The 57671-nt window shown below is 33.0% G+C and carries 62 protein-coding genes (2 of these 62 cut by a window edge); 15 read left to right on the top strand and 47 right to left on the bottom strand.

Annotation, left to right across the window (positions count from 1 at the left end):
* The 3 genes in view from bshC to ACFVR2_RS10530 are tightly spaced (at most 26 nt apart) and all read right to left on the bottom strand, a layout consistent with a single transcriptional unit that may run on beyond the window.
* A protein-coding gene (gene bshC / locus ACFVR2_RS10540) for a bacillithiol biosynthesis cysteine-adding enzyme BshC (RefSeq protein WP_387361427.1) crosses the window boundary here: on the bottom strand, positions 1-1034 show its 5' portion. The gene continues 595 nt to the left of window position 1, outside the view; the window shows 1034 of its 1629 coding nt (coding positions 1-1034); it begins with the start codon at positions 1032-1034; its stop codon lies beyond the left edge, outside the window.
* Positions 1035-1060: 26 nt separating this feature from the next.
* Positions 1061-1453: a DUF3397 family protein gene (locus ACFVR2_RS10535; protein WP_056471117.1), complete on the bottom strand. Its 393-nt coding sequence runs from the start codon at positions 1451-1453 to the stop codon at positions 1061-1063.
* Between the two features lie 6 nt (positions 1454-1459).
* Positions 1460-2347, bottom strand: coding sequence for a 2-dehydropantoate 2-reductase (locus ACFVR2_RS10530; protein ID WP_387361425.1), 888 nt, complete (start codon positions 2345-2347; stop codon positions 1460-1462).
* Positions 2348-2494: 147 nt separating this feature from the next.
* Between ACFVR2_RS10530 and ACFVR2_RS10525 the strand changes: the two genes are divergently transcribed.
* Positions 2495-2908 carry a GNAT family N-acetyltransferase gene (locus ACFVR2_RS10525; protein WP_387361423.1) on the top strand — a complete coding sequence of 138 codons (414 nt, stop codon included), beginning with the start codon at positions 2495-2497 and terminating at the stop codon, positions 2906-2908.
* A gap of 47 nt (positions 2909-2955) precedes the next feature.
* Here the strand turns inward: ACFVR2_RS10525 and ACFVR2_RS10520 are convergent, their stop codons facing one another.
* The 4 genes from ACFVR2_RS10520 to ACFVR2_RS10505 form a co-directional block, all read right to left on the bottom strand.
* Positions 2956-3537 carry an RsfA family transcriptional regulator gene (locus ACFVR2_RS10520; RefSeq protein ID WP_387361421.1) on the bottom strand — a complete coding sequence of 194 codons (582 nt, stop codon included), beginning with the start codon at positions 3535-3537 and terminating at the stop codon, positions 2956-2958.
* A gap of 76 nt (positions 3538-3613) precedes the next feature.
* On the bottom strand, positions 3614-4381 hold the full coding sequence (locus ACFVR2_RS10515; RefSeq protein ID WP_387361419.1) for an enoyl-CoA hydratase/isomerase family protein: 768 nt from the start codon (positions 4379-4381) through the stop codon (positions 3614-3616).
* A gap of 185 nt (positions 4382-4566) precedes the next feature.
* The gene (rpmF, locus tag ACFVR2_RS10510) at positions 4567-4740 is read right to left on the bottom strand and encodes a 50S ribosomal protein L32 (RefSeq protein WP_025672195.1); all 174 of its coding nucleotides are present in this window, start codon (positions 4738-4740) and stop codon (positions 4567-4569) included.
* A 55-nt stretch (positions 4741-4795) separates the two neighbouring features.
* On the bottom strand, positions 4796-5311 hold the full coding sequence (locus tag ACFVR2_RS10505) for a YceD family protein (RefSeq protein ID WP_335409367.1): 516 nt from the start codon (positions 5309-5311) through the stop codon (positions 4796-4798).
* Positions 5312-5893: 582 nt separating this feature from the next.
* On the opposite strand from ACFVR2_RS10505, the gene ACFVR2_RS10500 reads away from it, so the two are divergent.
* Positions 5894-7114, top strand: a complete 1221-nt coding sequence (locus tag ACFVR2_RS10500; RefSeq protein ID WP_387361416.1) for a nucleotidyltransferase — start codon at positions 5894-5896, stop codon at positions 7112-7114.
* A gap of 95 nt (positions 7115-7209) precedes the next feature.
* Here the strand turns inward: ACFVR2_RS10500 and ACFVR2_RS10495 are convergent, their stop codons facing one another.
* On the bottom strand, positions 7210-8235 hold the full coding sequence (locus ACFVR2_RS10495; RefSeq protein WP_387361414.1) for a SepM family pheromone-processing serine protease: 1026 nt from the start codon (positions 8233-8235) through the stop codon (positions 7210-7212).
* The gene (locus tag ACFVR2_RS10490) at positions 8210-9016 is read right to left on the bottom strand and encodes a patatin-like phospholipase family protein (protein WP_387361412.1); all 807 of its coding nucleotides are present in this window, start codon (positions 9014-9016) and stop codon (positions 8210-8212) included. Before ACFVR2_RS10490 ends, ACFVR2_RS10495 begins: the two co-directional genes overlap by 26 nt.
* Positions 9017-9156: 140 nt before the next feature.
* Here ACFVR2_RS10490 and ylbJ point away from each other — a divergent pair, with 140 nt between their 5' ends.
* Positions 9157-10413 carry a sporulation integral membrane protein YlbJ gene (ylbJ, locus tag ACFVR2_RS10485; RefSeq protein ID WP_387361410.1) on the top strand — a complete coding sequence of 419 codons (1257 nt, stop codon included), beginning with the start codon at positions 9157-9159 and terminating at the stop codon, positions 10411-10413.
* A gap of 35 nt (positions 10414-10448) precedes the next feature.
* Here ylbJ and coaD read toward each other — a convergent pair whose 3' ends face one another.
* Together coaD and rsmD are read right to left on the bottom strand one after the other, a co-directional pair.
* On the bottom strand, positions 10449-10940 hold the full coding sequence (gene coaD, locus ACFVR2_RS10480) for a pantetheine-phosphate adenylyltransferase (RefSeq protein WP_387361408.1): 492 nt from the start codon (positions 10938-10940) through the stop codon (positions 10449-10451).
* 17 nt (positions 10941-10957) lie between these two features.
* Entirely contained in the window at positions 10958-11515 is a 558-nt protein-coding gene (rsmD, locus tag ACFVR2_RS10475; protein WP_387361406.1) for a 16S rRNA (guanine(966)-N(2))-methyltransferase RsmD, read from the bottom strand.
* A 369-nt stretch (positions 11516-11884) separates the two neighbouring features.
* Between rsmD and ACFVR2_RS10470 the strand changes: the two genes are divergently transcribed.
* Positions 11885-12274, top strand: coding sequence for a DUF7147 family protein (locus ACFVR2_RS10470; protein ID WP_387361404.1), 390 nt, complete (start codon positions 11885-11887; stop codon positions 12272-12274).
* Between the two features lie 156 nt (positions 12275-12430).
* On the opposite strand, the gene ACFVR2_RS10465 is transcribed toward ACFVR2_RS10470, so the two are convergent.
* The 6 genes from ACFVR2_RS10465 to ACFVR2_RS10440 all read right to left on the bottom strand — a co-directional run bounded on the left by ACFVR2_RS10465 (position 12431) and on the right by ACFVR2_RS10440 (position 16205).
* Positions 12431-12703 (bottom strand): YlbG family protein, encoded by a 273-nt coding sequence (locus tag ACFVR2_RS10465; protein WP_056468449.1) that lies wholly within the window; start codon positions 12701-12703, stop codon positions 12431-12433.
* 471 nt (positions 12704-13174) lie between these two features.
* Positions 13175-13630: a YlbF/YmcA family competence regulator gene (locus tag ACFVR2_RS10460; protein ID WP_387361402.1), complete on the bottom strand. Its 456-nt coding sequence runs from the start codon at positions 13628-13630 to the stop codon at positions 13175-13177.
* A 61-nt stretch (positions 13631-13691) separates the two neighbouring features.
* The gene (locus ACFVR2_RS10455) at positions 13692-14264 is read right to left on the bottom strand and encodes a histidine phosphatase family protein (protein WP_387361400.1); all 573 of its coding nucleotides are present in this window, start codon (positions 14262-14264) and stop codon (positions 13692-13694) included.
* A gap of 75 nt (positions 14265-14339) precedes the next feature.
* The gene (locus ACFVR2_RS10450; protein WP_097975645.1) at positions 14340-14621 is read right to left on the bottom strand and encodes a YlbE-like family protein; all 282 of its coding nucleotides are present in this window, start codon (positions 14619-14621) and stop codon (positions 14340-14342) included.
* Positions 14622-14632: 11 nt separating this feature from the next.
* Positions 14633-15046 (bottom strand): spore coat protein YlbD, encoded by a 414-nt coding sequence (ylbD, locus tag ACFVR2_RS10445; protein ID WP_387361397.1) that lies wholly within the window; start codon positions 15044-15046, stop codon positions 14633-14635.
* A 115-nt stretch (positions 15047-15161) separates the two neighbouring features.
* Complete coding sequence (locus tag ACFVR2_RS10440) at positions 15162-16205, bottom strand: CAP domain-containing protein (RefSeq protein ID WP_387361395.1); 1044 nt, start codon at positions 16203-16205, stop codon at positions 15162-15164.
* 176 nt (positions 16206-16381) lie between these two features.
* Here ACFVR2_RS10440 and ACFVR2_RS10435 point away from each other — a divergent pair, with 176 nt between their 5' ends.
* On the top strand, positions 16382-16753 hold the full coding sequence (locus ACFVR2_RS10435; protein WP_335409346.1) for a YugN family protein: 372 nt from the start codon (positions 16382-16384) through the stop codon (positions 16751-16753).
* 61 nt (positions 16754-16814) lie between these two features.
* Here the strand turns inward: ACFVR2_RS10435 and ACFVR2_RS10430 are convergent, their stop codons facing one another.
* The 7 genes from ACFVR2_RS10430 to ACFVR2_RS10400 all read right to left on the bottom strand — a co-directional run bounded on the left by ACFVR2_RS10430 (position 16815) and on the right by ACFVR2_RS10400 (position 24863).
* Positions 16815-17279 (bottom strand): DUF420 domain-containing protein, encoded by a 465-nt coding sequence (locus ACFVR2_RS10430; RefSeq protein ID WP_387361393.1) that lies wholly within the window; start codon positions 17277-17279, stop codon positions 16815-16817.
* Positions 17280-17290: 11 nt separating this feature from the next.
* A complete protein-coding gene (gene ctaG, locus ACFVR2_RS10425; RefSeq protein WP_387361391.1) occupies positions 17291-18190 on the bottom strand; it encodes a cytochrome c oxidase assembly factor CtaG in 900 nt (299 codons plus the stop codon).
* A gap of 380 nt (positions 18191-18570) precedes the next feature.
* Complete coding sequence (eutH, locus tag ACFVR2_RS10420; protein WP_387361389.1) at positions 18571-19644, bottom strand: ethanolamine utilization protein EutH; 1074 nt, start codon at positions 19642-19644, stop codon at positions 18571-18573.
* Positions 19645-19715: 71 nt separating this feature from the next.
* Positions 19716-20777 carry a M24 family metallopeptidase gene (locus ACFVR2_RS10415; protein WP_387361387.1) on the bottom strand — a complete coding sequence of 354 codons (1062 nt, stop codon included), beginning with the start codon at positions 20775-20777 and terminating at the stop codon, positions 19716-19718.
* Positions 20774-21880 carry a M24 family metallopeptidase gene (locus ACFVR2_RS10410; RefSeq protein WP_387361385.1) on the bottom strand — a complete coding sequence of 369 codons (1107 nt, stop codon included), beginning with the start codon at positions 21878-21880 and terminating at the stop codon, positions 20774-20776. The genes ACFVR2_RS10415 and ACFVR2_RS10410 overlap by 4 nt, the downstream gene beginning before the upstream one ends.
* Before the next feature lie 345 nt (positions 21881-22225).
* Complete coding sequence (locus tag ACFVR2_RS10405) at positions 22226-23914, bottom strand: sigma-54 interaction domain-containing protein (protein ID WP_387361383.1); 1689 nt, start codon at positions 23912-23914, stop codon at positions 22226-22228.
* 67 nt (positions 23915-23981) lie between these two features.
* Positions 23982-24863 carry an AraC family transcriptional regulator gene (locus tag ACFVR2_RS10400; RefSeq protein ID WP_387361381.1) on the bottom strand — a complete coding sequence of 294 codons (882 nt, stop codon included), beginning with the start codon at positions 24861-24863 and terminating at the stop codon, positions 23982-23984.
* 126 nt (positions 24864-24989) lie between these two features.
* Between ACFVR2_RS10400 and ACFVR2_RS10395 the strand changes: the two genes are divergently transcribed.
* A complete protein-coding gene (locus ACFVR2_RS10395) occupies positions 24990-25934 on the top strand; it encodes an EamA family transporter (protein ID WP_387361379.1) in 945 nt (314 codons plus the stop codon).
* 264 nt (positions 25935-26198) lie between these two features.
* Here ACFVR2_RS10395 and ACFVR2_RS10390 read toward each other — a convergent pair whose 3' ends face one another.
* The 6 genes from ACFVR2_RS10390 to cyoE all read right to left on the bottom strand — a co-directional run bounded on the left by ACFVR2_RS10390 (position 26199) and on the right by cyoE (position 31651).
* On the bottom strand, positions 26199-26372 hold the full coding sequence (locus ACFVR2_RS10390; RefSeq protein ID WP_387361377.1) for a hypothetical protein: 174 nt from the start codon (positions 26370-26372) through the stop codon (positions 26199-26201).
* Between the two features lie 367 nt (positions 26373-26739).
* Positions 26740-27078 (bottom strand): cytochrome c oxidase subunit IVB, encoded by a 339-nt coding sequence (gene ctaF, locus ACFVR2_RS10385; protein WP_387361375.1) that lies wholly within the window; start codon positions 27076-27078, stop codon positions 26740-26742.
* A gap of 4 nt (positions 27079-27082) precedes the next feature.
* Complete coding sequence (locus tag ACFVR2_RS10380; protein WP_088013072.1) at positions 27083-27706, bottom strand: cytochrome (ubi)quinol oxidase subunit III; 624 nt, start codon at positions 27704-27706, stop codon at positions 27083-27085.
* Positions 27706-29562 carry a cytochrome c oxidase subunit I gene (ctaD, locus tag ACFVR2_RS10375; protein WP_387361372.1) on the bottom strand — a complete coding sequence of 619 codons (1857 nt, stop codon included), beginning with the start codon at positions 29560-29562 and terminating at the stop codon, positions 27706-27708. Before ctaD ends, ACFVR2_RS10380 begins: the two co-directional genes overlap by 1 nt.
* 32 nt (positions 29563-29594) lie before the next feature.
* Positions 29595-30635, bottom strand: coding sequence for a cytochrome c oxidase subunit II (gene coxB / locus ACFVR2_RS10370; protein ID WP_387361370.1), 1041 nt, complete (start codon positions 30633-30635; stop codon positions 29595-29597).
* Positions 30636-30730: 95 nt separating this feature from the next.
* A complete protein-coding gene (cyoE, locus tag ACFVR2_RS10365) occupies positions 30731-31651 on the bottom strand; it encodes a heme o synthase (protein ID WP_387361368.1) in 921 nt (306 codons plus the stop codon).
* A 398-nt stretch (positions 31652-32049) separates the two neighbouring features.
* Here cyoE and ACFVR2_RS10360 point away from each other — a divergent pair, with 398 nt between their 5' ends.
* The gene (locus ACFVR2_RS10360) at positions 32050-32985 is read left to right on the top strand and encodes a COX15/CtaA family protein (RefSeq protein WP_387361366.1); all 936 of its coding nucleotides are present in this window, start codon (positions 32050-32052) and stop codon (positions 32983-32985) included.
* A gap of 119 nt (positions 32986-33104) precedes the next feature.
* Here ACFVR2_RS10360 and pyc read toward each other — a convergent pair whose 3' ends face one another.
* The 3 genes from pyc to ACFVR2_RS10345 all read right to left on the bottom strand — a co-directional run bounded on the left by pyc (position 33105) and on the right by ACFVR2_RS10345 (position 38243).
* Positions 33105-36554, bottom strand: a complete 3450-nt coding sequence (gene pyc / locus ACFVR2_RS10355) for a pyruvate carboxylase (protein WP_387361364.1) — start codon at positions 36552-36554, stop codon at positions 33105-33107.
* Positions 36555-36633: 79 nt separating this feature from the next.
* Positions 36634-37776 (bottom strand): FtsW/RodA/SpoVE family cell cycle protein, encoded by a 1143-nt coding sequence (locus tag ACFVR2_RS10350; protein WP_387361362.1) that lies wholly within the window; start codon positions 37774-37776, stop codon positions 36634-36636.
* A 176-nt stretch (positions 37777-37952) separates the two neighbouring features.
* On the bottom strand, positions 37953-38243 hold the full coding sequence (locus tag ACFVR2_RS10345; RefSeq protein WP_387361360.1) for an Fpa/YlaN family protein: 291 nt from the start codon (positions 38241-38243) through the stop codon (positions 37953-37955).
* A gap of 617 nt (positions 38244-38860) precedes the next feature.
* Here ACFVR2_RS10345 and ACFVR2_RS10340 point away from each other — a divergent pair.
* Complete coding sequence (locus ACFVR2_RS10340; RefSeq protein WP_387361358.1) at positions 38861-39349, top strand: peptidyl-prolyl cis-trans isomerase; 489 nt, start codon at positions 38861-38863, stop codon at positions 39347-39349.
* Between the two features lie 67 nt (positions 39350-39416).
* Here ACFVR2_RS10340 and ACFVR2_RS10335 read toward each other — a convergent pair whose 3' ends face one another.
* Together ACFVR2_RS10335 and ACFVR2_RS10330 are read right to left on the bottom strand one after the other, a co-directional pair.
* Positions 39417-40745, bottom strand: a complete 1329-nt coding sequence (locus tag ACFVR2_RS10335; RefSeq protein ID WP_056468520.1) for a PhoH family protein — start codon at positions 40743-40745, stop codon at positions 39417-39419.
* A 158-nt stretch (positions 40746-40903) separates the two neighbouring features.
* Positions 40904-41359, bottom strand: coding sequence for a pyridoxamine 5'-phosphate oxidase family protein (locus ACFVR2_RS10330; protein WP_387361356.1), 456 nt, complete (start codon positions 41357-41359; stop codon positions 40904-40906).
* A gap of 153 nt (positions 41360-41512) precedes the next feature.
* Here ACFVR2_RS10330 and ACFVR2_RS10325 point away from each other — a divergent pair, with 153 nt between their 5' ends.
* On the top strand, positions 41513-41713 hold the full coding sequence (locus ACFVR2_RS10325; RefSeq protein ID WP_056468526.1) for a YlaI family protein: 201 nt from the start codon (positions 41513-41515) through the stop codon (positions 41711-41713).
* Positions 41714-42140: 427 nt separating this feature from the next.
* Here the strand turns inward: ACFVR2_RS10325 and ACFVR2_RS10320 are convergent, their stop codons facing one another.
* The 3 genes from ACFVR2_RS10320 to typA all read right to left on the bottom strand — a co-directional run bounded on the left by ACFVR2_RS10320 (position 42141) and on the right by typA (position 44758).
* Positions 42141-42413, bottom strand: coding sequence for a hypothetical protein (locus tag ACFVR2_RS10320; protein WP_387361354.1), 273 nt, complete (start codon positions 42411-42413; stop codon positions 42141-42143).
* 30 nt (positions 42414-42443) lie between these two features.
* On the bottom strand, positions 42444-42761 hold the full coding sequence (locus tag ACFVR2_RS10315; RefSeq protein WP_235821791.1) for a YlaH-like family protein: 318 nt from the start codon (positions 42759-42761) through the stop codon (positions 42444-42446).
* Positions 42762-42910: 149 nt separating this feature from the next.
* Positions 42911-44758: a translational GTPase TypA gene (gene typA, locus ACFVR2_RS10310; protein ID WP_387361760.1), complete on the bottom strand. Its 1848-nt coding sequence runs from the start codon at positions 44756-44758 to the stop codon at positions 42911-42913.
* 197 nt (positions 44759-44955) lie between these two features.
* Here typA and ACFVR2_RS10305 point away from each other — a divergent pair, with 197 nt between their 5' ends.
* Positions 44956-45141, top strand: coding sequence for a DUF5325 family protein (locus tag ACFVR2_RS10305; RefSeq protein ID WP_387361352.1), 186 nt, complete (start codon positions 44956-44958; stop codon positions 45139-45141).
* A gap of 19 nt (positions 45142-45160) precedes the next feature.
* Here ACFVR2_RS10305 and ACFVR2_RS10300 read toward each other — a convergent pair whose 3' ends face one another.
* Together ACFVR2_RS10300 and ACFVR2_RS10295 are read right to left on the bottom strand one after the other, a co-directional pair.
* Positions 45161-45961 (bottom strand): inositol monophosphatase family protein, encoded by an 801-nt coding sequence (locus ACFVR2_RS10300; RefSeq protein ID WP_387361350.1) that lies wholly within the window; start codon positions 45959-45961, stop codon positions 45161-45163.
* A gap of 216 nt (positions 45962-46177) precedes the next feature.
* Positions 46178-46366 carry a hypothetical protein gene (locus ACFVR2_RS10295; protein ID WP_056468536.1) on the bottom strand — a complete coding sequence of 63 codons (189 nt, stop codon included), beginning with the start codon at positions 46364-46366 and terminating at the stop codon, positions 46178-46180.
* A gap of 195 nt (positions 46367-46561) precedes the next feature.
* On the opposite strand from ACFVR2_RS10295, the gene ACFVR2_RS10290 reads away from it, so the two are divergent.
* Positions 46562-47191 carry a YktB family protein gene (locus ACFVR2_RS10290; protein WP_387361348.1) on the top strand — a complete coding sequence of 210 codons (630 nt, stop codon included), beginning with the start codon at positions 46562-46564 and terminating at the stop codon, positions 47189-47191.
* Positions 47192-47406: 215 nt separating this feature from the next.
* On the opposite strand, the gene ACFVR2_RS10285 is transcribed toward ACFVR2_RS10290, so the two are convergent.
* The gene (locus tag ACFVR2_RS10285; RefSeq protein WP_069035550.1) at positions 47407-47676 is read right to left on the bottom strand and encodes a UPF0223 family protein; all 270 of its coding nucleotides are present in this window, start codon (positions 47674-47676) and stop codon (positions 47407-47409) included.
* A 276-nt stretch (positions 47677-47952) separates the two neighbouring features.
* Between ACFVR2_RS10285 and ACFVR2_RS10280 the strand changes: the two genes are divergently transcribed.
* Both ACFVR2_RS10280 and ACFVR2_RS10275 read left to right on the top strand, forming a co-directional pair.
* Positions 47953-49404: an aminotransferase class I/II-fold pyridoxal phosphate-dependent enzyme gene (locus tag ACFVR2_RS10280; RefSeq protein WP_387361346.1), complete on the top strand. Its 1452-nt coding sequence runs from the start codon at positions 47953-47955 to the stop codon at positions 49402-49404.
* Between the two features lie 154 nt (positions 49405-49558).
* Complete coding sequence (locus ACFVR2_RS10275; protein WP_387361758.1) at positions 49559-50383, top strand: protein-glutamine gamma-glutamyltransferase; 825 nt, start codon at positions 49559-49561, stop codon at positions 50381-50383.
* A gap of 159 nt (positions 50384-50542) precedes the next feature.
* On the opposite strand, the gene ACFVR2_RS10270 is transcribed toward ACFVR2_RS10275, so the two are convergent.
* Together ACFVR2_RS10270 and ACFVR2_RS10265 are read right to left on the bottom strand one after the other, a co-directional pair.
* Positions 50543-50665: a GapA-binding peptide SR1P gene (locus tag ACFVR2_RS10270; RefSeq protein ID WP_098234026.1), complete on the bottom strand. Its 123-nt coding sequence runs from the start codon at positions 50663-50665 to the stop codon at positions 50543-50545.
* 167 nt (positions 50666-50832) lie between these two features.
* Positions 50833-51126, bottom strand: coding sequence for a DUF3055 domain-containing protein (locus ACFVR2_RS10265; RefSeq protein WP_056468552.1), 294 nt, complete (start codon positions 51124-51126; stop codon positions 50833-50835).
* 160 nt (positions 51127-51286) lie between these two features.
* On the opposite strand from ACFVR2_RS10265, the gene ACFVR2_RS10260 reads away from it, so the two are divergent.
* Together ACFVR2_RS10260 and ACFVR2_RS10255 are read left to right on the top strand one after the other, a co-directional pair.
* Positions 51287-51682 (top strand): DUF1885 family protein, encoded by a 396-nt coding sequence (locus ACFVR2_RS10260; RefSeq protein ID WP_387361343.1) that lies wholly within the window; start codon positions 51287-51289, stop codon positions 51680-51682.
* A 585-nt stretch (positions 51683-52267) separates the two neighbouring features.
* The gene (locus ACFVR2_RS10255; RefSeq protein WP_387361341.1) at positions 52268-52624 is read left to right on the top strand and encodes a hypothetical protein; all 357 of its coding nucleotides are present in this window, start codon (positions 52268-52270) and stop codon (positions 52622-52624) included.
* Between the two features lie 203 nt (positions 52625-52827).
* On the opposite strand, the gene lpdA is transcribed toward ACFVR2_RS10255, so the two are convergent.
* The 4 genes from lpdA to pdhA all read right to left on the bottom strand — a co-directional run.
* A complete protein-coding gene (gene lpdA / locus ACFVR2_RS10250; protein WP_387361340.1) occupies positions 52828-54240 on the bottom strand; it encodes a dihydrolipoyl dehydrogenase in 1413 nt (470 codons plus the stop codon).
* A gap of 5 nt (positions 54241-54245) precedes the next feature.
* Complete coding sequence (locus ACFVR2_RS10245; RefSeq protein ID WP_387361756.1) at positions 54246-55601, bottom strand: dihydrolipoamide acetyltransferase family protein; 1356 nt, start codon at positions 55599-55601, stop codon at positions 54246-54248.
* A 129-nt stretch (positions 55602-55730) separates the two neighbouring features.
* Positions 55731-56708, bottom strand: a complete 978-nt coding sequence (locus ACFVR2_RS10240) for an alpha-ketoacid dehydrogenase subunit beta (protein ID WP_387361339.1) — start codon at positions 56706-56708, stop codon at positions 55731-55733.
* Between the two features lie 3 nt (positions 56709-56711).
* Positions 56712-57671, bottom strand: partial view of a pyruvate dehydrogenase (acetyl-transferring) E1 component subunit alpha gene (pdhA, locus tag ACFVR2_RS10235; protein WP_387361754.1) — the 3' portion only. Its footprint extends 120 nt past the window's final position; only the last 960 of its 1080 coding nucleotides appear in the window; its start codon lies off the right edge, out of view — the gene reads right to left on this strand; it ends in the stop codon at positions 56712-56714.

Raw genomic sequence — 57671 nt, 5'->3', positions numbered from 1 at the left:
AATAAATACTCCTGCATGACTGGTCTAGTAACAACATTATTACTTAATAACGCTGGCTGTTCATTAGCTATTTTGATCAACTCAAGTTTTGAAAATTGATAATTCTTATTTTTCGTTTGAAAAACCTCTTCATTTTCAGACACTTCAAGTAATTGTCTACCTTCATTACTATGGTAAAAAAGATGAATGCTCTGTTCAGAAATTTGAAGTGTTTCATGGTACCCAGATTTTATTAATCTGCTTTTCGTATCCTTTAGAACCCCTCTTACGATATCTTGCTTTTGAATCATGTCATTAAATAAAGATGATTCCAACTCTCGGACATTCGGATCGTCGGCATCAATTAAGACAAGTCCCTCTTTTTTGAACAATTTAAAAATAATTTTCGCAAAAAAATCTACATAAGTAGTAGATTGCTCAATCATCGAATATAGTTCTTCAAGTAATTCATTCGAATAATTCGTTTCATCAAACGTTTTAACAATTTTATCAATCCACTTTTTCATTTCCTGTTGATCTAATTCAGTTCGAGAAGCAGCCTGAGAATAAGTCGTTTTTTGATAAAAGGTTTGTTTTTTCACTGTATTGTTCTCAATTGTGTGAATATGGTTTATTTCATCTATATCGTGGTCTTCACCAGCAATCCAAAATACTGGGACAACTGTTAGACCATGATCTTTTTCATATTTCTTAGCCAATTGAATAATTGAAATAATTTTATGTATAGAATACAATGGGCCGGTTAATAAGCCAGCTTGTTGTCCACCAATTACAACAAATGAATCGTTATTAAGTAATTTTTTCACATTTTCTAATGATTCATTACTTGCATAATGCTTATGATGAAACTTCTCAAGTGCATTAACTAATCCTGTGCGATTATAAGAACGCTCCATTACATTTTTTATTCTATATTCCATTTCTTCCTTTACTAATGGATTTTCACCAAAGAAAGAAGAAATTACTTCATTTCCATTTACAAAATCATTAAGCAATTTATTTTGCCCGTCTAAATGGACTTTACTAATTTGCATTACGAACTTCCTCTCTCGCTCTTCAATTAAGCATTATACTCGGTTATTTTTAAAACTAAACCAGCCAACACAGTAATGCAGTGAAGAATAATAAACAGAATACATGACATTCTCCAAAAACCTTTTAGTAGCTTAGTAAACCGAATATCTCTTTTTGCTTTCCATTGAAGAATAATACTAATAAATAAGATAACCAATAATAAATTAATTAATATCCAACCTGTTGCAGTTGGAAAGATCATATTTAAAACAAAATAAAATGAACTAATATATAGAATTGTAGATAAATCTAACGTAAAAAGCAAAAGTTTACGCTTGTTATTTTTAAAAAATAATTTTAAAAACATATAGATAAATATTGTAGAAAAAATCGGAAATTCAATTAATAGCGAAATAAAGAAAATGAAAAATTTTTCCAAAAAGAATTACCCCTTTTTCTTCTCAAGTCCTTTTATACTATTGTACACAAGTTCAATTGTCGGTACATTTAATTTTTTATTAATTGCCAATTTTTTAACAAATCCTAGCATACTTTCAATTTCTGTTTGTCTACCGTGAAATAAATCTCGATTCATTGATGAGTAGTTCTCTTTAGTTTTCTCACATATTTCTACTAATTTATCCCACTCATTTTGGTTATTTAAATCTAGGACAGTTGAAACCTCATTAAATAATAATTTACAAATTGGATTAAAATACTCATTAGTGATTAATTCACCATTTCGAACGTTCAATATAGACGTTAAAGGGTTAATAACACAATTTATTAAGCACTTTTGTTTAAGTATATACTCCCAATCATCTTGGCTTTTAATTGGAAACTCAACAGTATGCAAACTCGATAAACGATTTAAAGCATCTATTTTCCCTTTTATTTGTCCAATTCGAATAATACCTTTACCGGTATGTGTGATTCCATTCGGAGAAGTTTTTAATGCACCATGTTCAACTATACCTATAAAGCAATTTGGAATGGGTAAATTTTTAACGATTTCAATATGTGACATTCCATTCTGGAGAAATAATATATTCTCCCCCTCATATTGTTTTAAAGTGTTTACGATTTGATTTAAATGATATTGCTTAACACATACAATCAATAGATCGAACGTGTTTATTTTAGATAATAATTTATTTGCTGTTATACACATTTGTTTCGTTTTTTCATCTACTGAAAGTATAACACCTAAGTTATTTATAAGATTTGCCTGTTCTTCTGTTCTCGTAAACAATGTAACATTATGTTTATTTTGATACAAATACGATGCTGTAAGAAGACCGACGGCACCACCACCAATTATTCCAATTTCCATTGATTTCTCCAATCGAAAAATTATTTTTCCATTATTATCTTTTTGATAATAAATTTACACCTAATCTATCTTTTTTTAAATTTAATTGTACGATATAATTATATTTAAAATATTAAAAATTTACATTCTTTTTAAGGGGGAGCTTTTTTGAACATCAAGATAGAACGTTTACAAATAAATTTTAAAACACTTGAACAATTTCAGCAATTTTCCGGTTACGGTTTACAAGAGCTATCAATGCTTGAAGATCTTGAATCAAATTTAATTGATAACGAGTTTCAATCTCCTTTCTATGGTATCTACTTAGGCAAGGCACTTATTGCCCGAATGAGTTTATATACACATAGCGAAAATAACGAAGAGATAATTGAAATAAATAAGATGGAAGTTCTACCTTATTATCAAAAGAATGGGTACGGAAAAGAATTAGTAAATTTCGCTAAATCCTTTAAGAAAACGATTAAAACTATACCAAGAGCAAATTCAAATGAATTTTGGAAAAAGCAAAGTTTCATTGAGGCAGATTCTGAATTTGTCATTTGGAAACCTGAAAATAAATAAAGACAAAAAACTCAACACCCCTTTTGGAGATGTTGAGTTTTTTCATTTTATTTTACCTTCGTGTCATTTTTAGAACTAACATTTACTATTTTTCGTTTTTGATCTAGAAAATCAAATAAATGTTCATATTCATTTTGCAGCTCATTTAGTTTTTCAACTAATTGTTGCTTTTCAATTTTCAATTGTTCGTTTTCTTGCTTATATTTCAGTAGCTTTTTTTCTAGAGATTGTATATCTTTAATTCGTCCACTCGCATCAACTTTTAATCTCAAATATTCAAGGAATTTATATACGGACTCAAAAGTTATTTCGGAATGACCTTTTTCTGTTGTAGCCTCTTCATGAGTCTGATTCGTAATTGTTTCCAAATCATGCGTTGGTTCTACTTCATTAGAAGGAACAGCTTGTTTTTTACTACTATTTTTCGCTTTTTCAATCTCTTCTTTATAGAATTTTCTAACAAAAGAATTCCATCTGTAACCACAAGCAGCAGCTGTCCTTGATAAGTTCTTTGCTACAACTTTAAATGCCATTAATTGAGTTGACCCTTCATTTATGGTTTTTAAAACTACTTCAGCTAAGTAGTTATCTTCATCTTTTGTCCATGCATCCTGGCGATTTGCAACCATTTGCAATCCCCTCCAATTTCTTATGCAATAAGCAGATTTTACTAATTCATATGCACAAAAAAATGAAGGTAGAAGATTACTTTTCCAATTTTTTTGTAAATTGTTCGATATTTTTTATGTGTTCATCTGAAAACCAAAGTGGCATAGCTGAAATAACTTCTTCTTCCATTCTTCTCTTAAGATTTTGCTCGGTCCATTTACGAATAAGTATTTTTTTATTTTGATGATGGATTTGTGCTGGAATACTTCTAGCTAAACTTATAAAGCTTTCATTATGTAAACTTGTTAAATCTTTTGATAGTTCATGAATAAAGCCGATCTTCTTAGCTTGAAATGCGGTATAAATATTTGAGGATGATAGTAAAGTAATCCAATCTTGATGGCTCATTTTTTCTTGAAGTATGGTACCTCCACCCCATGAGGTTGGAATTCCCATTCTACCTTGAATAAATCCTATTTTTGCATTGTGACTCGCGTATCTAAAATCGAATGCACTTGCCAGTTCGCAGCCGCCACCTAAAGCATAACCATTAATAAAACAGATTGTGATTTGAGGTAACATAGCTATTTGATAAATCACTTCACACATTTTTAGATTAAAAGATTCCAATCCACTTAAATTATTTTTAAACTTTAAGATTGTGTTTAAATCCCCACCGGTACAAAAATATTTCATACCCTCCCCTGTTAGTACAACTAGTTTACTTTGGGATTTCATTCGGATTTCTCGGATAATTTCAGAAAGTTTTTCTACAGTATTTTCATCAATGCAATTCCCGTAATTAGGCCTATTTAAAAATATATAATCTATTTCATCTCTTTGATAAGTAATTACTTCAGACATTGGAATCCCTCTCTCTTCACCTAGTTTCCTATTAGTTTTTATTATACTATACAGGAATTGAAATGGGCAGAGGTAAGAGGAAGCACGACTTTAGAGGATTTGATCGTATTTTAAAGACAGAAAAACGAGGTTTAAAGGCAAAAGGAAAAGCACATAGTTTCCTATGTGCTCATTCAAAGACTAGCTTATTTGCTAAGTACTTGTTTTCCTTTGTAGTGTCCGCATGATTTACATACGCGGTGTGCTAATGTTAATTCGCTACAGTTTGGGCATTCAACCATTCCAGGTACCGCTAATTTAAAATGCGTACGACGCTTTCTTTTTACAGTTTTGGACGTTCTTCTTGCAGGTACTGCCATTGATCCCACCTCCTTAAAGTGAGTGTTTGTTATGAAGCCGGTTATCCGGTACTTCTCAATTATCTTGTTTGTCAAAAAATTTTGCTAATCCAGCAAGTCGAGGGTCAATTTTTTGCTCTACTTCGACATGTTCCCTAACTTCCCAATCTGTTCCTGACGTTGGAGCTGTTTCTTTCCCCTCAATATCCTCTGCATAAACCTGCATTGGAATCTCGGCTAAAATACATTCCTCAATCACTGGGGTTAAGTCTAACACGTCACCCTCTAGGATGTGAAAATTCTCATCTTCACTTTTCCATTCTGTTGTTGTAAAAAATGTTTCTGTTGTGGTAATCGACAAAGGATATTTTACATCAACTAATGTTCTTACACAAGGTAAAATTAAATATCCAGTTATTGTTAAATGAAACGTATATCGGTTCGTTCCAAAATCAACTCGTCCAGTAACTCGAAGTGGAGAAACCTCTCGAATATCAGTATTACGTTCCTTTATTTGACTTACATCAATTGTCTCATCTAAATTTAAACCTTTATGTCTTAATTTCTGCAACTGGTGCACTGACCATTTCATAAATAAACCACCTCAAGGCAACAATGAAAATTATATATTCTTTATAATCACTTGTCAATATTTTTTCTTTACACTATTGAAATGTGGAACAAGCTTGCCCAGCTCTGAAGGGAATATCTCCATTCAGCTGAAGAAGTGGCGCTCTTTCCACTTCGAAGATTAATGGAATATTACCGAAGAGCTAGCTTGTGGAACTAGACATCATACATACTTCTTTGACTGAATTTCCGACAAGTATAAGACGGTTTTCAGCTAAGATTTGCTCTTTAATCTTAGAAGAAAATTGGCTTATGACTCGAAGAGCTAGGAGCCGGAGCTAGACATCAAACAAACTGCTTTGATGTAATTTCCAACAAGCATAAGTCGAAAATTCACTAAAAGTTTTAGACTTGGTTACTAGCTTTCCCTTAAATACCTTGACCTTGCTTCTTATATGTAACCTATCTAATATATTATTTTCCACAATAAAATTCAATACAATTCACACTAGGTTGCGAATTATTTCTCAAAACTGGTATTCTAAGTGTATAAATTCTTGAAATTAGTAAATATTGGAGGTGCATTTCCCTGCGTTCGGTTGGTGTGGTAGTAGAGTATAACCCATTACATAATGGACATGTTTTTCACTTAACTAGTTCTAAAAAAAGTACAAATGCTGATGTTGTTATTGCAGTAATGAGTGGTCAATTTTTACAAAGAGGCGAGCCAGCAGTCGTTCCAAAGCACGTACGTACAAAGTTGGCTTTACAAGCAGGAGCAGATCTTGTTATTGAATTACCTTATAGCTATTCGACTCAACACGCTAGCATCTTTGCCAAAGGAGCTATTTCAATTCTGGATTCTTTAAAATGTGATTATGTTTGTTTTGGAAGTGAAGAGGGTAAAATCGAGACATTTTACGAGTTAATCAAACAAAAGAAGCAGCTTACTTCTTCAATCAATTCAAGTATACGTACCTTTCTTGATGAAGGGCTAAGTTATCCTGCTGCTTATAGCACTGCTTTACAAAAAAATCTTGAAACATCAAAGCTAGATGTTTCACTTCCAAATAATATTTTAGGAATACATTATTTAGAAGCTATCTTCCATTTTGATAGTAAAATGGAAGGTAGAACGATTCAGCGAATAGCTGCAAATTATCATGACGAAGAAACCAATCATCATAGTATCGCTAGCGCTACAGCAATTAGAAAAATTCTAAAAGGTGAAAATCAATCGATTTCTGACTTTGTTCCAAGTTTTACGAAAGATTCAATTGAGGAATACATGAACGAGTATGGTGCTCTTCATTCATGGAATGAATATTTACCATTTTTGAAATATAAATTAATGACTTCAACTAAAGAAGAACTTGAAGAAATTTACGAAGCTGTCGAAGGTTTAGAAAGAAGAGTCTTACATTCTGTATTAAACTGTCTTAATTTTGAAGAGCTAATGACAACAATAAAAACAAAGAGATATACTTGGACTCGAATTCAAAGATTGTTAACACATATCTTAACAAATACATCAAAAAAGGAAATGTCAGCTATATTAGAGAAAGATCGCGTTCCATATATTCGTTTACTTGGTATGAGTTCAATGGGAAAAACTTATTTAAATAGCAAAAAAAAATTAATTGAATTACCAATTTACACAACTATTAATCAGCAAAACCAAAAAGAACTAAGTACTGATTTGAAAGCAACCCATACTTATGCTTCGATACTTTCATTACACAATCAACAAAGATTAATAAAAACCGAATATTCACTTTATCCAATTATTTATGATGAAAAGAGTAAGCAATTTAGTAGATCTTAAGTATTTTCAAGAAACATTAGAAACTCAAAAATGGCAGGATATCGGTATTCTCCCCCCTATATCCTGCCATTTTTATCATGTGCCCATTTTAATCATTATTTTTTTGTCTTTAACTTTTCAAGATAATTGATTGCTTGGTCATATGTATCAATTGGTATTATTTTCATTTTCAAGTCATGTTTTTTCGCACTTTTTACAGCCTCATTATAATTTGAATTCTTTTTACCGTTCTCATTTGGTGCAAAGAAAATCTCTGCCCCCGAATCAGATGCTGCAATTATTTTTTGAGATATTCCTCCAATCGGACCAACAACTCCATTTAGATCAATTGTTCCAGTACCAGCTATTTCATGACCTTTTGCTAAATTTTCCTCTTTTAATTGATCATAAATTTCTAGTGCAAACATAAGCCCCGCTGAAGGTCCACCTATCTCTTCTGAATTTATTTTAACTTTTGGATTTGTAGTTAGATTTAAATTTTCTGCAATAGAAACACCAATTCCAGCACGATTAGGTTCATCTTTAAAAGCTTCTGTTTTAATATTAAAGTTTTTAATTTTTCCTTTTCTACTTACTTCTAAGTTAAAATTTGTACCAGGTTTTCTATTTTTTATTGTATTGGTAAAATCATTTAATGTACGAATTTCTTTCCCATCGATTTTAGTAATGACGTCACCTAGCATTAATACGTTATGGGCTGGCATATCCTTTAAAACAGATACGACTACTATTCCATTTTCCGTTACTTTATAAGATTTTTCAGCTTGCTTATATGCGTTTAAAATCGCAGCTTGCTTTGACTCTTCCATGTATCTTAATTGGCGGAATTGATAATCCACATCACTTTCACCTTTTACTTTTATTTCATCTATTTTGTATAGATGGTAATTGTCATTAATTTTCGTAGCAATATATGAGTAGATATTTGCCTTTCCCATCGCTACGGTCGTCAGCATAAATTCGCCTTTATCTTTTTTTGCTCCTTCAACTTTTACATATGGCCTTAATGGTTCGGCTAAGCCTGGTTTTGTAACATAGTATGGTAATGGAATGAAATATAAAAGAATTAGCGTAATACCAAGTACTAATAGTACATTAAGAATTCTGATCCTTTTTATCACTATTTTTCTCCTTCCATTGCTCAATCTTTTCAAGAATCTCTGGTATTAATTTTTCTGTAGCTTCTTCACCTATTTTGATAACATTTTCAAGGTTAGTAAAGTTTCTAGAATTAACATGGTCTAATTTAGGTCTTATCATAACATTAGATGCAATTTCTCTATTTCTAACGAGCTCGTGCTGCATTATTTCAATACTTTGCATAATCACGTCATAGATCGTCGAAACTTCACCACTAACTTGAATCGGAGAGGCATCTACTCCAATTATAAAATCCGCCCCCATCTCTTTTACAACTGATACAGGGATACGATCGATGACTCCACCATCAACTAAAAGTCTTCCATTCCATGTTTCTGGTACAAAAATTCCCGGTATTGAAATACTCCCTCGGACTGCAGTAGCAATATCTCCCTTTTGAAATACAATTTTTTCTCCTGTTAATAAATCAGTAGCAATTACCGACACTGGCAAATCTAATTCTTCAAGCTTTCTACCAAATGATAGTACTTTAATTAATTCTTTAACTCTGTTCCCAGAAATTAAACCCATTTTTGGAACAACATAGTCAATATAGTATTTAGATTGAAATACTTTTGCAATTTTATATAGACGATCCACATCCGCTCCAGCACCGTATAAAACAGCAACTAAAGCACCTATACTACTTCCTGCAATCAGATCTATAGAAATATTATGCTTTTTTAAAACAGAAATTACACCAACATGAGCAAATCCTCTTGCACCACCTGAACCTAATGCTAAACCAATTTTCGGTTCCAAGTTGTTTCCCCTCCAATTAAACTCTTTGGTCTAAAATTGAATTCCAACAACGTATATTTAATTGTACAAGTTTTTTTTATACATATATTACTATCTTATTTCTTACTCAATGGTCTTACTACAATTAGACAAAAATCTATATGTTTTTTAAGTTTATCTTTGGAGGTTTATATGTGAGAAAAAATTATTTCATTACCTTACTAATTTTTTTAATACTCATATTTCTGACATCAACAATTATTTTGCATCCAGAGGTAGCATTTAAAGGTTCAATTAGAGGATTAAATATGTGGTGGGGAATCGTATTTCCTTCGCTCCTTCCTTTTTTCATTTTAAGCGAACTTCTAATTTGCTTTGGAATCGTTCAATTTATTGGTGTATTTTTAGAGCCAGTTATGAGACCTTTATTTAGAGTACCGGGTGTTGGGGCATTCGTTTGGGCTATGGGGATGGCATCAGGATTTCCATCAGGTGCAAAATTTTCTGCTAAACTTTATAAAGATGGGGAATTAACAAAATTAGAAGCCGAACGACTTAATTCATTTACAAATTCGTCTAATCCATTGTTTATTTTTGTTGCAATATCTGTTGGTTTTTTTCATAACGCAAAAGTCGGGATCGTACTTGCACTCAGTCATTATTTATCTAACGCTATTGTAGGCCTCATTATGAGGTTTTATGGAAGAAACCAACCTAACTACTCTCGTAGAGAAAGAATCCATTCAAACCGCTTTAAATACGCATTTAAAGTTATGCATGAAAAACGATTAAGCGAAAGAAGACCGATTGGTAAAATATTAGGGGACGCAATAGCTTCTTCCGTACAGACATTATTAATGATTGGTGGATTTATTATCGTTTTTTCTGTACTTAATATGCTTTTAATTGAAATTGGATTTATATCTAATGTTGGAAAAATAATTGCATATTGCTTTTCAAATTTAAATGTTAATCACAATTTATCTACACCTTTTTTATCTGGATTATTTGAAATTACTTTAGGATCTAAATTAGTTAGTGAACTAGGCAATAGTACATTATTGCAGCAAGTGGCTTTAACTAGCTTTATTTTAGGGTTTGGTGGTTTTTCAATACAAGCTCAAGTAGCAAGTATTATTTCTGAAGTGAAATTAAGTATTAAACCTTATTTAATCGGTCGTTTATTGCAATCTGGAATCGCGCCTATTTTAGCAATTATCTTTTGGAAGCCACTATATCTTAACCAGTTAACTTCTAATGTTACTAATAATACTTTACCTGTTATAAAGATTTTTACAGAGAAACAGTTAAACCTCGAATCATTGGTTTCAACAGGTTCATTCATAACATTAATTTCTCTTTACATTTATGTAATCATCTTGATTTATAAACTGTATACAAAAAAGTTATCTTCTTAAACCTTCCGTATATAAAAAAGAAACCTCAGTTTAAATTAAACTTGAGGTTTCAAAAATTTTTCCGTTAATGCGTTATTTACACAATCTGGTACTAAATCTTTTACATTTCCACCATATTTCGCGACTTCTTTTACAATTGAAGAACTTAAGAATGAATATTGATTATTTGTCATAACAAAAAACGTGTCAATTTCATCTACTAATTTTTTGTTCATTGCTGTAATTTGCATTTCATATTCAAAGTCTGATACTGCTCTTAGGCCTCTTAATATTGCAGAAGCGTTAATTTTTTTCGCATAATCCATTAATAGACCACTAAATGAATCAACGCGTACATTTGGAATTGCACTAATAGTTTCCGTAATTAATTCTTTTCTTTCCTCTAAAGTAAATAAAGAATTTTTGGCCGAGTTATTTAATACGACAACAATTACTTCATCAAACACTCTTGCTCCACGTTTAATAATATCTAAATGCCCTAAAGTAATTGGATCAAAACTTCCAGGACAAACAGCAATACGTTTCATTTTGTACCCCCTAAAAATTACTCCATACCAATATGATACACAGATACGCCACAAATTCCATATTTTTCTGCTTTTGTTCGTACAAATTCCCCTATTTTTTCAGGTAATTCGACATCAGTAGCATGTTCTACTAAAATTGTTCCATCTGATGCAAGTAGATTTTTTTCATCAAAAGTTTCAATTAAGGATACGATTTGTTGCTTTTTATAAGGAGGATCTAAAATAATTAAATCAAATTGGATCTCTCTTTTAATAATCGCTTTAACAGCTCTCTCAGCGTCATTTCGATATACTTCAGCATAATCAGTTAGATTACATGTTGCTAAGTTTTCTTTAATCGTCTTAATCGCCTTCATTTCACGATCTACTATAATCGCTTTTTCAATCCCTCTACTTAAAGCCTCAATTGATAGCCCACCACTACCACCGAATAAATCTAATACAATACCACCTTCAAAGTATGGTCCAATTATATTAAACATTGCTTCTTTTACTTTATCAGTTGTCGGTCTAGTACTCATTCCAGGTACTGCCTTTAAACTTAATCCTTTATTTTTTCCTGACACTACTCTCATTTAATTCACACCTACTATATATTTCAATTTACGAAAATATCCTATCATAATTTCACTAAAACAAAAACATTTCTTTCCATATTCTGCTACTAATGTATAAAATCATCCACTTTGGAAATAATTAATTTTAACAACATCTCAGTTGATGTTGTTGCCAACCGCGGAGAAGACTTACGTTTCCCCATAAGTTCTTCCTCCGGTTTCTCCTCTCCCTTTGCCTTCTTTTAAGTGATTACACTTTAATAAGAGGGGCCCTGCAAATGCGGGGTTTTTTTTTATGCTTTTATCCTGTAGAATAAATGTTGCATTTATTACCATACTTTTTTTTGAAATACTCGTAAAGTATTTACGTTTTAAGGGGGAACACTCATGATCCAACGCATGATTGAAATTGGAGAAGGATACTCAGATTTATATGAACTATTTGAAATTGCTAAATCGCAAAAAGATAGAGTTAAATTTTTACTTAAATTAACATCTGAAAATAAAGGCTCAAACTGCTGTTCTTTTGCTATTATATTAAGCCCTACTTCTATTGGCGAATTCCAGCCAATATATTATTGTAGAGAAGGAATTACATTAAAAAAAGATTCAGTTACAAAACGTGAAGTATTATTTGAAGAATTAGCTACAACTTTAAACAAAGAAATCATCACATTACAAATAAGACATTCAAGCTCATTTTATGAAAACGATTTATTTCACCAATATATTATCGGAATTTTACGCTTAAATCATTTAATTCCACCAATGAAATAACTATATTTCCTAATCTTACTCATAAAGTAAAAAGAAAACAAAGGGATAGTTTTTCCCTATCCCCTTCCCTCTCAACCATACCACAAGAAAAACGATTGAACGGTTTTTAATTCAGATAGGTTACCCCTTCTAAATTAATTAGCCATTCAATCGTTTTTAATCTACTTGATAATCATATTCCTTTGCTTCGTCTGGTTTTGCATTTTCGTATTCAGTCTTAATAAAAGGTTTATATGACAATTCGATTCGTTTTACAAAATGAAATTTTTTCAATCTCTCTATTGTTCGATCTATATCATCCATATTGCAGTATAGGACTACGTATTTCAAACGTTTAGAGACAAAGTGAATATTTCCAAATTTACGTAACATTTTTGCTTGTTTTAATGATTGTAAATAAATAATAATACCTTGTCTTTGCACGAACATAGCTTTCTCCTTTAAAAATCCGTTAGAAATAGAATATCATATCCCAAATTTCTTTTGCAATGAAACTTTCATAAATAGTTTTTAGAAAGGATTGAAAATTATGTTAGATGATGTTTGGGAACAATTTTTTAACTGTATTTCAAATTATAAACAAATTAATCATTTTTCAAACAAACAAATTTGCGGTGCCAATTTCCTATATATCCAGACAGATCGTCAACAGAACGAAGAGGCGATCAAAAAACTCCTGATTGAATGCTCTAAAACCATTACTGAACAGTTTAAACTAATTTACCGAGTTGAATTTATTCGTAATGAAAAAAGTAATTTCGTATTTAAACATCGATTTTACGTTCCGAATAAAAAAATGTTTTGTTGTGGAAATAATTGCGCTAACTGTACTAGGTTCAGAAAATGAATTTTATTAAAAAAAGACTCATTATTAAATAATGAGCCTTTAAATATGATCTATTACCTCGTTTTACATCCACACTTACCACCTGTGCCACATCCACCAGTACTACATCCTCCACCTGTATTTACGAAGAATGGATTACCCGCTGGAACTTTCACTGAAGGCGAAACAGCTTGAGCCATTAAATAGCTAGTCTCATCTAAAAGTAATTGGACCTGATCTTCCGCTTGCTTAAAAGCAGCGATTGTATCGTTTAATTGAAGTTCTCTTTTAACTTCACTCATTTTTTTTCGAATTTCTTTATAATCTGGATGATATTTTCCAAATCGCTGAACATCCTCATATAAATCCTTCGTCTTCGTAAAACGGCTAATAATTTCTTGAGCAGTTTTATCATTAATTAATGCAATATATGAAGTTCGATACTGATCTGCAACATCCGATTGCACGATCATTGAAGCAAGTTCTTCTGAGACTGTTATAAGTTGCAAGGTTTCCATTGTTGCATACATTTCCTTACACCTCCAAGAATAAACTATACCACATTTAATTCGGTAAATAAAAGAACTTGTCCTAAGCTTTTATATGATCAGAAATATTAAATTCATTTATCTTCCATTTACCATCTTTAAATTCAATAAAGTTTGCACAAGCATTTTTTAATTTTGTCCTAAAATTAACTTTCTCAGGATCAATCGCATGTAGAATTGCCTTAATCGTATGAGAATGTGCAACAATTACAATTCGTTTACCTTCATAATTTTGAGCAATGTCTTTTAATGCACTAAAAGCTCGATCAATTAATTCTTCATTTGTTTCCATTCCTTCTACATTATTATTATAAATGTTTTCATGAACATCAGAAATAGGTTTTCCACTAGCCGCACCAAATTCTCTTTCTAGAAATCGTTCATCCTCTATAATTTCATCAATTTTAGAAAAATCTGCAATTGCCTGCGCAGTTTGTCTCGCCCTAACTAATGGACTTGTAATAACCCGATCCCACTTTTGATCACTTAAAAACAATGCACTATCATTCGCCTGTTGTTTACCTATCGTATTTAAAGGAATATCTTCTCTACCTTGAATTATATTGTTAAAATTCCAATCAGTTTGTCCATGTCTTACTAAACAAATTTCTGTCATAACTACTACTCCTTTTTAAAAATTACTTTCTTCATTGTAGCAAAAAGTTATGACAGATTAAATTATTATCCTTTTTTAATCTTCCTTTGATTCAGTATCAGAGGATTCACTACTAGTGCTTTGTTGATCCTTTAATACATGGAACATGTCAATCATAAACGATGCCATTTGAACTTGATTTGACAATTTATCAACTCGTTGTGGAATAGTTTTACCAAAAAACTCAAGGGAAGCCAGTCTAAACTCATCAGTAAGCTCAGGATTTCTAGAAAGTTTACGATACCATTTTGGTTGTTGTCTTAAAAATTTTAAATAATCTTCTTCACTCTGTAGAAATTCCAAAACATCTTTTCTCAATTTAGATCTCCTCAATCCTGTCTAAAATTAAATTGTTGTGACACCGGCTTTTCTTCTCTTTGATTCGTTGAAGTAGCTGGAGATTTAAATTGTGATATAAGCTGTTGAATATTGGTTAAAGTAGAGTTTACATTTGTTAAATGCCCTTGAATTTGATCTGGATCTAAATTTTTTACAAAAGAAATTACTTTTCCAACATATCCTTCTTCTGATTGTTCCGTTTTGGCAGTTTTCTTTTGAGACTTTGTATTAGTGTCATTTCTGTATTCATCCCACATTTCGTGGTCTTGACCTTTGTAATACCAATCTTCAAAATATTGTTGCCATGTTTTTTTACCCGTTTTTACTTCCTCACGAAGTTTTGGGTGTTCCATAACGAATTGCCTAAATTGTTCGATAGATGGACGACTATTTTCATTTCCCATTCATATCACTCCAATTAAAAGCATTTACTACAAAATTATGTCTTTCGAATAATTTTGTGCTTGTATGGAAATAAAAAAATCAAGCACAAACTTTCGCTTTTGCTTGATTTCGCCATTATTTTATAAAATTTTGGGTGTAATATTTATTAAAGGCTCCAACTCCAAGTGTGGTATATTCTTTTTTATACATATTTACTCGGTGACCTTTACTATTAATCCATCCGTATACAGATGCTATACCATCTACATAATTAGCCGAAATATTTTCGCCAGCGATTCTGTATGGAACATTTGCATCATTTAAACGATCAGCTAGACTACCATATAAATTAGAATAGTGATCAAAATATTTATTTTGAACCATATCTTTACTATGTCCTAAAGCTACTTTAGCAGCATCAGCATTCCAATTTAAAGTACTTAAATTCATTCTTTTACGGTAAACATTCGTTAAATTAAATATCTGTCTTTCTTCTTCACGGTCTACAATTGCTTCTTGTAATGTATTTAATTTTTTTGCATTTATTAAATTCCCACTATAAATTAGCTCGTACGGTTTTTGCTTAACTAAAGTTTCTGGTGATAAATATCGAACACCTAATAAACTTCCGGTAAAACGGTCAAAATAAAGTTGAGCAAAACAATTATTTAATGAAACAAGTGGACGTTCGTGTAAATCAGTTGTCGATAATTTAAATGTGTATTGATTACTTAATATCGAAAATGATACTTTATCATGTAGAGTTACATTATCCATTGTTTCTTCATAGTGGCTCCCCATCACAAATGGAGCTATATCAACTTTATTTCCAGCAACAAAAATTGTTACAACTTTGCCATTTAGTACACCAAATTGAGTATACTTTGTAGCATCCTTATCATAAACAAGCCAATCGTAGTCATATTGAGAAGGAACTTTTCTTGACGGTTTACCAAAGGTTTTTAAAATTTCCTGTTCACTTTTACCAATATACTGAGAAACGGAGTATGTAACCTTTTCAGTACTTGCATTTTCGATCATTGGCCTATTCACTTCTTCTACTTTTTGATATTGTTTAAACGATGAAATATTGGTGATCCAATCTTTAATTAGTGGACTGAACATAAAAACTGTTATAAAACTTATTGTAAAAAAGAAAAGTTTTATAAGCTTTTCCATTTAAATCTTCCCTTCCCAATTGTTAACTCTATGTTTATATATCCATTGTAGCCAAATTATTCAAAAAAATATATAAATTAGTTAAAATACATTTATCAGCTTTTCATTGCTAAATATTGTCATAGATAATATTATATTAATAGGGATTTTTTCTAAGTAATTTAGGGGGTAATAACATGAAATTTGAGAATACAAATTTAGAAAATCATGTATTAAATGTAAATTTATTAACTGAAATCATGGAAGAATTAGGCTTTGTCCTTGCTGGTCAATGGGATTACGAAAGAGTAACTTACGATTATAAATTTGAACAACGTAATGAAATCTACTACTTACGTGTTCAAGGTTTCGCAGTAGAAGGACATGTAGAGTCAAGTAAAGGTAAAATCCAATTACTTACTCCACTTTTAGGTAAATACTATTATCCTCACGGTGTAGAGTACGGTGAAGGCGAAAACTTCCCAGAAAGTATCGTTGATAAAAGTAAAGACTTACTTAAAAAAGCTGAAGAGCAAATTTCTCTAGTAAGCAAGTTCATTATTCTATAATTATTAAAAAGAGTGAGTAAAAAGAAGTACAACTTCTTTTACTCACTCTTTTATTTTTTACTTAAAATCCTAAAACAGCTTTAATAACTGAAGTAGTGTCTCCACCTTTGTAGAAAACGTATAATAAACAATAAACGAATACACCTGTAATTGCAGTAAAAAACCAAATAATACTAGTAATCGGTCCAATTTTTTTGTGTAGTTTTAATTTGTTTTTAAATCCTGAAATTATTGATACTAGACCAAATACTCCGCCAGTTGTAGCTAAGAATATATGGAAAAACAAAAATATATGATAATACAACTTTAAACTTTTTGGTCCTCCAAAAGAAGTATTTCCTATAAAGATTGTTCTAGTTGCGTATACAATGAAAAACGAGAGCGCAAAGACTCCTGCAAAGAACATAACTTTCTTATGTCCCTCTATATTTCTTTTTGCAATAAGATACCAGCCGATTGCAACTAATATGGCACTAATGACAATAAAGCTTGTACTTATTGTTGGTAAAATTGGTAACGAATTCAAAATTTCCACCCCTACGTTTTTTTAAGCAATAACGGATTACTACTGATTGGATCAATTTTATTTCCATTTTGTTCTCTTTTAGCCCATTTGAAAAAATTATAACCAATAACAGATCCATAAACTATTTCCTGGATAATTTTCATGATAACTCCGCCAACCTGCTGATCTTCCCTTGCTGACATAAAGTTAAATACTTCTGGACCTGAAATATTTAGTGATTTTAATAAATCTGGTGATACGCACAGTTCCATTGCTTTACTCCATAACACTGGATCATTATAAGTCGCGTAAAATGGATGTCCTGCAAAAATAATAAGTGCACATGCTGGTGTTAATAAAATACCATTTCCAAACATATAACCAATCTTTTGAATATCAGAAAGAGTTTGTCTCTCAGGTAAGTTATTAATAACTGGAAACCACATAAATACTGCCATGAAAAATAATATATTTGTAAATAAGAAATGATAGACATTATTCGTTTTTACAGTATCAAATACTAATGGATAATGGTAAATCGAAAATACAACATTAAAAATAAGTAAAGCAATTAATGGTTTAGTAGCAAAAGTAAAAAACGAATTAACGACTTTTGGTTTCAGTATGTTTCTCCATAACCAATTTGGAATTCCATTAATAAGAAAGATCGGTGCAACTAAGTATAAAACTGCCATTTCAGTCATATGTGCACTAAAAATAATATGACCAATTAAATCGATTGGACTGCCTTGTGCGGTGTAAACTAACAAAATTCCAATTACAAAAAACACCTTTTGTTTAGTCTCAGTAACATGGTTTTTATCTTTATACTTATTAATTATGTAAAAATAACCTAAAATGACTAAAACTAAAAACACCAATAAATATGGACTCCAAAGTGCTTTAAACCCGAACATCCCTAAGCTAATCATGAATGCACACCCTTTAATTATTCTATTAACACTTATTATTTTTACCTAATGCTTAAATTAATATTGGACTATGTAAATAGATTGTAGATTTAAGAACTATAAACAAAAACTTCACAAAGACAAAAAAAATTTAAACATTACTTCTATCATATAATATTTAATGAAATTATCCAAACTATTATACTACTAAATTATATAACAGTAATAACGGTTTATTCAAATTAAAATACGATTTGAAAACGTTATTCATTTTTAAATGATTGGTATTTATAGTGAATGAAAATCTGAGGTGTCACTCTCTGTGGGGTCTTACGGCATCTTGCTTTTCCCATTGTAGGTGAGCCCTTAAAGTTCCAATCTACTTCTCTATTATTAATAATTCATTTGGTTTCACGTTTTGACACTAGCAAAGCCAATGCAGCAGCCAAAAACCCAGCGGTCAGTTTGCCGACAATCAGTGGTATAACAAAATTCTTCTCCACACCCGCAACAAACCCTAAGTGACTGCCAAAAACAAATGCGCCGCTTACGGCAAATGCGGTATTTATGACTTTCCCACGGTCATCCATCTCATGCAATGTCGCAAACATAGGAATGTGATGGGCGAAGGAGGCAATGAATCCACCTAATGCTTGTTGATTCATACCTAGCTTACTTCCAAGTATTGCAAGAGGCTTCTTTAATATTTTTACTAACACAAAAACAAAAGGAAATGCACCAGCAAGTATGATGGTTATTTTTCCAACTGTTTCAAAGCCTTCAGAAAGCGGCATCATACCTGGAATAATAACGATACCCGTTAAAGTTTTAATGATCATCGAGACAAGACCAATGATAATAACGATTTCAATTCCTTTTCCAAACCATTTAAAACCACGAATCATCACCGATTGAGCCGATAGCATTCCAATGCCAATCAAGACAGAAATCAGAATAGAAGGAATCAAATTTTTCAGCATCCATATAAAGCCAAATCCTGCAACAAATCCTCCTGCTAAGCATCCAAATGGAATAGTCATTAGCCCAATTAAAATTCCTTTAGCAAAAAAGGGATGGTCATCTTTATGAACGATGCTTAAAGCAACCGGAATCGTAAAAACAATAGTTGGCCCCATCATTGTTCCTAAAAACACCCAAGAAAACAAAGCAGCATCACTCGATTGAGCCATTTCATTTGCTAATGAGTATCCTCCCATGTCAAGGGCTAAAAACGTGGATGAAAACATCGATGGATCTGCTCCGAGAAATTGGTAGACAGGGGATACAATCGGTGTTAACCATTTTGCTAATACAGGAGATAGTGAAATCATACCAACCATTGAAAGGGCAAGTGGCCCCATGGATTGGAAGGCTTCTTTAAATTTTTGTCCGACTCCATACCGATTGCCTATCAGATAATCGATTGCCCCTAGAACCATAAATCCTGTCATGATATATAAGATGATTTCATTCATATCGAATACGCCCCAATTCAAAAGAAAGGTCATCTTTTTAAAAATCCATTAGATGACCTTTTCAATATTTTTTATAAGATAATTAAGTGCTTATCAGAATGGGTAATGATTTCATAACCATTCTCTTTTACTACAATATCATCTTCAATCCGGCAGCCACCCCATCCTGGGATATAAATTCCTGGTTCGACGGTAACAACCATTCCAGTTTGAAGAATTTCTACACTTTTGTCAGAAAGCCGGATTGGTTCGTGAACCTCCATACCTAACCCATGACCTGTTGAATGTCCAAAACGATTTCCGAATCCTTTTTCTGTAATATAGTCTCTCGTTAAATCATCGATCGTTTTCATTTTTTCACCTGATTGAATTCCTTCCGTTCCACGTTTTAGAGCTTCTAATACGATGTGATAAATGTTGTGGAACTCATCCGAACAGCTCCCAACGGCGATTGTTCTCGTAATATCTGAGCAATAACCTTTGTACAATGCACCAAAATCAAGGGTTACCATGTCACCATGCTCAATCACTTTTTCGGAAGCCACTCCATGCGGTAGGGCAGCCCTCTTTCCAGAAGCAATAATAGTATTAAAAGATGATCCGGTTGCACCAAGCTTTCGCATATAGAATTCCAGTTCATTACGGATTTCTATTTCCGTAACCCCTGGTTTAATAATATTCAAAATATAATCAAACGCCTTATCTGCGATTTTAGCTGCCGTTCTCATGAATTCTAATTCTATTGGCTCTTTGATTTCTCTAACCTTTTCAACGATATTTTCCAATTGAATCCATTGTATATTTCCATACTCTTGTAGTTTTGAGAACGTATTTAATGTCATGGCATTTGCCTCAACAGCGACCTTTTTAAGACCTTGACAGTCGACTTCATTTGAAACTTCTTTTTCAATATTACCGTTATGGACGATAATCTTAGCGTCTTTCACTTCATTTTGAGCCTGTTCTGCATAGCGGAAGTCGGTGATAAAGATAGCAGCATTTTTTGAAATTAGTACCATCCCAGCTGATCCTGTAAAACCTGTCATATATCTACGATTTTCACTCTTTGTAATCAATATTGCGTCGACATTGTTCTCCAAAAGCTGTTTCTGTATTTTTTCGATTCGGTTCAATTTCGTTCAGCTCCTACAATCATTAATTCTTTTGGAAACTTCGTTAATACTTCATACCCATTATCCGTAATGACCACATCGTCTTCAATGCGTACACCACCGAAGCTATTGATATAAATGCCAGGTTCAATAGTGATGACCATTCCTGATTTCAGTAAGCCCTCATTACCATCATTAATAGAAGGTGCCTCGTGTATTTCAATTCCTAGACCATGACCGATTCGATGTGGAAAAAAATCACCGTAGCCAGCTGCTTGAATGACGCGTCTACCTGAGAGGTCAACATCACCAATTCTTGTTCCAGGTTGAGAAGCTTCCACACCAGCCAGATTGGCCTGTAACACGGTATTGTAGATTTTAACGAGTTCGCCATTGGGATTACCATAAATGACTGTTCTTGTGATATCAGAGCAATATCCCTTATATTTCACACCTAAATCAAATAGGGCAGTATCTCCTTTTTTTAACTTATTGTCACATGATGCTCCATGTGGGTTACTTGCATTTTGGCCAAACAATACAATAGGAGGGAATGACATTTCTTTAATCCCTTTTTTCTTTAATTCAAATTCAATTTTCCCTAATACTTCAAGCTCTGTGATTCCTTCTTTTAATGCGTCAATACCAACTTGAACTCCGTAATCAGCAAAAGCGGCGGCTTCACGTAATATTTCAATTTCATCAGCATCTTTTACTAGTCGCATTTCAGTAAGTATAGAATCTAGTGATGCAAACTCTACTTCACCAAAAATCTGTTGCAGACTTTCAATGTAAAAATAGGAGATATCATGTTTTTCAACTGCAAATTGTTTCATTTTGTTTCTGCTTTCAATCAAGTGACCAACAAGTGCCCACGGGTGATCGGAATCTGTGTAACTTAGGATTGGATGTTTCCAACCTGCTTCCTTTATCATTTGAACTTCCATTGCTGGTGTAATAAAAACGGGTTCGTCATTCGGGAAGACAAAAATACCTACAAATCGTTCGTGCGGATTGTAATCAAAATTCGATAAATAAAAAATATTTTGGCGTGAAGTGACCAAACCGCCTGGAATACTTTGTTGTTGTAAAAATGTTTGTAATTCTTGCATTCGATTATTCATGTTCATTTCCCCTTTAATGTATGGTTAAATCAGACATGAAGTATTGTTGCAAGTTCTGTGCCATTTTTAAAAACTATTATGTAGAAGATTGTTTAGGAAACAGTGTAAATATTTTTAGACACTATTTTGCGTTTAGTGTCTAAAAAATTAGACAAAAGCGGTTTGACAGAAGGTGGAATATCCCATAAGTGGCCTTTATTTAAGGTTGCTCACTTACGGACCTTAGTAGAAATTCTTTCAGTAATGGGAGATAATTTGCGTAACCATTTGATTGCTAGGTTCTAAATCAGCCCAGGAGTTTCTTACGCTCGTCTGGACTAATTTAGTCGTAAAGGCTTTTTGTTTTTAAAGCTCAATCTTTAATTTTTTCATTTTATTGTATAAAGTAGCTCGAGATATTCCTAATTTTTTTGCTGCTGCTTGCTTGTTCCCTTTCTCTGTTTGAATGGCTTCAATGATTTTATTTTTTTCAAAATCATTTAGATCGTCTTGTAAGGAATCATCGTATCTAGTCGATAACAATGTAGATTGTAACATCTTTGGCGGTAAGGCTCCGATCGAGATGGTTCCTTCTCCGGATAGTAATACCAATCGTTCTATTACATTCCTCATCTCTCTCACATTTCCAGGCCAATCGTATTGTAATAAGGCGGAAGTTACCTGAGGGTCAACGATTTTAATCGTTCGATGATATAGTAATGAAAACTCATAGATAAATTGATGAAGGAGCTCCATTACGTCTTCTTTTCGTTCTCGCAATGGGGGAATCGTAATAGATAAAATGTTAAGACGATAATAAAGGTCTTCTCGAAATGTATTAGCTTCAACCATTGCTTCCAAATCTTTATTTGTAGCAGCAATGATTCGGCATTGAGCTGTTAGCTGCTTTGTACCACCAACGCGGTAATACGTTTTATCTTGCAATACTCTAAGTAACTTCACTTGCATATCTAACGGTAAGTCACCAATTTCATCCAGAAAAAGTGTTCCTCCATGCGCCAACTCTAGTTTTCCTTTTTTACCTTTTACATCTGCACCAGAAAAAGCTCCTTTTTCATAGCCAAAAAATTCACTCTCAAACAATGATGGTGTAATCGCACCACAGTTTACAGCTATAAATGGAGAAGATGATCCACGATAAAAATGTATGGCTTTTGCAAAGACTTCTTTTCCAACCCCAGTTTCACCGAGCAATAAAATATTCGCACTCGTTTCAGACATTTTCCTCGATAACGAAACTGTTTCTTTCATTAATTGACTCGAACCTTTAATTTGTTGAAAAGAATCATGTGACAATTGCAGTCTTGAAACCTCCTTCTCCAATTGAAGAATTTTGGAGGATGCATTCATAAGTTCTTGATTCATTATCACTTGACTCGTAATATCTGTTTCAGCAGCTACTGCACCTACAATTCGATCATTGATGAAGATTGGACTGCTATTAATCATGACAAAGAGATCCTCACGTGGTTTATGGTGCTTATGACGAAAAGATTGACCTGTATCCATTGTAACTTTATTTAATAACATATCTTTTGGAAAAAACTCTTCCATTTTATTCCCAATAATTTCTTCTTTAGGAATCGAAAAGATCCTTTCAGCACCATGAGTCCAAACCACTGTTTTTCCGACTTCATCTACAATCGAGACTGATCCATCCATTGTATCAATCATCGTTCGAAAATAGGCCTCTAAATATTGATAAGATTCAAACACTTTCGAAACTAAAACAGCAGAATTGATGTAGCCCTTGATTTTTCCTTCTCCATCCATGATGACTACAACATCTGATGTTTGCACTTCTTGAATCACGTCTTGAATAACAGCTTTTTCATTGGAAACACCCGCTTTTTTCCAATAAAATTCATTGATATTTTTGCTCTTAAAATAAAGATATTCATTGATCGTTAACATCCAGACTTCACTATGATGCTGTTTAAATATATACGCTGCTTTAATATTGACATCCATATCAGAGTGCAAAGAAAAATTTGTTTGCAACAAATCTTCCATTCTAGGAAGAAGATGTTTCATGAAAAAACCACCACCTAATTGTCTTTTTTTTATATTACTCTATCATTCCGACGAGTTTGTGTCATGATTATAGTTTTCGTTTTTTGTAAGCTAATGGTGTCAAGTTCATCGACTTTCGGAATTTATCAATAAAGTAGCTTGTGCTGTTAAATCCAACTTGATAGGCAACATCAGTGACATTCGATTCCGGTTGTTGTAGTAGTATTAAACTTTTTTGTATTCGATAATCGGTTACATAGTTTAAAGGTGTAGTTTTTAACATCCGTTTGAAATATCGACAGCACTCAGATCGACTTAATTGACCAACTCTTGCAATGTCGTCTAATAGTATTTTCTCAGAATAATGTAAGTGGATCCAATTTAACATTTGCTTCATGCGCTTACTCTTTACTACTACTGACTGTTCATACTCTAATTCAATCCCGTTCATTATTAAATTCTTCCATATTAATGTTAGCTGTAAGCTTACGTCGATTTCATAGAATGGTGATTTTTGTTTGATCATCTGATTGATTTTCAAAATATAGCTTAAAATGCTATTGGCCCATAGCTCCTTTGAATTTAAAAATAAATAGGGTATATTGGTCGCCTGATAATAAGGCTTTACAAAGGTTGTATAAAGTTCTTGGGATAAAACGAAACTTGGTGAAACATTTAAACAAATATAGGCACAGTCTGAATCGTTCCGATCTTTTGCCATATGTAGGCAGCCACTATTTATAAAAAGCCCTTGCCCTTCTGATATAAGAATTTTTTCTTCATTTATTTGAAAAATTGCTTCTCCTTTAGCAACGTGAACAAATTGAAATTCATCATGCCAATGAAGTGGTATATAACCATTTATGTTTTGCTTAATCGTTGTTTCATAGCAGGCAATTGGTAAAACAACAGTATGATGTTTAGTTAATTCTTTTAAGCTTTTATCTAACATAAAATTTTTAATTTGCATATACCCATTACCACCTCAATATCCTTACATTTTCCCATTCAATTTGAGTATTATTTTAGCGTTTTTCCACTTATCATTTAAAATATTATAACACTATTTTTTTATTTGAAGGTGGAGACTAAAATCATGAATAGACGAAAGGGAATATTTCTTGTTATCACGGGAGCAGTTTTTTGGGGGATTGGTGGTACAGTCGCAAAAAAACTTTTTCAACAGTATCAAATCGATGTAGATTGGCTGGTTACAATCCGATTGCTTATAGCTGGATTTTTACTATTAGCCATTCAATATTTCAGAAAAGACCGTTCTCAGATTCTTGGGGTTTGGAAAACTGGAAGGACTGCGGTTCAATTGATTATCTTCGGGGTACTGGGGATGCTAGCAGTTCAATACACATATATGGCTTCTATCGAACATGGAAACGCAGCTGTTGCAACACTATTACAGTATTTAGCACCTGTAATGATAATCGTATATTTAAGTTTCCGTAAACAAGCCGCGCTAACACGAAGAGATTTGTTAACTGTTTCTTTAGCTTTAATTGGAAGTTTTTTCTTATTAACAAACGGCTCAATCTCACAATTATCTGTGCCTGCACCAGCAATCGCTTGGGGGGGATTATCCGGAGTAGCTTTAGCATTTTATACTTTATTTGCCGTACCATTACTTAAGCAATACGACTCACTTGTCATTGTCGGATGGGCTATGATTATCGGTGGCTTAGTATTAAGTTTTATCCATCCGCCTTGGCAAATGGACAATAAAAACTTAACGCTTGAAGCCATTTTATATCTAGTCTTTATTATCATATTTGGTACCATGATTGCATTTTCGTTCTATATAGAGAGTTTGCAAAGTCTGCCGCCTAAAGAATCAAGTCTGCTAGGAAGCATAGAGCCACTAGCTGCCGTCTTAACAACAATATTTTGGTTAAAAGAACCTTTTGGTTTTTTCCAATGGCTTGGTACAGTTTGTATCATCGGAATGATATTAGTGTTGGCTTTGAACAAAGAGTATGCCTCAAAAACTAGCCAGCCTCCTAATAATAAAGAACCTCTTAGAGTTAGTTGAATTGCTTTTTTGAAATGTGAAATAGGAGCTGATTAATCAATCAGCTCCTAAATTTTGAAATAAAGTATTGCGTTAATTGCTTAAAGATTAAAATGATCTTCAATAACGCATGCGCTTGTTATGTATCAATATTTATTCATGAAGATCTTTGGTGAACGGAAATAATTCTGGGTATAAATAAAAAAATCACTTTAAATACAAGATTATTTTTTCCTTGCCTGTTTTTGAAACTTGCACTCTTTTCTCGGTCAACGATTTCTCGAGTTATTGATATCGGTTTCCTAAATATCTTTTCCTGTACGTTTTACTTTGATCTGGAATATCCATAAAACCTTGTGCACCCCAAATTTGATGCTCTGTTAATTTATCTATACTCCCACTTAGCTCTACTTTTTCTTCTATTTCAATATCATCATCTTTAGGAATGTCCATGTCCACGTTTAATCTTCCTTTCCATTTTACTTATCATCCAAAACCGATTAAATACTTATTCTAAAATTATTTCGGCTTTATAGTTTCCTTCTACTAATCATTCTTATACAACCAAAATACCTGAAAGTAGTATTGGGAGCATGAATGGTTCAAAGTTGTTATGAAAGGAACAGATACTTTAGTTGTACAAGAAAAACAGCCAATTGCATTATATTCCTTATCTAGAGTAAACCCGTATAACAATTTTGGAGGTCTCCCTTAGTAATTTGAGTTAATGAATTACCATATTTAAACTATAGTTCCATAAAATATCAACAATCTACATAAACGGGCATAAAAAAAGGAAGTGAATAAAATTCACTTCCTTTTTTCATCATAACCAGATTAATGTTAAGAATGTTAATAGTGTAATTACAGCAACTGTAAGTCCTGAATATAGGAAGAACGCTTGTGTGCTGTGACCTTTATTTTTCATGTGCATGAAGTAATAAAGTTGGAACACTAGTTGTACTACAGCAAGTAATAAAATAAATGGTACTGTAAAGTATGGATCCATTTTATCTTTGTATAATACTGCTGCGAATGATGCAAGTGTTAAAATGATCATTAACGCGAAAGAAATTAATTGTTGTTTCATTTCTTCTGCATGTTTACGTCTGTGATACTTTATTTCAACTTGATTTCTTTGATGAGAGTTTGTATTTGTACCCATTTTCTTATCCCACCATTCCCATTAAGTATACTACTGTAAAGATGAAAATCCATACTACGTCGATGAAGTGCCAGTATAAACTTGCAACATAAAACTTCGGAGCGTTGTATAAATTTAAACCTCTACCACCATTTCGAAGCATTAAAGTAGTGATCCATAGTAAACCAACAAATACGTGGGCACCATGAGTACCTACTAATGTATAGAATGAAGAACCAAATGCACTACTCTTAATTGTAAAATGATATTCGTGCATATAGTGTCTAAATTCGTAAATTTCTAATAATAAAAATCCTAGACCTAATAAAACTGTAATTCCTAGCCAAAGCATCATCTTTTTGTGTTCAAAGTTTTTCATGTGGTACATTGCATAAACACTTGTAAGAGAAGATGTTAAAAGTAACATTGTAGCAATGAAAACTAATTTTGGTTCGAACATTTCTGCAGCACTTGCTCCACCAGCAGTAGAGTTTCTTAAAGCTAAGAAAGTACCAAATAATGATGCGAATAATACAGTTTCTCCACCAAGAAACAGCCAGAATGCTAAGAACTTATTTTTACCTTCTTCTGTAGCTTTTTCAGGGTTATGAGGAAACGTTTCAGCTGTAAATTTTTGATTCATTTCCATTATGCCTCAACCCCCTCATCAGCTATGTCTTCTTTATGGATATGGAACCCATGATCATCAATCCAAGAACGTAAGAACATTGAACCGAATGTAATAACTAAACCAAGAATTAATACACCAACTGCTGTGTGGTTCTTAAGTTGGTCATTATACAATGCTCCGAATGCTGCAATAAATAAGCCCACTGACATAACAAATGGTAAAATAGATGAGTTTGGCATATGAATATCACCTAGTGGTTCAGCAGGTGTCATTTTGCCGTCTCCTTCCATTTTTTCTACCCATAGAGCGTCTAATCCACGTACATATGGAATTTGAGCAAAGTTATATTCTGGTGCAGGAGAAGGAATTGACCACTCAAGTGTACGACCTACACCCCATGCATCTCCAGCAGCTTTCTTACCTTTAATTGCTGTATAAACGACATTAATTAACATAACGATTGTAGCTAGACCCATGAACATTGCTCCGATTGAGCTGATCATGTTACCAGTATCTAAGCCTTGTCCTGGTAAATATGTAAAGTAACGACGAGGCATACCCATTAAACCTAAGAAATGTTGGATAAAGAATGTTAAATGGAAACCAATAAAGAATAATACGAATGTAATTTTACCTAATGTTTCATTTAAGATTTTACCAAACATTTTTGGCCACCAGTAATGTGCACCGGCAAATAGACCAAATACTACCCCACCAACGATTACGTAGTGGAAGTGAGCTACTACGAAATAACTATCATGGAATTGATAGTCAGCAGGAGCTGCAGCGTTCATAATACCAGTTACCCCACCTAGAACGAATGATGGAATAAAAGCAACTGACCAAAGCATTGGTGTTGTAAAACGAATTTGTCCGCCCCACATTGTTAATAACCAGTTAAAGATTTTAACCCCTGTAGGTACTGCAATTGCCATTGTTGCAACAGCGAAAATTGCATTTGCTACTGCACCAAGACCGTCTGTAAACATATGGTGAGCCCATACCATGAATCCTAAGAAACCAATTAAAACTGTTGCGAATACCATTGAAGAGTAACCGAATAGACGTTTCTTAGAGAATGCTGGAATGATATCTGAGAAGATACCAAATGCCGGTAATATAAGAATGTATACCTCTGGATGTCCGAAAATCCAGAATAAATGTTCAAAGATCATTGAGTTTCCACCTAAAGATGCATCAAAGAATGCAGTTCCAAATAGGCGGTCAAACATTAATAACGCTAACCCGATTGTTAATGCCGGGAATGCAAATAAAATAAGTGCTGATGTTACAAATACTGTCCAAGTAAATAGTGGCATACGCATGTATGTTAACCCCGGAGCACGCATGTTAATAATCGTTGCTAGGAAGTTAATACCACCTGCTAATGTACCAATACCTGAAATTTGTAGACCTAATAAGTAGAAGTCTACACCATGTGATTTACTGTGTAGAGCTAGTGTCGCATATGAAGTCCAACCTGCGTCAGGCGCTCCACCTAAGAACCAACTTAGGTTTAAGAAAACTCCACCAACGAAGAATAACCAGAAACCTAAAGAATTTAAAAACGGGAAAGCTACGTCACGAGCACCAATTTGTAATGGTACTACCGCGTTAAAAAATGCAAAGATCATCGGCATCGCCGCTAAGAAAATCATTGTTGTACCATGCATTGTTAATACTTGGTTATAAGCATCACCAACTAAAAATGTGTTGTCTGGCTTAATTAATTGTATACGAATAAATAACGCTTCCATCCCACCAACTAAGAAAAAGAATCCGCCTGCAATTAAATACAGGATGGCAATTTTCTTATGGTCGACTGTCGTTAAGTAGTCCCACAATAGTGGTTTCTTTTTCGCTACAGAACTCACAGTATTACCCCCTTTGCTTCATATCCATTAATTTATTTTGCAATTTTTAAGCTAGTTAAGTATGCAGTTAATGCATCAATCTGATCAGCTGATAAGTCACCATATTTACCTGACATAAGGTTTCCTGGCTTCATAGCTTCCGGATTTGTTAACCATTTCTTGATGTTTGCTTCATTATTTTTAGCAATACCAGCAACCATATCACGATCACCGAAGTTAGCTAAGTTTGGAGCAAGTCGTGCAGCAGGTGGTCTTGTATCATTTGCATCTGCAGCATGACAACCAATACAGCTTTGTTTGAAGATTTTTTCACCTTCTTGTGCATCTGCTGTTACAGCTTGACCCTTTTGATTCTTCATATCAGCTAACCACTTATCGTAGTCGGCTTGACTTACAACTTTAACTTTAAATTGCATTAATGAATGTGAAGGACCACAAAACTCTGCACAGAATCCATTATATGTACCTTCTTTATCCGCTGAAAGCCACATTTTGTTTTCGCCTTCAACGTTTGTATCAAGTTTACCTGCTAATGATGGTACCCAGAATGAGTGTTTGATATCTTGACCTTTTAGGTTCAAGATAACTTTTTTACCTACTGGGATATACATATCTTGAGAAGTAATGAATTTTTGTTTTGGATACTCAAATTCCCACCAGAAAAGATGAGCATTTACATTAATAACAATTGCATCTTTTTTCTTCTCATCTTTTGCTATTTGCTTCTCATCTGAAAGCTTAAACGTTTGTGATACTGTTGGTACTGCTAAAACAATAAGTAAAATAACAGGAATAATCGTCCAAAGAAGCTCTAAAAAATGATTACCTTCTACTTGCTTTGGAATAATATTCTCTTGACCTTTACGGTAACGATATTTCACGATTACGTAAAGGAAAAGAACTGTTACAACAGCAACAACGAATACCATGATCAACGTACTTAGCTTCATAAGATCGTATTGCATTTTTGCTACTTCACCTTGAGGATTCAGTGTAGATTGATTTGCATGTCCACATGCACTCAAAATAACTGCTATCAAGGAAATTAGCGAGACTAATCGCCAATGTTTCATAAGTATACTTCCCCCTCTTTCAATTTAAAGTGTTTCATTCTTATTTAAAAATAAGATTAAACAAACAATAAAAAAATCCCCCGTAATACCCCTAATTAAAACGAAATTGTAAACACAATCATTGACATAAATAGAAGAGTTAAATAGTTAATGGAGTATATAAACATCAGTTTTGAGAATTTTTGATCATCCTTTTGTTTATAACAATATAATCCTAAAATAACCCATCCAATATTCAATATTGATGCAAAAATAATAAATGGTAAACCTAGAGCTTGCATGTAAAATGGCAGTGGTAATAAACATAATACCCAGATCATCACTTGACGTTTCGTCATTTCAAATCCGTAAACCACTGGTAGCATTGGAATTCCCGCTCTTTTATATTCTTCAGAACGTCTCATCGCAAGTGCTAAGAAATGAGGTGGTTGCCATATAAACATGATTAAAAACAGCATCCATGCGATTGGATGCAAATTCGCATCCATTGCTGCCCATCCAATTAATGGGGGTGCTGCACCAGATATACTACCTACTACTGTGTTTAACGTGTAATTACGTTTCGTCCAAAGAGTGTATAGTACGATATATGTAAATGCACCAATAAATGCATATACAACAGCCATTAAGGTTGTGAAAGCCATAAATGTAAAGCCCACAATTAATAAAAGAATACCAATCGAAATTGTAACACTTGGTTTAATATTACCGGTTACAGTTGGTCTGTTTTTAGTTCTCTCCATATAAGGATCAATATCACGATCAATATAGTTATTGATTACACATGATCCCGCAATAATTAATGATGAACCTATTACAGTAATAATTGCTTTTGGTAAAGAATCTAATATATCTAATCCATTTATTTGGATTGCTAACCAGATACCTGTAAAAGTTGTCAGTATATTAGAGTTTACGATCCCTATTTTCATTAAAGAAAGCAAATCTTTCTTTAGTGAACTAGAAGGATGATTAGTTTCTTCGTTATTAGAAACATTATTAGCTAATTGTTCCAAGTCAATCCTCCTCTTTTTTTACAAAACTTCATTTTTCATACCCATTTTTAATGGTTCATAATGAGTTTTTAATTTAGACATACTTCTATTAAACTAAATATAATGAAATTTTTGTGATAATTATATGAACAAATTGTGTACGTTTCAAAAAAATTTTAACGTAAACAGTCTATCTTTTCAATACTAAATACTATTTAATTATAAAATTAATTATTTCTATAATTTAAAAATGAATACATCCAAAGTTAAGAAAAAACAAATATTATGTCTAAATATGAAGGTTACCTTTGAATTTTGTGTCGTAATCTTATATGATATAGAAGTATTATTAACAGAATAATTTTTTTAATAATTAAATTTTAAAATTATTATTATTTTATAAAAGTGGGTGGATATACTTGCTACGTGTTTTAAAAGGGGTATCGTTAATAACCTCATTCATTCTTTTAATTGTTTTATTAGGTGGTGCACTCGTAACAAAGACGAATTCTGGACTCGGTTGTGGAAGATCATGGCCACTTTGTAAAGGTCAAATCATTCCTGATCATTTAACGATTCAAACTGTCATTGAATTATCTCATCGTGCAGCATCAGGCCTTGCCGGTATATTTGTTTTATTATTAGCAGTGCTTGCTTGGATTGTCATTCCTCATAAAAGAGAAACAAAATTTTTAGCAATCATTTCTTGTATTTTTCTAATTGCTCAAGCATTAATCGGAGCAGCTGCAGTTGTTTGGGGTCAAATCCCAGCTGTAAAAGCAATTCATTTTGGTATTTCTCTAATTTGTTTTGCTGCAGTAGTCATGTTAACATTATTAATTTTTGAACGCGATCGTAATTACCAAAAAAATTCTTTTTATGTCGGAAAAAGAATGAAATTTCATACTTACGGTTTATGGATTTATTCATACTTAGTAGTTTACACAGGCGCACTAGTACGTCACGAAAATGCTAGCTTAGCTTGCCCTAGCTGGCCACTGTGCAGTAAAGCAAACAATGGTATACCTACACAAGTTCACGAATGGATTCAAATGGGGCATCGATTTGCTGCTTTTCTTTTATTCGTCTGGATAATTATTGCATTTGTACATGCTTATAAATACTATCGTAATGAACGTGGCATTTATTTTGGTTGGTTTGTATCTTTAATTCTTGTTACACTTCAAGTAATTTGTGGAGCGGTTATTGTTTTTACAAACTTAAATATTTATGTTGCATTAACACATGCTATTTTAATCTCGTGCTTGTTTGCAGTATTTAGTTTCCAAAGTTTAGTTTGTACAAGAAGTAAAAGCTCAAATTCTGAGTTACTTCAAAATAAAAATATCTCTTAAAAAAGGTATTTCTTCCACTTAATTGTAGAAGAAATACCTTTTTTTACTATTTAAATTTAAAGCGAAGAAGAGTCGCCCTTTTACTGCGGGGCACTCTAACTTCGCTATACACGTACTTTTTATCTTTGTTCTAGTTCTATTAGTAGATCACCTGTAGAAATACTCTCTCCTGATGTAATCAAAATATCTCTTACTACACCCGTAAATGGAGATTGGACAGTTGTTTCCATTTTCATCGCTTCAGTGATTGCTAAAGTTTGACCTTTTTCAACTACATCGCCCTTTTTAACAAGTACATTTAAAACCGTACCTGGCATTGTTGCGTTAATGTGGTTTGGATTACTAGTGTCCCCTTTTCTTTTTTGAACGACAGTAGATTTGACAGAGTAATCTTTTACCACAATTTCTCGTGGCTGACCATTTAATTCAAAGTAGATAACTCTTGTTCCATCAGGCTGAGCTTGACCAATCGAAACAAGTTTAACAATCAGTGTTTTACCACGTTCAATATCTACTTTGATTTCTTCATCTAATTTCATTCCATGGAAGAAAGAAGGTGTATCAAGTACAGATAAATCTCCATAGCTTTCTACATTTTTTTGATAGTCCATAAATACTTTAGGATATAAGCAATAAGCTAGTATATCAAAATCAGTAACCTGGCGATTTAATGTCTTGAATAAATACTCCTCAACATCTTTAAAATCGATTGGTTTTAACGTCTCCCCAGCTCTTTCAGTTAATGGCTGTCTACCTTTTAAGATGATACGTTGTAAACTCTTTGGAAATCCACCATAAGGTTGTCCCAATTTTCCTTCAAAAAACTCTATTACTGAATCAGGAAAATCGATATTTTCTCCTTTTTCATATACAGAATCTTCGTCTAAATTATTTTGAACCATAAACAATGCCATATCTCCAACTACTTTAGAAGATGGTGTTACTTTAACGACATCTCCAAATAGTTGATTTACCCTACCATACATATCCTTAACTTCTTCAAATCGTTCTCCTAAACCAACACCTTTAGCTTGTTGTTTTAAGTTAGAATACTGACCACCTGGCATTTCATGTTGATAAACCTCTGTATGTGGTGAAACCATACCACTTTCAAAACTACTATAATACTTACGAACGCCTTCCCAGTAGGTTGATAACTGTTCTAAGCCGTTTATATTTAAGTTTGTCTCGTTATTTGAACCTTTTAAAGCATAATATAAACTATTTGCACTTGGCTGAGAAGTTAATCCAGACATACTTCCAATTGCGATGTCTACAACATCTACGCCCGCTTCTATTGCTTTTACATATGTGTATAAACCATTTCCACTCGTATCATGAGTATGTAAGTGGATTGGTAAATCAACAGTATCCTTTAATTCACTAATTAACGTATAAGCAGCCTGAGGTTTTAATAAACCTGCCATATCTTTAATAGCTAAAATATGTGCACCAGCCGATTCTAAATCCTTTGCAAGCTCTTTATAATACGCCAGATTATATTTTGTTCTAGTTGGGTCTAATATATCTCCTGTGTAACAAATCGATGCCTCAGCAAGCTTTCCACTCTCTCTTACAGCATCTATTGCAACTTCCATCCCTTTAATCCAATTTAGACTATCAAATATTCTAAATACATCGATTCCTGCCTGAGCCGATGCTTCAATAAACTTTTTAACAAGATTATCAGGATAATTTTTATATCCAACTGCATTTGATCCACGTAAAAGCATTTGGAATAATACATTTGGAACTTGTTCTCTTAAATTTAATAATCTTTCCCATGGATCTTCATTTAAGAAACGGTACGCTACATCGAAAGTCGCTCCGCCCCACATTTCCATTGAGAATAAGTTAGGTAATAATTTTGACGTTTGTTCCGCCACTGTAATTAGGTCTTTTGAACGTATTCTCGTTGCAAGCAGTGATTGGTGAGCATCCCTAAATGTTGTGTCTGTAAATAAAACATTTGGTTGATTTTTTAACCACTTCGAAAATTCATCCGCACCTAATTTATCTAATAATTGCTTAGTTCCACTTTCAGCACTTTTAATATGATTTACATTTGGAATGATAATATCATCATAAGCTGGTTTTTCTTTAAGAGATATACCCGGAAATCCATTCACTGTTACATTTCCGATATAATTTAATAATTTTGTTCCACGGTCTCTTCTTTTCGCAAAAACAAATAATTCCGGAGATGAATCTACAAATGAAGTATTATACTCACCAGACAAGAAATCTGGGTGTGTCGTAACATTTTCTAAAAATGGAATATTTGTTTTAATACCACGGATACGGAACTCTTTTAAATTTCGATTTAACTTCGCAATTGCGCCTTCGAATGTTAATGCATGAGTCGTTACTTTTACTAATAATGAATCATAGTAAGGTGTAATAACAGCACCTTGGAAGCTGTTACCAGTGTCTAATCTTACACCAAAACCTCCACCTGAACGATATGCCATAATTTTTCCTGTATCAGGCATAAAATTATTTAGTGGATCTTCAGTTGTAACTCGTGCTTGAATCGCAAAACCAATTCTTGGAATCTCATCTTGTAATGGAATTCCTACTTTATCACTATGTAAACTATTACCTTGTGCAATTAAGATCTGTGTTTGAACAATATCAATTCCAGTAATCATTTCAGTAATCGTATGTTCAACTTGTACGCGAGGGTTAACCTCAATAAAATAAAAATCATTACCGGAAACTAAAAATTCAACTGTTCCAGCGTTTACATATTCTACTTCTTTCATCAATTGAACAGCTGCATCACAAATTCTATTTCTTAAATCATCACTAATCGAAGTACATGGTGCAACTTCAACTAATTTTTGATGTCTTCTTTGAATTGAACAATCGCGTTCAAACAAATGAATAATATTCCCTTGGTTATCCCCTAATATTTGAACTTCAATATGCTTTGGATTTTCAATAAATTTCTCAACATAAACCTCATCATTACCAAAAGCAGCTTTTGCCTCAGACTTAGCACGATCATAAGCATCTTTTACTCCTGCATTCGTACGGACAATCCTCATTCCACGACCGCCACCACCTAGAGCAGCTTTAATAATAATCGGGAATCCAAAAGTTTCACCAAATTCCTTTACATCATCCAATGAGTGAACTGGACCATTACTCCCTGGAATGATTGGTAAATTAGCTTGAAGAGCTTGCTGCTTTGCTTTAATTTTATCTCCAAAAATATCTAAATGCCTTGAATATGGCCCGATAAAAATAATGCCCTCTTCTTCACATCTCTGAGCAAATTTAATATTTTCTGATAAGAATCCATATCCTGGATGTACTGCATCTACATTGTTTTTCTTTGCAATTTCAATAATACCTTCAATATCTAGATAAGCATCAATTGGCTTTTTTCCTTTTCCAACTATGTATGCTTCATCAGCTTTATAACGGTGATATGACCCTTCATCTTCTTTAGAATAAATACCAACTGTTCGAATTCCTAACTCAGTGCAAGCTCGAAATACTCGAATTGCGATTTCACCTCGGTTAGCAACAAGAACTTTTTTAATCTGTTTCGTGTAAGTCATTTGTAAGCCTCCTGTATTTATGAAAGATAATTATCAATAAATTAAGAATAAACTTTTTCAAAATGCATGTTTGAAGATTTTATAAAGTTTCTTTATCAATCTTATTTCGTATTGAAATATTCATTAAAATACCAACCATAGAAAGCATAACGATTAACGAAGTTCCTCCATAACTAACAAAAGGTAACGGAACACCCGTAAGTGGAATTAACGAAGTAACTCCTCCAATATTTACAAATGATTGAATGACGATGATTGCACTAATTCCTGTAGCTAATAATGAATCAAAAGAATCCTTTGATTGATGAGCTATTAACAATCCTCGCCAAACAATAATGAATATACATAAAATAACTACAATTACTCCTATTAAACCTGTTTCTTCACCGATTATAGCTAGAATAAAATCAGTATGAGGCTCAGGTAAGTAACCTAGTTTTTGAATACTTTTTCCTAATCCAACTCCAGTAAGGCCACCATTTGCAAATGCGATTAGTGAATTTACGATTTGAAATCCAATTCCTTGTGCATAATCAAAAGGATTTCGGAATGCTAAAAATCGATTAACTTGTACATCTGTTAACCCGATCCCTAAACTGATACAAATACTAATTAATGGATATAGTAATCCAATCCCTCCAACGAATAGGAGAATTAATCTCTTAACAATAAAACCACTACAAAACGAAACTACTGCGCAAGTACCGATTATTAATAAAGCCGTACCTGTATCCGGTTGTAATCTCAATAGGATGATATAAATAGCTACTATGCTCCACGGGGCAAATAACATTTTCCAGTTCTTTGTAATTCGCTTTTGTCTTTTAGAGTACCATCCTGCTAAAAGAACGATTGATCCTAATTTGATTAGCTCGGCTGGTTGAATTCCAAATACCCAACTTTTTGCATTATTTCTAACTTCACCAAAGAGTAGAACTGCAACAAGTAATCCTATACTTACAGCTACATTTAATAACAAAGCAATTCTTTTTCTAAAGAAAGTTGCAGGTACAAACATTAAAAAAACAAATGCAAACATCCCTACTTCAAAGGCAACTAATTGTTTATGAAAAAAATAGTCGCTTGGCCAATGTTCACTTTGATAACGAATGGATGGTAATGGCGAGCTTGCGCTATACACCATAATTAATCCAAATAAACACAACACTAATAATGGAACAAAAATCATATAATCAATATTTTTCAAATATTTTTTTAACATTACTTAATCATCCCTGCTTTGATTAATTATACTTTATGTATTCAACTATTTTGCTAAATTCCCTTTTTAAATAAAAATATTGTAACATAGATTAATAGATTTATTACTTATAACAATTAAAAAAATTCACAAAAAAAAGCTCAAACATTAATTGTTTGAACTTTTGTTGCTAATAATTATTTATTCTTTTGATCTGTAAACGCTTCATGTAGAGCAGATAGTTGACGCTCAAGTTCAGAAAGAAGTTCTTTACCTTGATCTGCTTCAATTAAACCTAAACGAGAAGCAAAATCAATCTCCCTTGATAATCCAAACATTTGAGTATCTAAAACCTCTTCATAAAGAGGGCATTGTGGCATCGTTAAATGATCAAGTTGCACATTTATTAATTTTAATATTTTTTCAGCATCTTTTTTTAATAATTCAAATGCTTTATCTTTGTAATCTGTTACAGCATCAGACCTCAATTTTCTCCCTCCGCTTCCGTACAAGCTATCTATTTAATATTATAGTTCTTTTGAGGAAAAATCAACTTAAATCATAAGTTTTGCAAATATGTATTTTAGAAAATTTTATTTTTGCAACAGTTTATTTATTAAAGTTTTCTTATGTAAAGATTTAGATTTGTATAGTGACCTAGTTTCTGCAAAAAAAGAACGTTGATTTCCGCTCCAGAATGCCCGCTTTCCACGAGGCGTGAGCTGAGCCTCCTCGTCGCGTTCGCTTCCTGTGGGGTCTCAGCTTCCCGCATTTCCCATAGGAGTCGAGCACCTTACGCTCCAATCAACTACTCTTAACATACTCTAATTTACAACCTAAATTATACTACTAAATATTTTAAGTACTTAAATAAAACCATATATACTGTTAAAGGATTATCTTGTGATTTTTAGTTCTAAGATAATCACTTTCCAAAAAACTTGTTCAAGTATAGGAAGATTCTATGAGATAGAAATGATTAAATACTTAAAATTCTTAAATGAAAACAAGAGTTACCCTGCTCATTTTCTGTTCAATTGATTGTCTTTTTACACAAAATAGTCGTACACTATAGGTAGAATTTGTACATAGAAGGAGTTTTAGTATGAGTGATGTTTTTCAATTAACAGGTAACGTGGAGTTTCCGTTAACGATTGATCCAAGTGTTTGGATTTTTGATGAAAGAAAGGTTAAGTTAGAGAGTTTGTTAGCTGGTGAGTTGAAAAAGGTTGATGAGCTTGAGCAATATACTAAAAGTGTTTCAAAGCACTGGGATCGTGAAATTGTTGAAGGTGCTAAGGTTGATAATAGTCCTTTATTCGCTACTCAAAAAAAAGAATGGCTTAAGGAATCGTATGCAATGCCATTTTCTTATTTTATAGACAATAGTCATCCGAAAAATCGTGATTCAGAAGTTACGATTGAAACAGAAGGTGAATTAATTAAATTACCGTTTGAAACTGTATATGAAAGTTATTTAGCATTTTCGTACAATGGCAAAAGAATCCTTGAAAATGGGCCAGTACATTTATATTTTGTTGATGGCACAAATAAAGAAGCACCAATTACTTCAATCAAAAAAATAATTTTATAGTTTAAAACAAAAGCAACATCTTACCGATTGATTTTGGGAAGATGTTGCTTTTGTAAGCATTTAATTATTACAATATATCCGCTGCAAGTTGGGCAATTGATGAACGTTCACCTTTTATTAATTTTACATGTCCACTTATTTTTTGATCTTTAAATTTTTCAACTACATAAGTTAATCCATTGTTGTATTCATCTAAATACGGATGATCAATTTGCTCTGGATCCCCCATTAATACAATTTTACTCTTATCACCAACGCGAGTTAAAATTGTTTTTACTTCATGCCTAGTTAGATTTTGTGCTTCATCGATAATAATAAATTGCTCTGGGATACTTCTACCTCTTATATAAGTTAAAGCTTCTACTTCAATTGATCCCATTCCAGCTAATATGGCATCAAGTTCACCTGGTTTTTTCGTATTAAATAAGTATTCTAGATTGTCATAAATCGGTTGCATCCAAGGTCGAAGTTTTTCATCCTTTTCACCTGGTAAATAGCCAAGATCCTTTCCAACTGGAACAATCGGTCTAGCAACTAATAACTTTTTATAGCTTTGCAGGTCCTCACTTTGCATTAAACCTGCAGCTAAAGCTAATAAAGTTTTTCCGGTACCAGCTTTACCAATCAATGTGACTAATGGTATATCGTCTCGAAGTAATAATTCTAAAGCCATGGACTGTTGAGCATTTCTTGGCCTAATGCCCCAAATATGTTCATTTGAGAAAACAAATTTCTTAATTTTTGTACCCGTTTTATCAACAACACCAAGAGCTGAGCTCTTACCACCGAGAGCATCCTTTAAAACGATAAATTGATTAGGATAAAATGGATGGTTCGCTATATCTGAAACAGGAAGTTCAGTTTTCTCGTAAAACTTGTTTAATAAATCTGTATTTATGTAATACTCTAGATAACCGGTATAAATATGATCAACTTCCACTACTCGATCACTTAAATAATCTTCGGCTAATAAATTTAATGCATCCGCTTTTACACGAACTAATGTATCTTTACTAACTAAAATCACTGTTTTTCCGCTTTCTTTTGCTTCTTCTTCAAGTGATAAGTTTTTTGCAACAGCTAAAATCCGATTATCGTTCGTTTTTTCAACAAAGATTTCTTGCAATTGTTGAAATGAGCGATGATTTAATTCAATTCTAAACGAACCACCATTTTCAAGAGGAATACTTTCATGTAATTTCCCTAGTTCTCGAAAACTATCAATTAGTTTGGATACATACCTAGCATTACGACCAACTTCATCCATATATCTCTTCTTTGAGTCTACTTCCTCTAATACAACAGCTGGTACAACTACTTCATTATCCTCAAATGAAAAGATTGCTAGTGGGTCTTGCAGTAGTACATTGGTGTCGAGAACATATATTTTACTCAATCCTTAACCTCCTGACTAAAAATAACTCAGATTAGAATAATTAGTTTTAATTCTAAATTGACTGGTCTTACATATGGTTACTAGTCAAAGAATGGACGAACCGTTAATATATTATATGAAATTCTCTCTAGTTTAGAATATTTTTTAATGTTTAAAGCTCAAGTAGATCTAAGACCATTTAAAACTGCTACATCTAATTTTTTTGCAGCCCTTTCATCATAAGTTTTGGCGTACTCTGGTTCGACTGTTATTTTAGACCCATAAAACAATATATTTTTCACTTCATTAACTTCTACTTCAATACACGCTAATTTTAATGGAATTCCAGGCATTTGCTTCGTTAAAATTTTTGCATTTCCTGAAATACTATAAACTGTTTCATTTGAGAATAAGCTTAATGATACCCCTACAACCTCTTCGATATTAGCTATAATTGCAGATCTTTGATCTACTGCAAAACGAATCGTCTTATCATCTAAAGCAGCAAGCCAAGATATTGCATTCGTAACTGGTGCATTCTTTTCGGAGTTAAAAGTGCTTAAAAAAACAATCTTTTCTTTATTACAATCTTCAAATAAGCTTGGTGATAATGTTTTCTCAATACTGTTTGCCATCACTATTTCATCTCCTTCAAATAAAGAGTATACTAATATAATTCAAAGTTTATTGAAAACTTCCTGCTAAAACCACTGTTTTCTAAAAATATATTCTAAAACCTGTTATAATTATGTTAACTTAAGTTCCATATATAAGGAGAGAAATTTCACATGAGAGTTAAATGCATGATTTGTGATAAAAGCGAATCTATTAGCGATGAATCACCTATTGCAAAAAAATTAAGAAATCGTCCTATCCATACATATACATGCTCTGAATGTTACGATCGAATTAAAATAAAAACAGAACAAAGAATTGCAACAGGAAATTTCCGTTTCTTAAAACCTGTTAAGGACAATGACGAGTGGTAAATTATGGAAAAAGAAGCCAATTGGGCTTCTTTTTTTACGCTGTTGAAAAATTCATGTCAATAAATTACCAAATTTTCGTAAAGGAAGTTTAGTGAGGTTGATTTCCACTACGTGATGCTCGCTTTCCATGAGGCGAGATTCTCGAGCCTGCGGGGTCTCAGCCTTCCCGCTTATCCCATTGGAGTCGAGCACCCCTTTCGTTCCAATCAACTTATTCATCAAATAAATGGTTACAATAAAAACCTAATTTAATATCCTTTACTTAGAGTAAAATAACTGTTCATTATTCAGTTTGTTTGTCAATTAAAATTGAACATTACTTAAAAACTAATCATTTGAAATTATTATCTAAAATTTGCACTAATATTTTGAGCTTCTGAAACCACCAAAAGTTTAAACAAAAAAACCTAGATTAATTTCTAGGTTTTTAATACTTTTCTGGATTAACTTTTACTTGATCTAAAAAGCAATCAATCATTTCAATTGGAAAGCGCGTAGTACGCTCTTTTTCTGCTTGTGTAAATGTGATTAAATAAAAATCTTCCATTTTTTCTATTTTTACGTTAGATACTTTATGATCCTCTTTTAAAATCGAATCAAACATCTCATACGTCTCTTTAGCAGCTTCATCCGAAGGTCTACCTTCATATATTACTTTTATCGTTAACCAATTATATAAAGCGTCCTGAACAGATTTCATCTAAATACCAACTCTCTATAAAGTGTTACGTTATGTAGTAGCATTATTCTTTTTTGATTGATGTAAACGAATCTTATATACACCTAACACGAAAACACTTGCAAGTAATGCTTCCACGATTGGTATCCTTAAAGCTAAGAAAGTAAGGAAACTACAACCGATCATAAGTAAAACATAAATGATTAAACTTTTAAGGATGCTCAATTTTTTTGCGAAACCTAAATGATATACCACAATACATAGTACAACAATTAAACCATATAATATCCACATTGAAAGATGAATATCATGAGTTATATTTATTAACTGTGTTATGACAAATTCAAATCCCTTTGGAGCTTTTTCCAAATTCATATCCCCCTATTAAATAATAAAACTGAATACTTCTATTCGTTTTTAGACCGGCTTAAAAATCAACTTTTTGTACTTGGTCTACAAAAATAAAACCGACTATTTTCTAGTCGGTTTTATTATATCATAATTATTTTAAAATTTAATTAGTCTTGTTCAGCGAATTTTTTCTTTTTCGCTGCACGCTCACGCTCACTTTTATCAAGAAGCTTTTTACGTAAACGAATTGATGTTGGTGTAACTTCACAGTACTCATCATCATTTAAGTATTCTAAAGATTCTTCAAGCGTCATAATACGTGGTTTTTTCATTGTTGTTGTTTGGTCTTTATTTGCTGAACGAATGTTAGTAGCATGTTTAACTTTAACAACGTTTACTGATAAATCATTATCACGGTTATGCTCACCAACAATCATACCATCATAAACATCTGTTCCTGGCTCAAGGAAAATTATACCACGGTCTTCTAGACCCATAATTCCGTATGTTGAAGCTTTACCAGTTTCCATTGATACTAATACACCTTGACGACGTCCACCAACTTGACCTTGAATAGCTGGTTGGTAGCTATCGAATGAATGGTTAATGATTCCATAACCACGAGTTAAAGTTAAGAATTCAGTAGTATAACCAATTAATCCACGAGCTGGTACCATAAATGTTAAACGAACTTGGCCGTTACCATTATTAACCATGTCTCTCATTTCACCTTTACGTGCACCCATTGATTCCATGATTGAACCAGTATATTCTTCAGGAACGTCAATTTGTACATGCTCAACTGGCTCACATCTTACACCGTCAACTTCACGAATGATAACTTCTGGTTTTGAAACTTGAAGTTCATATCCTTCACGACGCATGTTTTCAATTAGGATTGATAAGTGAAGCTCACCACGTCCACTTACGATCCATACATCAGGAGAATCTGTATTTTCTACACGTAAACTTACATCTGTTTGAAGCTCTTGTAATAATCTTTCCTCAATTTTACGAGAAGTTACAAATTTACCTTCACGACCTGCAAAAGGTGAATTATTAACTAAGAATGTCATTTGAAGAGTTGGCTCATCAATACGTAAGATTGGAAGTGCTTCTTGGTGTTCAGCAGGACATACTGTTTCACCAACATTGATATCTTCCATACCAGATACTGCTACTAAGTCACCAGCTTTTGCTTCTTGGATTTCAATACGTTTTAATCCAATGAATCCGAACATTTTTGTAATACGGAATTGTTTAACTGATCCATCAAGTTTCATTAAAGCAACTGATTGACCAACTTGCATTGTTCCACGGAAAATACGTCCGATACCGATACGTCCAACATAGTCATTGTAGTCTAATAATGTTACTTGGAATTGTAAAGGCTCTTCACTATTATCGATTGGAGTTGGAATGTGCTCAATAATTGTATCGAATAAAGCATTCATATTTGGTTCTTGTTTAGAAGGATCAGATTCTAAGCTAGAAGTTCCGTTGATAGCTGATGCGAATACAACTGGGAATTCTAATTGATCTTCATCTGCACCTAATTCGATAAATAAATCGATTACTTCGTCAACTACTTCATCAGGACGTGCGAAGTCACGGTCGATTTTATTTACTACTACGATTGGTGTTAAATGTTGTTCTAAAGCTTTTTTCAGTACAAAACGAGTTTGTGGCATACATCCTTCATATGCATCTACAACTAAAAGAACACCATCAACCATTTTCATGATACGTTCTACTTCTCCACCAAAATCGGCGTGTCCAGGAGTATCCATGATGTTAATACGTTTACCTTCATACTGGATTGCAGTATTTTTAGCTAAAATTGTAATTCCACGTTCACGTTCTATATCATTAGAGTCCATTGCACGTTCATTAACGTTTTCGTTTGAACGGAATGTACCTGATTGTTTTAATAACTCATCAACTAACGTTGTTTTCCCATGGTCAACGTGCGCAATAATTGCTATATTGCGTAAATCTTCTCTTTTTTTCAAAATATATTCACTCCTAAAATGTCTACACATCTATTTTCATTATTAACTAAAACATTATAGCACATGCATACGGAAATATATCAAGAAAATGTTTAATCAAAAAAAATTATTAATAAATTTTTAGTAAAGATTTACCTTATTCAAATTTACATCCGTTTCGACAAAGAGTAAAATAAGAATTATGAACAGGAGGATTCACCATGTCTAGCATAAAATTTAGACTTTTCTGTGTAGCACTTTTATCCGTAATCTTCTTAATTCTAGTTGGTATTATGCTAGCAGAACTAAGTATTATTGGCGCTGTCATTTCACTAATTATTTCCATTTCATTAGTTGGTTATGGTTTTTCATTACGTGCTAAATTAAAAAGAGAAGGCAAGTTATAAACTTACCTTCTTTTTATTATTATTGTAGAAATTCGATATAATCAGTGAGTAATTCGTTATGAATCGAAGCGTTACTTACTAGCACTGAGCTTTTTTTAAGAATTGAAAGGCTTTCATTTTTGAGCGTAGTACATATTCCGCCTAGTTCTTCAACAATAATTTTACCCGCGGCAAAGTCCCAAGGCGATAATCTTGGGGTGATATATGCATCAACCCTTCCCATTGCCACATAGACCATTTCCATCGCTGCAGATCCATATGACCTACTTCCTCTAACTCTTCGAATAAGGTTACTTAATTTTTCATGGTTTACATAACGATTTTTAGTTAACCAAATAGCATTTACAGCTACAATAGCCTCTTCTAGTACTACATTTTTCAAAGGCGTTAATTCGAGATCATTTAAATAAGCTCCTTCACCTTTTTTAGCAAAATATAGTTCATTATGTATTACATCCATTATAAATCCCATTTTACCGATTCCATTTTCATAAATACCTAAAGAAATCATAAAATTACGTTTTTGGTGAACAAAATTCATCGTTCCATCGATTGGATCAAGAATCCATACAACCCCATTTACATGATCCAATTCATCGCCTTTACCCTCTTCACCAAGTAAATAATGATTTGGAAATTTCTTTTTTATTTTTTCGTAAAAGAATTTTTCAATTTCTTCATCTTTATTTGTTACTAAGTCATTTTCGTTTGATTTAGTATTGATTGTTATGGAGTCGTATAAAGAACTTTTAATATTTTCAGCTGCTTCTTGAAGCAATTTCCTCGCGAATTGTTCAATTTCTTTCCAGTCTACATTCATAATTAAACACTCCAAACTCTACGTGCTAAAACTAAATTATTATGGTCCTGTTTATCAGTTTACCAATTTTAACCTAAAAAAACCTAATGAAATGATTTTTATTTAATGATGAGGAACTTATTTTGGAGGGTGGGCATACGATAGACAATTGGGCTTTTAGCGGAAGATGAGCGCACAGAAAAACGAACCTATTTAAAGGTTCGGTAAATAAACTCGCTAAGCTTCTAGACGAATTAATTCTAATCTTAATAATTCTAATTTCTTCTTAGATTCAATCATTGCTTCATTATCATTGACTGTCATAGCATCGAATAGTGTAGCTAGTTCGTAATCTAATTCTAATCTAAGTACAGGAATTCTCTTTTCTGCATCAGTTCTTTTTAACGCATTAATCACTTGTCTCATCATTATCCCTCCATAGAATATAAGTTGGCAAAACAAATTGTAAAAGTTAATTAACAAAATTTTCTGATTTTTATCTTGCTACTAATATATGTTATTTAAGCTTATAATGTAACTATTTTATGAAGAAACATATTACCCATTTGTTTTGGACAAACATGGTATACTAATTAGATAATGCAGCTAGGGGGTTCGAAAATGACTCAAACTTTTTTTAAAGAAAGTGATTTTGAAATATTTACAACTGACTCAACATTAGAAACTAGAATGAGTGCTATACAAAATGAAATTCAACCAAAATTTAAAGAAATTGAAGAAGAAATACTACCATTTTTAAATGTACAAACAGATCAAAACTTCTTTGGCCATATTGCTAAGCATGCTCGTCGTACTGTGAATGCTCCAAAAGATACTTGGATTGCTTTTGCAACAAATAATCGTGGATACAAGATGCTTCCTCATTTCCAATTTGGACTTTGGGGTACTCACCTGTTTGTTTACTTTGGAATTATTTACGAAAGTCCAAATAAGCAATCGATTGCCATTAATTTTGAAAAGAATAAAAATAAACTTTACAAAATGATTCCGAAAGATTTTGTTGTATCAAACGATCATATGAAACCTGATGTGATACAAAAAAGTAAAATGAATAAAGATGAATTTAATAAAGGTATCCAAAGATTTCATGATGTAAAAAAAGCAGAATACCTATGTGGAATTACGATTGCAAAAGATGAAGCAATTACACTTACAAAGGAAGAACTAATCCAACGTATTATAGAAACATATAATACTTTAATTCCTTTATACAAAATAAGTATAAACTGAATTAATATAAGTGTTGTTTAATTATACATATGTCAAAATCAAAAGTCTATGCCCATTCTTTACACATTTTTCGACAGGACGAAATGTGAAATTGAATTACTTAAACAATACATACATATGAAAAGCCCATTGAAGGTAGCTAACGATCTTTTAATGGGCTTCTATTTTTTACTTAAGAATTTTTTCTTACTATTTAATTCTTAACTTATTGAATACTACATTTTAATTTTATCACCAGGAGCACCATTTTTAGCTTTTTGCATGACTCTGTATGCGGAATAGCCTGATATCTCTTCTAATTCATTACATAATTTTTTTTCTTCTGCAATACTAGGTACAATTGATTTAAACTGTTTGTACGTAGCCATTAACACTTCACGATCTATTCCCTTTTCATACGCTTTTTCTACTGATGTGTAGAACTTTATTACCTCAATTGTCTCATCAGTTGTCCAGTCATATGAAATTGGGTATTGGTAATCCATTTACTTCACTCCTACTATTTTCTAATTAATTCCATTTTAACACATTTTTTAAATTCCATTCTTATTTTAAAAATTGATATAATTTCATTCAGATGAATAAAATTTCATAACTTTATAATATTTTTCTATACAGAAAATTCATAGAATGATATAATTTTTTTGTTTTTCAAATGAAGGTAAGACAGTTTTTAACTTAATGAGAGTAAACAGTTGAATTGTTTACAAACATATCACTTCCGAAAAACACTATTATTCATTAAATGGGGTGTATGTTAAATGAAACAAAATGAAACGCCGTTATTTTCTTCTTTATTAGAGCATGCAAAGAAGAACCCTATTCAATTCCATATTCCAGGACATAAAAAAGGAAATGGAATGGATCCAACATTTAGAGAGTTTATTGGTGATAATGCATTATCGATCGATTTAATCAACATTGCTCCTTTAGATGATCTACATCATCCAAAAGGTAAAATAAAACAAGCACAAGATCTTGCAGCAAAAGCTTTTGATGCTGACCACACATTCTTTTCAGTTCAAGGCACAAGTGGAGCGATCATGACAATGGTAATGAGTGTTTGTGGACCTGGCGATAAAATTATCATTCCTAGAAATGTTCATAAATCTGTTTTATCTGCAATCATTTTCTCTGGCGCGACACCAATTTTTGTTCATCCTGAAATTGATAGTGAATTAGGTATTTCACACGGTATTACGACAAATGCAGTGAAAGAGGCCATCTTAACTAATCCTGATGCAAAAGCAGTATTAGTTATTAATCCAACATACTTTGGATTTGTAGCAGATTTAAAAAGCATTGTTGAATTAGCACATTCACATGGCTTAGCCGTATTAGTTGACGAAGCGCATGGTGTACATATTCATTTCCATAACGAATTACCGATCTCTGCGATGCAAGCAGGGGCTGACATGGCTGCTACGAGCGTACATAAGCTTGGTGGCTCTATGACTCAAAGTTCCATTTTAAATGTAAGAGAAGGCATTGTGAATGTCCACAGAGTACAATCTGTACTAAGTATGCTAACAACTACTTCAACATCCTATTTATTACTTGCTTCACTAGATGTTGCGAGAAAGAGATTAGCAACTGTTGGTGAAGAATTACTAACTAATACTATTCGGCTAGCAAATAATGCTCGAAATAAAATTAATTCAATCAATGGTTTATATTGCCCTGGTTATGATTTAGTTGGTAAAGAGGCTACATTCAACTTTGATCCTACTAAAATATTAATCAGCGTAAAAAAACTGGGTATAACGGGCCATGACGTTGAAGTTTGGTTAAGAGAGCGATTTAATATTGAAGTTGAAATGTCTGATTTATATAATGTTCTTTGCATTTTAACACCTGGTGATAGTGAAGAAGACATTCAGCAGCTAATTCATGCACTTGAGGTATTAGTAACTGAATTTGACATCTCAGAGCGCAATACGAATTTAAACGTTGAGATCCCAACGATTCCAAATTTAGCAGTCTCTCCTAGGGATGCATTTTACTCTGAAACAGAATCTGTTCCACTTGAGGATTCTGTCGGTAGAATTATTGCTGAATTTGTAATGGTTTATCCACCTGGAATTCCAATCTTTTTACCTGGTGAAGAAATCACACTTGAAAATCTAGTTTATATTAAAAAGAATATTGAAGCAGGATTACCTGTTCAAGGTCCAGAAGACGAGGAATTATTAACGTTAAAAGTATTAAAATAACTACAGCTTTCATGAAGAAACTAGGAAATCAATCCTAGTTTTTTTGTATTGTAAATCACATCTAAATTATATAGGCATATGATAGGTAAGGTAATTATATTGATTTCGCACGAAAAAATTGTTTTTATGTTAGGATGTGAACTAATTGATAGTCGTGAATAATAAAATTGTTCATGCTTCATTAAAAAACAACGGAGATTCAAATAATAAACTTTACCAAGAAATATTATCTAATTTAACAAATAGTAAAAAGTCTCATATTTATAAATCTAACCGTGAATTATCTTTTGATTTGACACTTAGAACTTATATACTTCAGGCTTCTAAAGATTTATTAACAAGCGGCATGCAATTTAGGGTTTTTAGAAGAGCATATTGTAATCCTATGTTTTGGATTCGTACACCAATGGGAGGATTTAGACTTAGGCCAGGCATAAGAGCTTCCATGGGAATTTATGATATTTTTCGCAACGGACAATTTTACGCAACAGAATGTGCAACTGCAATTATAATGTTATTTTATAAAGCCCTTCTAGATCTTTATGGCTATGAAATTTTTGATCAACTATTCGATAACGGATTTTACTTATACACTTGGAATTACGAACCTAAGTTAGCAATTTTAACGGCTGAAGTTGATCGTCCAGCTCCAGGAGACGTTGTTTATATTAAAAATCCTCAAGTTGACCCAATGACTCCAGAATGGCAAGGAGAAAACACTGTAACTATGGGAAGTAATTATTATTATGGTCACGGTATCGGAATACGTTCAATACAAGAGATTATTTTCCATTTAAATATGCATAGATATCCTTTTGCGATGGTTTCTGCTTTTTTAACAAATTTAAATACTAGAATTGACTCGAACGAAATGGCTCAATATTTAAAGGATAATTCAAAATTGATACCAGTTACAACGAGCGAAGCTTCATCCGACGTTATTACTGCAAGAATTGGCGATCAAACTCAAATTGCATAAAGATAAAAGTGGATGATTCTTAATTGAGTCTCCCTTTTTTTGTTCATTTATTAAAAACATAAAAAACCACAAGGAAAAACGATTCCCTTGTGGAATTTCTCATTTATAGATGTCTATAGATATTCTCTTAGACTTTAAGTTTTTATTTATTAATTATAATTAGCAAACTTCATTATCAGTTGGTTCACAATCTTCACAGTTTTTAACGTAAAGAGTTGTTACTTTTTCATCCTCGAAATGACCTACTGTTTTTTCACAACATTTACATACGAACGTTCCCATCTTTGTAACCCCTTTCATAATGTTGTATCAATTAACTAACTTCATTATAATGTGTTATACTTATTTACGCAAGTGGTAAATAAGTATAACTTAAATTTTCTAATACTAGATTATTCAAGGGATTATATAAGGTGACCGCTATTCAATTAGTATAACACATTTATTTTCTATTCATAGCTCTCTTCTATACTTGGTGATGGTAACCAGTCAGCTAAATATTCAGCGAGCTCCATTGCCTCTTCCTCAGTTTTTAGTTTACATAAAAATTTCAATTGATTTGGAAATGAAACATCCTGTCGATCTAATACAATGCATTGTCTAGACTGCATGCAGATGACGAGCGGCTTACCAAAGAACATGTTCGTATATACAATACCAATATCGTATCTTGTATCGTTCGTAACGAAGCCAACAAATCGGACTCTTACATTTTCATGATCATCATATAATTTCTCAAACATTGTTTCACCCACTCCTCCGTTTTAGTATTGTAAGTTAATACATATGAAGAAAAAATTAAATTCATACCGAATACTTGTCTAAAAATTTGAAATAATGTTATGATAAAAAAGATTAAAAGTGATGTTTTTCATAAAAACATCTTAGGGGGAAATTTTAAAAATGGTTCAACAAGCTACCATTCAATTAGTTGATAAATCAAAATTCCAAGAAGCAAATTTAGATTTAATAAATAATTTAATAAATGATTACATACAATCTTCAACTAAGATCGGTCAACAAGTTGACTGGAATTATGAAAGGGTTTCCTTTCCTTACACTATTTCAAATAAAAAATTAGATGATCAAGATGCACTTTATTTACAGAGCAATGATTCTCGTTATAAACATTTTGTTGTTTCAATTCAAGATGATAAAAATATCGTGATTACACTGTTACCAAACTCAACATATGGTGATAAAGGCAAAGCAAATGAGCTATGTAGATATTTAGCTCAAAAAATTGAAGCAAAGCTTGAATTATTTAACAATCGAATCATGTATTTTTACAAACGATAATTTAAAATAAATTTGCGATAGCCTGACAAAAGAAAAATATCGAAGCATAAAAGCAAGTAATAATAATACTTGCTTTTCTTGTGTTTCCAACGTATTTTGCAATTAAATAAAGCTGGTAAAAGAATACTAGAAACAATATGACTTTAGAATATATTTGATCCCTTTTCGACAAGAATAAAACAAATGAAAATCCTACCCAAAATAGTTGATGAATCATTAATACTATTAGTTGTTTTCGCATCAATTCTCCCGCCAATCAATCATCAAATACTAGAAAGTTTGTTTTTTAAACGTTATGCGAGACATGCCTTAATCATGCAAAAAAACCTCCTACCAAATAGGAGGTTACGGACAATCTTTTTATTCGTTATTTTGCTAGTACTCAGCTTTAAATGCATCAATAGTTAACCTAACTCAAAACTAACTAAATAAGGCGCATTAAATATGTTAGGAGCGTATTTAAAAGCAATCAAAAGCATATAAAATTCCCGTACTAAGAATTTTTTTGTATATTTGTCCACTTTCAAAGTGTACAAGCCTGCATATGAATATGATATAGCATGACTAAAATAGGAAGTGATGCCTATGTCTGAAGAAGAAAAATTAAAAAAAATCGAAAAAGATATAAAAAAAATTAATAAACAATTAGATATAATCGCTGAGAACATTGCTTTTAACCAGATTCTACTAAGCAATATTGCTCAGAATTTCCCACCACCTCTTAGCTTTCATAGCGGCTTTAGCTGTAGAAGAATCACACTTGAAGGCATTATTGGTATTGAAACTGGTGTTAATTCAGCTACGAAAGAAATTTTTGTTGGGCTGGTTATTGCTGGTGCATCATTAGGCGGAGTTGTTCTAAGTGGCTCAAATCCTAGAGCAGTACTAGGTGGAGAGATTTATATTGCAAAAGCAGAACTGATTTTAGAATTTGCGATCTAAAATAATTTACCTGTACTTTATCTAAGTGGAGAAGCATGTATCGGACCAGATTTCCTTGACTTACGAACATGAACGAGACTATCTCGCACAAGAATTGAATTTTAACTAAATTACTTTTTTAAAAATAATACGCACGTTTCGAATATAAAAAGACCTTCAATTAATGAAGGTCTTCTTTATTTATATCATTTTTTAACGAAGCATTATTTAAGAACGTGGATTGGATGACCCATCGCTAATTCTGCAGCTTCCATTGAGATTTCACCTAATGTTGGGTGAGCATGAATTGTTTGAGCAATATCCTCAACGCTCATGCAAGCTTCAATTGCAAGACCAAGCTCAGAAATGATATCTGATGCATTTACACCTGCAACTTGAGCACCAACTAGTACTCCATCTTCTTTACGAGAAACTAATTGTACGAATCCTTCAGTTGAATTTAGAGATAATGCGCGACCATTTCCACCGAATGGGAATTTTGCTACACTAACAGCTAATCCTTCTTCATCTGCTTGTTTTTTAGTATAACCAACAGTTGCTAATTCTGGATCAGTAAATACTACTGCAGGGATTGCTAAGTATTCGATTTGACTTGACATACCACTGATTGCCTCAGCAGCAACTTTACCTTCATAAGAAGCTTTGTGTGCTAATGGAGGACCAGCAATTACATCACCAATTGCGTAAATATTATTAATTGTTGTACGAGCTTGTTTATCAGTAGTAATAACACCACGTTCGTTAATTTCAACACCAACATTTTCTAAGCCCATGTCACGAGAGTTCGGGAAACGTCCAACTGTTACTAATACGTAATCAGCTTCGATTTCTTTCATTTCGCCATTTGTTTCGAATTTAACTGTAACGCCATCAGCAGTTTCTTCAACGCCTTTACCGAACGCTTTCGTTACGATATCTACATTACCTTTTTTCTTTAATCCACGTTTAACAATTGAACTCATAGATTTTTCGAAACCATTTAAGATTTCGTCACCAGCTTCAAGAATTGTTACGTGTGTACCAAAGTTAGCATAAGCAGTACCTAATTCCATACCAATATAGCCGCCACCAATAACAACTAATTTTTTTGGAATTTCAGGTAAGTTTAATGCTCCAGTTGAATCGATTACACGGTTGCTCCATTTGAAACCAGGGATTTCGATTGGAGTTGAACCTGTTGCGATGATCGCATTGTTAAAAGTATAAGTTTGAGCTGATTCTTCAGTAATTACACGAAGAGTGTTAGCATCATTAAAGTAAGCTTCACCTTTAATAACTTCAACTTTGTTACCTTTTAATAAACCAGCAACACCGCCAGTTAGTTTATTAACTACGCTGCTTTTCCAAGCTTGAACTTTTGTAAAATCAACTTTTACATTTTCTGCTGTAATACCGATGTCTTCAGAATGCTTAGCTGTTTCATAACGGTGTCCAGCTGTAATTAATGCTTTTGAAGGAATACAACCTACGTTTAAACATACCCCACCAAGATTACCTTTTTCAATAACAGCAACTTTTTGTCCAAGTTGTGCTGCACGAATTGCTGCAACATAACCACCAGGACCGGCACCGATAACGACCGTATCTAGTTCAATTGCAAAATCTCCTACTACCATTTATCTTACGCCTCCATTAATAATAATTCTGGATCATTTAATAATCGTTTAATATGGTTTAAAGCGTTTTGAGCAGTTGCACCATCAATCATACGGTGGTCAAAGCTTAATGATAACGCTAATACTGGAGCAACAACGATTTCTCCATTTAATACTACTGGTTTTTCAGCAATACGACCAATACCTAAAATAGCTACTTCAGGGTGGTTAATTACTGGAGTAAACCATTGTCCACCAGCTGAACCGATATTTGAAATTGTACATGAAGCACCTTTCATTTCTGCAGCAGCTAATTTACCGTCACGAGCTTTTGTAGCTAACTCATTAATTTCAGCAGAAATAGAGAAGATAGCTTTACGATCAGCATCTTTAACGACTGGTACTAATAAACCTTTATCAGTATCTGCAGCAATACCAATGTTATAGTAATGCTTGTGGATGATTTCGTTAGTAGCATCATCAATTGATGTATTTAACGCTGGGAATTTACGTAATGCTGAAGTTAAAGCTTTAACTACGTAAGGTAAGAATGTTAATTTGATACCTTGTGCAGCAGCAACTTCTTTGTATTTTTTACGGCTAGCAACTAGTTTCGTTACATCTACTTCATCCATTAATGTTACGTGAGGAGCAGTATGTTTAGAGTTAACCATTGCTTTAGCGATTGCTTTACGAATTCCACTCATTTTTTCACGAGTTTCAGGATATGCTCCTTCTGGAATTGGCATTGCTTTAGGAGCTTCTTGTGCAGCAGCTGGAGCTTCAGTTACAACTTCAACAGCAACTTCTGTTTGTGCTGCAGCAGCTGGTGCTACTCCACCTAATAAGAATGCATCTACGTCTTGTTTTGTTACACGGCCATTTTTACCTGAACCTGGTACAATACGTAAATCTACGTTTTTCTCACGAGCATATTTACGTACAGATGGCATTGCAATTACATGAGCTTTTGGTTCAATTGCAGCAACAGGTGATAGTGGTGCAGCATCTGTTTTTGGTTCACTTTGCTCATAAGATTCTTGTACTTTTGCTTGAACTGCTTCAGCAGCTTCTGGTACTGGAGTAGTAGTTGGAGCTTCTTCAGCATGTTGTCCTTTGAAGCTAATGTTTTCATATCCAGGTGCATCTAAACGTACTAATACGTCACCAACAACTGCAACTGTTCCTTCTGCTACTAATACTTCTAATACTTTCCCTTTTACAGGTGATGGAATTTCTACTACTGATTTATCGTTTTGAACTTCACAAATGATATCATCTTCATTTACTTCGTCGCCTGCTTTAATAAACCATTTTACAATTTCACCTTCGTGAATACCTTCACCGATATCTGGTAATCTAAATTCAAATAGACTTGCCACTGAGTTTGACACAGATTTCTACCTCCGAACAAAGTTAAATTAATTTTTTAAAATATTTTATCTATAATGTAAGAAAGGTATTGATGAATTTCATCAAATACCTTTCACTATTTTTTGTTATAAACTAAATTAGAAGTTTAAAACTTTTTGAATACCTTCAACTACATCTTTATGGTTTGGTAACCATACTGTTTCCGCTTCTGAGAATGGGTAAACAGTATCAGCTGCAGTAATACGTAAAACTGGTGCTTCTAATGAAAGGATACAACGATCATTAATTTCAGCAACAATATTTGCAGCAATACCAGCTTGTTTTTGTGCTTCTTGTACAACAACAGCACGGCCAGTTTTCTCAACAGATGCAACGATTGCATCAGTATCTAATGGATGAACAGTACGTAAGTCAACAACTTCTACTGATACGCCGGCTTTTTCTAATTCTTCAGCAGCTTTTAATGCAGCGTGAACCATTGCACCATAAGCAAATACTGATACATCTTTACCTTCACGTTTAACATCCGCTTTACCTAATTCGATTGTGTACTCGCCTTCAGGTACATCTTCACGGAATGAACGGTATAATTTCATGTGCTCTAAATAGATAACAGGGTCATTATCACGAATAGATGAAATTAAAAGACCTTTAGCATCTTTAGGTGTTGATGGAATAACTACTTTTAAACCAGGAGTTTGAGCCATTAATCCTTCTAGACTATCCGCGTGCATTTCTGGTGTATGAACCCCACCACCAAATGGTGAACGGAAAGTAATTGGTGAAGTAAAACGACCGCTTGTACGGTAACGCATACGTGCTGCTTGACCAGCGATTGAGTCAAAAATTTCGAATAAGAATCCGAAGAATTGGATTTCTGGTACTGGACGGAAGCCTTCAATTCCAAGACCGATTGCTAATCCACCGATTCCTGATTCAGCAAGTGGTGTATCGAATACACGCGCTTCACCGAATTCTGCTTGTAAACCTTCAGTTGCACGGAATACACCACCGTTTACTCCAACGTCTTCCCCGAATACTACTACAGTTGGATCGTTTTTCATTTCAACGCGTAATGCATCTGTGATAGCTTGAATCATTGTCATTTGCGCCATGACTTACTTCGACTCCTTCTCTTTGTAAATTGCATATTGCTCTTCTATATTACTTGTCATTGTTTCGAACATATTAGACATTAAGTGAGTAACTTTTTGTTTTGGCTCTTGGTCAGCAAGTTTGATCGCATCTTTAATTGCTTCTTTTGCTTCTTCGATAATTGCATTTTCTTCTTCTTCAGTCCAAAGACCTTTTTTCTCTAAGAACTTACGGAAACGAACGATTGGATCTTTTGCTTCCCACTCATTTTCAGTATCTTTTGTACGGTAACGAGTTGGGTCATCACCAGCCATTGTATGTGGTCCATAACGGAATGTTAATGTTTCAATTAATGTTGGACCTTCGCCATTTACTGCACGTTTACGAGCTTCTGATGTAGCTGCATAAACTGCTAATGGATCCATTCCATCAACTTGAATACCAGCAATACCTACTGCGATTGCTTTTTGAGCAATTGTTCTAGCTTTTGATTGCTTAGAAACTGGAGTTGAGATTGCGTATCTGTTATTTTGAACAACGAAAATCGCAGGAGCATTGTAAGCACCAGCAAAGTTCATACCCTCATAGAAATCACCTTGAGAAGATCCACCGTCACCTGTATATGTAATGGCAACAGATTTTTGGCCTTTCAACTTCATACCAAGTGCAACACCTGCAGCTTGAATAATTTGAGCACCAATAATAATTTGTGGGAAGATTGCATTTACATCTTCAGGAATTTGACTTCCTACTAAATGTCCACGTGACCATAAAAATGCTTTATATAATGGTAAACCGTGCCAGATCATTTGAGGTACATCACGGTAACCAGGTAAGATAAAGTCTTCTTTTTCAAGAGCAAATTGACTTGCTAATTGAGAAGCTTCTTGTCCTGCGGTAGGAGCATAGAAACCTAAACGACCTTGTCTGTTTAATGAAATTGAACGTTGGTCAAGAACACGAGTCCATACCATACGTTTCAT

Source organism: Gottfriedia sp. NPDC057991 (assembly GCF_042886615.1).
Classification (GTDB): domain Bacteria; phylum Bacillota; class Bacilli; order Bacillales; family Bacillaceae_G; genus Gottfriedia.
Note: the sequence above shows the minus strand (reverse complement) of the source record. Positions and strands in the feature narration are given on the sequence as shown.

Coding starts and splice junctions, on each gene's coding strand:
- ACFVR2_RS10280 (WP_387361346.1), top strand. CDS start 47,953: ATGAAACAAAATGAAACGCCGTTATTTTCTTCTTTATTAGAGCATGCA.
- pyc (WP_387361364.1), bottom strand. CDS start 36,554: ATGACTTACACGAAACAGATTAAAAAAGTTCTTGTTGCTAACCGAGGT.
- ACFVR2_RS10435 (WP_335409346.1), top strand. CDS start 16,382: ATGAAATTTGAGAATACAAATTTAGAAAATCATGTATTAAATGTAAAT.
- coaD (WP_387361408.1), bottom strand. CDS start 10,940: ATGAAACGTATTGCTGTTTGTCCTGGAAGTTTTGATCCAATTACTTTA.
- ACFVR2_RS10240 (WP_387361339.1), bottom strand. CDS start 56,708: ATGGCGCAAATGACAATGATTCAAGCTATCACAGATGCATTACGCGTT.
- ACFVR2_RS10405 (WP_387361383.1), bottom strand. CDS start 23,914: ATGAAACATCTTCTTCCTAGAATGGAAGATTTGTTGCAAACAAATTTT.
- rpmF (WP_025672195.1), bottom strand. CDS start 4,740: ATGGCAGTACCTGCAAGAAGAACGTCCAAAACTGTAAAAAGAAAGCGT.
- ACFVR2_RS10465 (WP_056468449.1), bottom strand. CDS start 12,703: ATGTTCGTGCAAAGACAAGGTATTATTATTTATTTACAATCATTAAAA.
- ACFVR2_RS10295 (WP_056468536.1), bottom strand. CDS start 46,366: ATGAGACAAGTGATTAATGCGTTAAAAAGAACTGATGCAGAAAAGAGA.
- eutH (WP_387361389.1), bottom strand. CDS start 19,644: ATGAATGAAATCATCTTATATATCATGACAGGATTTATGGTTCTAGGG.
- ACFVR2_RS10260 (WP_387361343.1), top strand. CDS start 51,287: ATGGTTCAACAAGCTACCATTCAATTAGTTGATAAATCAAAATTCCAA.
- ctaG (WP_387361391.1), bottom strand. CDS start 18,190: ATGATTAGCTTAGGGATGTTCGGGTTTAAAGCACTTTGGAGTCCATAT.
- ylbJ (WP_387361410.1), top strand. CDS start 9,157: ATGTTTTTTAAGTTTATCTTTGGAGGTTTATATGTGAGAAAAAATTAT.
- ylbD (WP_387361397.1), bottom strand. CDS start 15,046: ATGGGAAATGAAAATAGTCGTCCATCTATCGAACAATTTAGGCAATTC.
- ACFVR2_RS10380 (WP_088013072.1), bottom strand. CDS start 27,706: ATGGAAATGAATCAAAAATTTACAGCTGAAACGTTTCCTCATAACCCT.
- ACFVR2_RS10255 (WP_387361341.1), top strand. CDS start 52,268: ATGTCTGAAGAAGAAAAATTAAAAAAAATCGAAAAAGATATAAAAAAA.
- ACFVR2_RS10520 (WP_387361421.1), bottom strand. CDS start 3,537: ATGGTTGCAAATCGCCAGGATGCATGGACAAAAGATGAAGATAACTAC.
- ACFVR2_RS10325 (WP_056468526.1), top strand. CDS start 41,513: ATGAGAGTTAAATGCATGATTTGTGATAAAAGCGAATCTATTAGCGAT.
- ACFVR2_RS10530 (WP_387361425.1), bottom strand. CDS start 2,347: ATGGAAATTGGAATAATTGGTGGTGGTGCCGTCGGTCTTCTTACAGCA.
- ACFVR2_RS10305 (WP_387361352.1), top strand. CDS start 44,956: ATGTCTAGCATAAAATTTAGACTTTTCTGTGTAGCACTTTTATCCGTA.
- ACFVR2_RS10455 (WP_387361400.1), bottom strand. CDS start 14,264: ATGACAGAAATTTGTTTAGTAAGACATGGACAAACTGATTGGAATTTT.
- ACFVR2_RS10320 (WP_387361354.1), bottom strand. CDS start 42,413: ATGAAATCTGTTCAGGACGCTTTATATAATTGGTTAACGATAAAAGTA.
- ACFVR2_RS10340 (WP_387361358.1), top strand. CDS start 38,861: ATGAGTGATGTTTTTCAATTAACAGGTAACGTGGAGTTTCCGTTAACG.
- rsmD (WP_387361406.1), bottom strand. CDS start 11,515: ATGAGAGTAGTGTCAGGAAAAAATAAAGGATTAAGTTTAAAGGCAGTA.
- ACFVR2_RS10350 (WP_387361362.1), bottom strand. CDS start 37,776: ATGTTAAAAAAATATTTGAAAAATATTGATTATATGATTTTTGTTCCA.
- ACFVR2_RS10400 (WP_387361381.1), bottom strand. CDS start 24,863: ATGCAAATTAAAAATTTTATGTTAGATAAAAGCTTAAAAGAATTAACT.
- ACFVR2_RS10290 (WP_387361348.1), top strand. CDS start 46,562: ATGACTCAAACTTTTTTTAAAGAAAGTGATTTTGAAATATTTACAACT.
- ACFVR2_RS10410 (WP_387361385.1), bottom strand. CDS start 21,880: ATGAATAATCGAATGCAAGAATTACAAACATTTTTACAACAACAAAGT.
- ACFVR2_RS10330 (WP_387361356.1), bottom strand. CDS start 41,359: ATGGCAAACAGTATTGAGAAAACATTATCACCAAGCTTATTTGAAGAT.
- ACFVR2_RS10440 (WP_387361395.1), bottom strand. CDS start 16,205: ATGGAAAAGCTTATAAAACTTTTCTTTTTTACAATAAGTTTTATAACA.
- ACFVR2_RS10300 (WP_387361350.1), bottom strand. CDS start 45,961: ATGAATGTAGACTGGAAAGAAATTGAACAATTCGCGAGGAAATTGCTT.
- lpdA (WP_387361340.1), bottom strand. CDS start 54,240: ATGGTAGTAGGAGATTTTGCAATTGAACTAGATACGGTCGTTATCGGT.
- ACFVR2_RS10265 (WP_056468552.1), bottom strand. CDS start 51,126: ATGTTTGAGAAATTATATGATGATCATGAAAATGTAAGAGTCCGATTT.
- ACFVR2_RS10270 (WP_098234026.1), bottom strand. CDS start 50,665: ATGGGAACGTTCGTATGTAAATGTTGTGAAAAAACAGTAGGTCATTTC.
- ACFVR2_RS10285 (WP_069035550.1), bottom strand. CDS start 47,676: ATGGATTACCAATACCCAATTTCATATGACTGGACAACTGATGAGACA.
- ACFVR2_RS10505 (WP_335409367.1), bottom strand. CDS start 5,311: ATGAAATGGTCAGTGCACCAGTTGCAGAAATTAAGACATAAAGGTTTA.
- ACFVR2_RS10460 (WP_387361402.1), bottom strand. CDS start 13,630: ATGTATGCAACAATGGAAACCTTGCAACTTATAACAGTCTCAGAAGAA.
- ctaF (WP_387361375.1), bottom strand. CDS start 27,078: ATGGGTACAAATACAAACTCTCATCAAAGAAATCAAGTTGAAATAAAG.
- ACFVR2_RS10470 (WP_387361404.1), top strand. CDS start 11,885: ATGATCCAACGCATGATTGAAATTGGAGAAGGATACTCAGATTTATAT.
- ACFVR2_RS10515 (WP_387361419.1), bottom strand. CDS start 4,381: ATGTCTGAAGTAATTACTTATCAAAGAGATGAAATAGATTATATATTT.
- ACFVR2_RS10395 (WP_387361379.1), top strand. CDS start 24,990: ATGAATAGACGAAAGGGAATATTTCTTGTTATCACGGGAGCAGTTTTT.
- coxB (WP_387361370.1), bottom strand. CDS start 30,635: ATGAAACATTGGCGATTAGTCTCGCTAATTTCCTTGATAGCAGTTATT.